Source organism: Pinibacter aurantiacus, assembly GCF_019130065.1.
Taxonomy (GTDB): domain Bacteria; phylum Bacteroidota; class Bacteroidia; order Chitinophagales; family Chitinophagaceae; genus Pinibacter; species Pinibacter aurantiacus.
Genome location: NZ_JAHSPG010000017.1, coordinates 1 through 57,671, shown reverse-complemented (window position 1 = coordinate 57,671; position 57,671 = coordinate 1). Strand labels below are relative to the sequence as shown.

Below are 57,671 nucleotides of genomic sequence, written 5' to 3'. Positions count from 1 at the left end.
AATAATTATTGCTTTCATTCTTTTTTCTTATTTAATAAACCTGAAAAAATGAGATACAGGTTTTCATAGAATTTTTCGGTATAAATGCCGCTGAACAAGCAAATAAACATGAGTGCGCCCGGCTTTACATCCAATTCTCCGGAGAAAAACAAATTGGGTATCAATAACGAAAGGCCCAGTACCACGAGGCCCGTAAGCGCTCCCAGTACCGGCAACGACCAGTAGGGTGTATCTTCTATGCGTGATTTTTTTGATGCTAGTTGCAGGATAATAGCGATCAGTGCACCGATCATTCCAAAGGAACAGGCTGTGATAATATAACTGAGGTAGGAGGGAACGTATTCTGCCCAGGGAAAGAGTTTTTGTGTTTTTTCTCCTTCGATAATTGATTCCATGGAAACCCTGTTCTTAAACAAAATTCCATTGTACTCAACCTTCGCGGTATCCTTTACATCGATCGTTTTTTTAATGAGATTGTTGTTCTCCATCCTTGTAATGCCACCACTCCCAAAGTAGAGGGCTATGGCCAGCCAGCCAACGATCACCGCAACGGGAACTACGCTTTTCATTGCAAGGAGTTAGTACTTAGTAAGATACCCCAAAAAACGCGAATTTGAAAATTTGAAAATATGGGAATTTGAAAATGCTTCAGGTCAATTATTCCCTCAATCTAATTGTCCGCTTTATAATGTCCAGAAGGAAAATAATGGCTGATGCATTAAACGAATTTTCAAATTTGCATATTTTCAAATTTTCAAATTGCCGCTTACGCGATTGGCGCTTCCGGGGTGTCACTCGGCTTTTCGCCTTTGTTGAAAAGGTTGTGGAACATGCCTTCAACATCTCCGAAATGTTCTTTGAAAGCTTCGGAACCTTTTGTTTTTAGTTCTGCGAAATAATCCTTGGCTTTATCGGCTGCATTTTCCGCCTCCGATTTGAATTGATGCGCTTTGTCTTTCAGATTTTGGGCAAGTTTTTCTTTTTCTTCAGGCGTCATCGTCATGTATTTATGCGCTGCAAAAGCTGCTGCCGCACCCAAAAGGAAGGTGGCAATGTGTTTGGACTCTACACTCATAAAAAAAAGTTTACAATTGGTTGATATGACTGTAACATTTGTGCCACCGGAAGGTTGTGCAATTTGAAAATTTGAAAATTTGAAGATTTGAAAATGCCCTAGATCGCTATTTTTGCATTTCTTATTTTCGCCACTGAGACTGAGCGAGATAAGTAGCGATTGATGCTCTGGAAGAATTTTCAAATTTTCAAATCTTCAAATTTTCAAATTCCAAAATTGATGAAACTAGACATACTTGCAATCGGCGTTCACCCAGACGATGTGGAACTCGGCTGTTCGGGCACATTGATCAACGAAATAAAAAATGGTAAAAAGGTAGGCGTGGTTGATTTGACACAAGGCGAACTGGGTACACGAGGCACGATCGACACTCGATATACTGAAGCTGCAATAGCCGCGGAAGTGATGGGCGTACACGTGCGCGAAAACCTTAAAATGCGCGACGGTTTTTTTAAAAACGATGAAGAACATCAGCTAAAACTGATAACCGCATTGCGCAAATACCAACCAGAAATAGTGATTGCAAATATTTTGCACGACCGTCATCCCGACCATGGCCGCGCAGGTCACCTGATTGCGGATGCTTGTTTTCTTTCAGGCCTGGTGAAGGTAAAGACGAATGACGAGGATGGAAATCCGCAGGAAAAATGGCGCCCGAAATATGTATTGCATTACCTGCAGGACTGGTATCACGAACCAGATCTCATCATCGACATCTCAGATGTTTTTGAGCAAAGAATGAAGGCAATCGAAGCCTACGGCACGCAATTCTTCAGCACCGGTGAGGCCAACGACGAGCCGGTTACCTACATTTCCACACCCGACTTCCTCGACAGTGTAACCGCCAGGGCGCGCATGCTCGGCAAACGCATTGGAGTGAAGTACGGCGAAGGCTATATAAGTGAGAAAAAAATTGGAATCAGAAGTTTGGACGCGCTGATTCAGAATGAGACCTAGGAATAACTGAATGACTGAATAACTGAATAATTGAACGTCGTAATACTGGCAACCCTCAGTTATTCAGTTACTCAGTTATTCAGTCATTGTTTTTGAGCCTTTTCGATTCAAAACCAACACAAGTCATCTCCTTGTAATTTTAATTGTTAAATATTTTACATTTCTACAATGTTTAAAATTAAATGTTCCCGGAATACTCATTTGTCCGTTTCTTAAGCCTACTTTTGTGCCTTACTTTAAAATGAATTTGTGATGGCAATTCCTAAATTTCCCAGTGTTCCTAACTCATTCCACGCTGAGTTAAAAAAGAGGATCAGTGACTATTTTGAAGAAGTGGGTAAATCACAGACGGGAAATTACAGCCTGTTTATGAAGGCGGTTATTTTGATGGTGAGTTTATCCTTTGTATATATTCACCTGGTGTTCTTTACTCCAAACGCTTTTTGGTGCATCATTGAAAGCGCTATAATGGGTTGCCTGATCGCAGCTATTGGTTTTAATGTAATGCACGACGGTGCCCACGGCAGTTTCAGCAAATACAAATGGGTAAATCACATTGCAGCATTCTCGCTAAATATACTGGGTGGAAACAGCTTTATGTGGAACATGAAGCACAACGTTATTCACCACGCATTTACCAACGTTGATGGAGTAGATGATGATATCGACGCCCAACCTTGGATGCGTATGAGTTCTACTCAAAAGAAATACAAGATGCACAAATACCAGCACTTGTACTTTTGGTTCTTTTATTCCTTGCTTTATTTTTTCTGGATCTTTGTTCTGGATTATCAAAAATATTTTAAATCAAAGGTGGGCACCATGCAATTGAAAAAGATGAGCATGTCTGATCACCTTGTGTTTTGGGGCTTTAAATTATTTCATGCTTTTCTGTTTATTGGTTTGCCAATTTATATGGTAGGCTTTACAGATTGGCTGATAAGCTTCCTCATCGTTACATTGGTTGCAGGATTTGTATTGAGCATTGTGTTCCAATTGGCGCACACTGTTGAGCATACTTCTTTCCCAATGCCAAACGAAGACACCGGCAAACTGGATGATGAGTGGGCAATCCACCAATTGAAAACAACCGCAAACTTTGCTACTAAAAACAAAGTGGTTAGCTGGTTGGTAGGCGGCCTTAACTTTCAGATAGAGCATCACCTGTTCCCAAAAATTTCACACGTACATTATCCTGCCATCAGCAAGATCATCAAACAAGCTTGCGAAGAATATGGCATCAAATACATCGAATACACAAAAGTTCGCTATGCAGTTGCTTCACATGTGTCGTTCTTAAGACATATTGGAAGAGCGTAAGAGAAATTGAAAGTTGAAAGTTGAAAATTGAAAATTAGCCACTCCGTAGAGACGCATTGAATGCGTCTCCCGTGCAAACGCGAAGTGCAGCATTTTATGAGATATTTGAAAGGTCGCAGTTTTTCTGCGACCTTTTTGTTTTGAGTTTAGCGCTGATTTGTTTTTGCAAACCCTTAGTGAAACTTAGTGTCCTTAGTGTCTTAGTGGTGAAAAAAACACCAGCACATTTGCGAGTCTTATAGTTTATAAAAAGGTTAGAAGTTGACGTTCGAAATATTTACCACTAAGGCACTCAGCACACTTATATACACTAAGAATCTCCGAATATCTACATCCCCTTCTAATTCCTAATTCCTAATTTCTAATTTCTAATTCCTAACTACTCATTAAGCATCAACTGCTGAATAAGACTATTCGAAAATACATTCTCCTTCTTGCCACTTTCCACTTCAATGTGAATGTTATCAAAGTGCAGTTTTAAGCAATCCAGGAAATTGTTCACCACGATATTTTGTTTGCACGAGGCAGCGTACCATGTACGGCTTGCGACTTCCTTCGGCATTGGCTTGGCAACAATATCTTTTGATTCCAGGTATGGTTGCACGATCCAGTCGGCCATAACAGTAATGCCCATGTTGGCATTTACCATTTCAATGATCGCATCGGTATAGTGAATACGGTGAACGTGTTTAGGCCTTACACCTTGTTCCTGCATAAGGTTTTCGACGATCGGAATATTGCCTGTTGCAGGATTCGAGAAGTGAAGGAACAACTCTTCACCCTCTAAATCTTTTATGGTTATGCATTTTTTCTTTGCTAAAGGATGCTCCCTCGAAACAATTGCAAACAGTTTATCCTGGAAGATAGGTTCGTAGTGAATTTGCGGATTGTCTATTTTGTTGCGAACGATCGCCACATCAAGATCGCCTTTCAACAAATATTCAAGAGGAAGATGTGTTGCTGCTGAAACAACGTGAATGTCGATACCCGGGCTCATTTTCTTGTAATACTTAATGATCGGTGGCAACCAGTGGTAGGCAGTGTAACATTGTGTGGTAACCTTCAACGTCCCGATATCGCCGGTTTTGAAGTTGTGCAGATCTGTCTCAAGAGATTTTAATTCAGTGAGGATTTTTTCTGCGCTACACAAAAACCTTTTGCCTTCGAGTGAAAGCTCCAGCTTTTTTCCTTTGCGGTGAAAGATTGTTACCCCCACCTCATTTTCCAATTCTTTGAGCTGATGACTGAGTGCAGACTGGGTTAAAAATAAAGTATCTGCGGCCTTTGTTAAAGTACCTTCTTTTACGATTGTGTCTACAAGCCTGAAGTGGTGCAGTCCTACGTTGATCATGAAAATAACTAATGGTTTTTACAAAATTAATTCATTCTGCTCATATACATGTTTATTTAATTTTGGTGTACCAATATGTATCAAACATCAAATATGCTCAGAAGGAGTTTCTTTTTTCTTACGGTCTTATCGTTTAGTGGTCTTGCGTTACCTGCCAGAGCACAACAGGTTTTAACACTGAAGGAAGCAATACAAACGGCATTACAGAACTATGCCACATTAAAAGCGAAAGCAAATTATGTAAATGCGTCCAAAGCATATGTTAAGCAGTCGCAAAGAGAGTATCTTCCAGACCTAAATGTTTCATTTCAACAAGATTATGGTACCATCAACGGCCAAAGTGGCCCATCATACGGATACAAAGGCTTGAGTGTAGCATCAGCTGGCCCTGCATTGGAATCCCAGAACTGGAATGCAGCGTTTGGAGCTTTGTATCTCACCAACGTAAACTGGGACTTCTTTACGTTTGGCCGGGCGAAGGAAAAAGTGAAAGTAAGCGCTTCTGTTTTAGATCGTGATCAAAATGATCTGGAACAGGAGAAATTTCAACAGCAGGTAAGGGTAGCAGGAGCGTATTTAAACTTGCTCGCTGCGCAAAGGTTTGCCCAATCAGAACAAAACAATCTTGACCGGGCAGTAGCGCTGAGAAACGTAGTGGTAACAAGAGTTAAAAACGGTTTGAATGCCGGTGTAGATTCATCTCTTTCAAATGCAGAAGTTTCCAATGCAAAGATCTCTCTGACCAGGGCGCTTGATTACGAGCAGGAGCAGGAAAATGTACTTGCACAAATGATGGGCGTTGCGCCAACAGAGTTTTATCTTGACAGTTTATTCCTGAAACGCATCCCTTCGGCCATCAACGATTCTTCTTCTTTAAAGCCGGAAGACCATCCGTTGCTAAAGTATTATAAAAGCCGTGTTGCCGTAAGCGACGAGCAGGCAAAATATTTTCACACCTTCAATTATCCAACCTTTTCAATGTTTGGTGTTTTGCAAACAAAGGGATCTGGCTTTGATTACGATTACGGACAAACGAAGTTAAACGCATATTCAAGTGGTTACTGGGATGGTGTGAATCCGACAAGAGGCAACTATCTGCTTGGCGTGGGCATGGTTTGGAACATCACCAATCCGTTGCGTATCCATCAACAGGTAGAAGCACAAAAATTTACTTCCAAAGCATTGAACGACGAATATGAATTGATAGATCAGCGATTGAGGGATCAGAAAATATTATCTGAAACAAAGATCAAAAACGCATTGGCCAATTATGTAGAAGCGCCGATACAGGTAAAGTCTGCATCTGACGGCTATTTGCAAAAAAGCGTGATGTACAAAAACGGGTTAAGCAATATCGTAGATGTAACGCAGGCTTTATACACGTTGAACAGAGCAGAAACAGACAGAGACATTGCCTACAGCAACGTATGGCAGGCGCTTCTTTTGAAAGCCGCTGCCAGCGGGGATTTTGGATTATTCATTAACGAGTTCTAAGAAGTCGTGAAACGTCAATCGTCAATCGTGAATGGGTTGCCGATTGTCGAAAAACGTGAATGGTGAAACGTGAATCGTGAATGATGCACACTAAACCTATTCACGATTCACGATTGACCATTCACGATTGCCACGCCTGAAACTTACGAACGAAAACATGTAAACAAACTCATGGGATTAATAAAAAGTGCACTCAGAAAGCCGATTACAATTCTTGTATTGGTGGCAGGTATTTTCTTCTTCGGTATCAACTCCATAAGAAATATCAAGGTGGATATCTTTCCGGATCTTAACCTGCCGGTGATTTATATTTCACACCCTTATGGTGGTTTCACACCTAACCAAATGGAAGCGTATTTCGGTAAGCAATACGTGAACCTGTTGTTGTATGTGTCCGGTGTTAAAAGCATCGAGACAAGGAACATACAAGGCTTGTCTTTGTTGAAATTAACTTTCTACGAAGGCACCAACATGGCGCAGGCCGCAGCAGAAGTTTCGGCGTTCTCCAACCGGGCACAGGCAATCTTTCCGCCTGGTTCGCAACCGCCGTTTATCCTTCGTTTCGATGCCTCCACACTTCCCGTTGGACAGCTTGTATTGAGCAGCGCCAAGCGTTCCAACAACGAATTGATGGATATGGCGAACGTCTATGTGCGATCATCATTTACATCCATTCCCGGTTTGATTGCACCGGCACCTTTTGGTGGTAACACCAGAACAGTGGTGATCAAAGCCGACCCTGAATTATTGCGTTCACACAATCTTACTCCGGATCAACTTGTAGAAGCATTGCGGATCAACAACCAGGCTACACCTTCCGGTAATGTAAGAATTGGTGACATCAATTATATTACTCCAACAAATACTACCATAAAGAACATAAAGGATTTTGAAAACATTCCGTTGTTTAAAGGAGGCGTTCAAAACCTTTATTTGAAAGACGTTGCAACTGTAGAAGATGGAGCCGACATTACCAGTAGTTATGCGTTGGTAAATGGCAAGCGCTCCATCTATCTTCCCATCACAAAATCTGCAGATGCCTCTACATGGGAAGTCGTACAAAATTTAAAGAAAGCCATCCCTCGTTTCCAGGCGTTGCTTCCAGAAGATGTGAAATTGTCTTACGAGTTTGACCAGTCTGTTTACGTGATCAATGCCGTGAAGAGTTTGATCACTGAAGGCGCGATAGGAGCGGTCCTTACCGGTTTGATGGTGTTGTTGTTCCTCGGCGATTCACGCGGCGCATTGATCGTTATTTTAACTATACCTGTCTCTATAATATCTGGCGTGTTGTTCCTGTCATTGTTCCATCAAACCATCAATATCATGACCTTGAGCGGTTTGTCTCTTGCGATTGGTATTCTCGTCGATGAGTCGACGGTGACGATAGAAAACATACACCAGCACCTCGCCATGGGCAAGCCAAAGGCGCTCGCCATATGGGATGCATGTAAGGAAATTGCATTTCCCAAATTGCTGATCCTGTTTTGTATCCTCGCGGTATTTGCTCCGGCATTTACCATGAAAGGCATACCGGGTGCATTATTCCTGCCGTTGGCATTGGCCATTGCTTTCTCCATGATCACTTCTTATTTGCTGGCGCAAACATTTGTACCCATCATGGCAAACTGGTTAATGAAGAGCCATCATGGAAAAGAAAAAACAGATGCGCAGGAATTTAGAGAAGCGGGTTTAACAGCAGACTCTGAAAAAGATACCTGGAACCAAAAACACGCGATTGCTGGTAAAGAAGATTTTAACGGCAACGGAAAAGTCACACGATTCGAGAAATTCAGAATGCGGTTTATGAAATTTCTCGATAGAATATTGCCATATAAAAAACCTGTTGTAATTGCATATGTTCTGCTTGCCTGCGGGGCAGCATTTCTCCTCATCTCTACTATTGGCCGGGACGTATTACCCAAGGCAAATTCCGGTCAGTTCCAGGTGAGAATGCGTGCGCCGGATGGCACAAGGCTTGAGCGAACAGAAGAAAAAATGGTGAAAGCACTGGATATATTGAATGAAGTGGTAGGCAAGAAGAACATTGCAGTTACATCAGCTTTTGTGGGTGCGCACCCGGGGCAATTCTCCACGAGCCCGATCTACCTATTTATGAGCGGGCCGCAGGAAGGAGTACTGCAGGTGGCACTTGATGAAGATTACAAAGTGGACCTCGATGACCTGAAAGAAAAATTCAGGAACAAAGTGGCAGAAGAAATGCCTGATGTAAAATTATCTTTCGAGCCAATCGAGCTGACCGATAAAATATTGAGCCAGGGATCGCCAACGCCAATTGAAGTAAAGATTGCCGGTAAGAACAAGAAGCAAAATGAAGAGTACGCACTGAAGGTGATCGATAAACTTAAGCAAATCCCTTACCTGCGCGACGTGCAGTTGGGCCAACCGATCAAGTACCCTGCGATCAACATCAATATAGACAGAAACAGGGCGGCGCAATTAGGTGTAGATGTAAATGATATTTCGCGTTCGTTAATTGCGTCAACATCATCTTCACGTTACACAGAAAAAAGTGTTTGGCTCGATGAAAAAGTTGGTTTGAGTTATAACGTGCAGGTGCAAATTCCAGAAAACAAAATGAACAGCGTTGAAGAGATCAACGAAATTCCCGTAACGAAAAATGCACAGCGCCCTGTATTGGGCGACGTGGCGTCGATTCAAACAGATACCACTTATGGCGAGAATGACAACATTGGTTCTATTCCTGTATTGTCTGTAACCGCGAACATTCACAAGAAAGATCTTGGAACGGCAACAAAAGATGTGAGCAAAGCCATTGCATCAATTGGCACATTGCCACGCGGTTTAACCATTAATCTAAAAGGCCTGAGCGAGATATTGACTGAAACGCTGGATAGTTTGCAAGCAGGTTTGCTGACTGCAATCATTGTGATCTTCCTGATGCTCGCAGCGAATTTCCAATCATTCAAAGTATCGTTTGTGGTACTGTCAACCGTTCCTGCGGTGTTGGTTGGATCGCTGTTGCTACTGAAGTTAACAGGCTCAACACTTAACCTGCAATCCTACATGGGAATGATCATGTCGGTCGGCGTGTCGATTGCCAACTCAGTATTATTGATCACCAATGCAGAACATTTGCGGATGCACAATGGCAACGCGCTTGAGTCTGCAAGAGAATCGGCATCACTGCGTTTACGCCCGATCCTGATGACGAGTGTGGCGATGGTAGTAGGTATGATCCCGATGGCATCCGGTTTGGGAGAAGGCGGAGATCAGGCGGCGCCACTGGGACGCGCAGTAATAGGAGGTTTGATTGCTTCTACATTCGCGGCGCTGTTCATTTTACCTTTGGTGTTCTCATGGGTGCAGGGAAAAGCTTCTACAGCATCTGTATCACTGGATCCGGAGGATAAAGAAAGCAAGCATTTTATTCCTGAATTGGAAAATGCGTAGAGACAAGGCATTGCCTTGTCTCCGGAAACACCCGAATAATGCGAGAAAGACAAGGCAATGCCTTGTCTCTACAATTTTTTAAAAACGACAAACATCTATAAATGACGCACTTAGTAAACAACCTGTTTCGTAAAAATCTTTCACCGGTAAATGCAGGAAAATTATTCCTGTCGCTACTGGTAATCGCATCCTTAAACAGTTGCACTTCTTCAGAAGCAAAAACAGGGGATGATAAAAAAGAAAAGAAAGAAGCAGAGGCGGCACCGGCATTGGAAACATTCAGTCTTGAAAAGGGACATTTGTCTTCGACACTCTCTGTGCCCGGTGAATTGATCGCCTACCAACAGGTAGACATATATGCTAAAGTAAACAGCTTTGTAAAAAAATTATATGCTGACGTTGGGTCGCAGGTAACAGCCGGACAACTCCTTGCAACAATGGAAGCGCCGGAATTGACATCGCAATTGGCAGGTGCCCAATCAAGATTAAAATCTTTCGAAGCCATTTACATTGCCAGCAAAGCAACATATAACCGTTTGTTTGAAACCAGCCAAACGCCAGGAACCGTTTCGCAAAACGATCTTGACCAGGCTTTGGCAAAAATGAACTCTGACCATGCGCAACTAGATGCTGCACAATCTGCTTACAAGGAAATTGCAGAAACCAGGAACTATCTTGAAATCCACGCACCATTCAGCGGCGTGATCAGTGCTCGTAACGCAAACCTGGGTGCATATGCAGGCCCTAGCGGAAAGGGTTCTGAGTTTCCATTGTTCGTTTTGCAGGAGCAGAAAAAACTTCGTTTAGTGGTGTCTGTTCCCGAAGCTTACACCGGTTTCTTAAATGATAAAAGCGAAGTGAACTTTACAGTAAAGGCTTTGCCCAATGAATCTTTCAAAGCAAAAGTAAAACGCCTGGCAGGGGCATTGGATTATCGCCTGCGCTCTGAAAGGGTGGAGATGGACGTTGACAACACCAACAAAAAACTACTGCCGGGCATGGTATCTGAAGTTAAGATTCCTTTGCCTGCAAACGACAGCACTTTCATTGTACCGAAAGGCGCATTGGTAAATGGCACCGAAAGAATATTTGTAATTAAAGTAGTGGATAATAAAGCAGAATGGATAGATGTTAAGAAAGGACGTGAATCAGACGGCAAAATAGAAGTTTTCGGAGACTTACATCCGGGTGATCAGGTAATTAATGTAGCGACAGATGAGATCAGAAACGGTTCTACGATCAATACGAAACAGCAGAAAAGCACTAACTAACAACGGCTTACCTCTTCATGCAAAAAGGTTGTTCCTATATCGAACAACCTTTTTTGTTTTTAACCTATTATATAAAAAATATGTCTTCTTTGACCATGCCCTACTAAAGATTCAGCCTTGCTTTGCATGATTGTAAATCCATCTTGTGTAAAGCATGAAAACTGCACGAAAAGAACGTATTGTGTTGCTATTTGTGGTCGCAACGATAGTAACACTTCACATTTTAAAGCATAGAAATTTGTTATAAATTCAGCAACAACATGTTGAAGCTTCGCATCCCTTAACACGTTTTCACCAATGGTAAAATCTCGTACGGGTTTTACATATTGGAGTTTTTCCAGGTCGCCCACTTATTTTTCCAGGAAAGAAATCACTGCATTTGAAAAGGCTTTTGTTTGCATAGTGGTATTATGAACGCCGGGCACCTCAACAAAAGTCGCACCGGGTATCAACTTCGCCAGCTCCCTGCCATCGCCGTTATCTTTGTCTTCATCGCCACAAATTACCATCACCTTGTTCTTGCACCTGGCCAATTCTTCCTCGCTCGTCGAAGGCTGATATTTTTGAATCAACGCCAACACTTTGGTATCAAGTCCTGTTTGTTTCGCAAATTTCATAAACCCTTCAAGCGAAGGAGGCAGCGTATCGCCATTCAACGTTCTGTAAAACAATACCCGTCTCGGCCATTGGGGATTGGTGAACTCGGCGCCCATTCCACCCAGCACCACTTTGTCCACCCGTTTGTCTTTTACCATTAGTCTCGTACTTATGATCGAGCCGCGCGAATAGCCGATGAGATGATAAAGATTGATGTGTAAATAATCGAGCAAAGCCATAATGTCTTTTGCTTCCGCATCATTCATGTATGCGCTGTCGTTTTTTGGCTTGTCAGACTTTCCATTGCCACGCAGATCCATGGTGATGATCTTGTAGCCTTTCTGCATAAGATCAGTAAACAACGAACTGCGTTTCCACGAATTTCCGTTTACCACAAACCCATGCACCATCACTATCGGATAGCCGCTGCCATGTACTTCATAATAAATGCGGGTGCTGTCGAACGATTTAAAATAACCGCTGTCAACTTTCTGTGCGAACGCTGCAGAGAAAAGTAATAGTGTAAAAACTATTGCTGAGAAAATGAATTTCATAAACGCATTTTGAGGTAAGAGAAGGAACGCTGATTTTCATGATTGTCATGATTGGTGAAGATTTTTTGGGATCAGCAGTGGTACAAAAATTGATCATCGTTGCGTCGCACACTTCAGCAGTATCGCATTGGTCAGCGACTTGGATAACCAATTAAAAATCATGAAAATCATGACAATCATGAAAATCTGCCTGCCCGACATATCATTCAGGCGGGCGTTCCATCAAGATACAGCATTCTATTGATTTTTCGTAAATTGTACACCTAAGTGAGGCTTTGTGTCCTCAGTGCCTTAGTGGTGAAAAAAAATGTGAAGATTCAAAACAAACACAAACCATTTTCAATTGAAAACACTACCGTGCCTCTTGCTTGCCTTATTACCACTCTTGCTCAATGCCCAGCGAAGCAAGTTCATTGATTCGCTTTTGGACAATCGTGTTATTCTTGTTCCAAAATATACACAACCTACAGAAAGCAACGAGAGCCTTTTGCTGAAGATGAACTTCGGCCAGCCAGATATTTTAGACACTACCGGAATATGGAAACTAAAAGGCGCACAGATATTGTCCGTCGACCTGGTGTTCACAGATTACCCTTCTTCGCAGGACTTGAAACCTTTGAATAGAAAGCGATATAATAATCTACTGAATCTTATTCCCATCAATATTCACGACAACATTATCAGTTGGCAAATGATACGTCAACTGGATGGAAAAGATAAAGAATCATCGCTCGGTCTTTTGCATGGATGGGTGATCAACTATCGTCCCCAATACAAACCTGAAGACACTGAAACCGAAATTGCATACATAGACAGTGTAGTTAAACAACTTCGCAAACCCCCGCCAATAAAGGACAGCGTGGCACCAGACAAGATTCGTCATTGGGATGTTATTCACGGAAAAAATGCGAACCTCTACAGAGAGTATGCGGGAAGACCAATCAAAATACTTACCAATGATGAAAAGTTGGTAAAAAAACTATTTTGGCCCAAAAAAGACACGCTCATTAAAATATCGACAGAAACTGCAAGAAAGGATGGCCTGTTGGTTTTTCCGCAGGAGCTGGCCATTAAAAGCGATTCCGTATTCCTGGTATTAAGTCCGATGGTAGTTATTGCGAAAGATGATCCGTTAAAAGGCCCTTCCCGCGAACGCTCAACAATAAACGGAACCATTCCTTCTGTTTTAAACAGAATTCCAGTTGCAGATGCGCTTGTAATTGCTGACGTTACCGGTAGTATGTCGCGGTATACGGCCCAGTTAATTTCCTGGCTGGCATTACACAATGAAGATTCGTCTGTCAAATATCTTGTTTGTTTTAACGACGGCGGCATCAAAGCTGATAACCAGAAACAGATCGGTTCGACTGGTGGAATATATGGCGAGGAGTATGTTAACATTGAAACTGCAGCATCTTTTATTAAAAATTCAATGCGCAAAGGAAATGGGGGAGACGAGCCAGAAAATGACTGCGAAGCCATCATCAAAGCCATTGAAATGTTTCCTGATTGTAACGACGTTGTGCTGTTGGCAGACAATTGGGCTCCAATGCGTGATATAGTGCTGGCAAAAGACATTCACAAGCCGGTAAAAGTGGTTGTCTGTGGCGACAACATGATAGGCGTAAATCCTGATTGCATTACGGTTGCTTTGCTCACGGGCGGATCACTTCATTTTTTAAACGAAGATGTTGTGGATCTTACCATGTTAAAAGAAGGAAAGCAAATGATGATTGGTGGCAAAACGTACAAATTCAACGGACGCAAAGTAGTGGAAGTAAAAAAGTAACACGCTGTTTAATTATCAGAGGCTTCGACAAGCTCAGCCTGACAGCAAAAGCAGAGTGTCAGACTGAGCTTGTCGAAGTCAGGTCGAACATATCGCTGTCAGGCTGAGCTTGTCGCTGTCAGGCTGAGCTTGTCGCTGTCAGGCTGAGCTTGTCGAAGCCTCATTCCCTTCCATTTTGACAATGACCTTTCCAAAATGGAAGGGTTTTTCGCATTTGGCCGTTATGCCAAATTCTTATAAAATTTCCCCAAACGGCTATCCCCACTGCATTTCATTCAATCACACTCCATTTTTCTTTTCTGTGGCATTTCGTTTGGCAATATAGCGTCAAACAATACACAATGAAAACGAATGATCCACCGCAAGGGTAAAGCTAAACGGCAGTCAGAAAACCAACAATTCCAAATTTCAATTTACACCCAAAATGATCACATTATTATTATGCCTCGCAGGGCTTATTTGCTTTTATATTTTTTTCAAATCTGTTGATTGGTTTGAAAACATTTAAGCACCCTAAAAACAACTACTATGAACACATTATTCGCTATCTCGATTATCGTATTTGTTTACCTGGTGTATGTGCTTGTAAAACCAGAAAAATTCTAATAACTGAATAACTGAGTAACTGAATAACTGAAATTTCAGGTCGACGACCGTGTTAGTATTCAATCACTCTGTTATTCAACGTAGAGCAGATGAAAGTTGGCATTTAAAAAATCATCTTCAACATTCTACAACTCAGTTATTCAGTTATTCAGTTACTCAGTCACTAAAAATCTCAAAATGAACACAGAACTAACAGGTGTGATAGTCACCTTTATCATAACCGTACTATTGGCAATACCACTCGGCAGATATATCGCAAAAGTATTTGCAGTAGAAAGAACAGTTACCGATTTCATGAACCCGGTTGAAAAATTCATCTACCGATTTTGTGGTATTGACCCTCAGAAAGAAATGAATTGGAAAGAATTTTTAAAAGCATTGCTCACCATAAATATGCTATGGTTCGTGTATGCTTTTTTCATGTTATTATTCCAGGATAAACTGCCGTTGAACCCTGATGGCAACCCGGCCCAGACACCTGATCTCGCATTTAACACAGCCATCAGTTTTTTGGTAAACTGTGACCTGCAACACTATTCAGGGGAATCAGGCGTAACTTATCTAACGCAACTATTTGTAGTAACGTTCCTGCAATTCGTAAGTGCGGCAACGGGTATCGCAGCCCTGGTAGGCGTTTTCAATGCGTTAAAAGCCAAAACAACCAACAACCTTGGTAACTTCTGGCAAATATTTACCAAAACAATTACCCGGATATTATTGCCGGTTTGTATCATCATCGCAATTCTTTTCACCTTCAATGGTATGCCATCCAGCTTTGCAGGAAAAGACACCATTGTAACAATGCAAGGTGATACAGTAGGCGTTTCTCGCGGCCCTGTTGCGGGAATGGTTGCCATCAAACATCTCGGAACAAACGGAGGTGGTTGGTTCGGTGCCAACTCTGCGCACCCGCTGGAAAATCCAAACTACTTCACCAGTATGCTCGAATTGATTGCACAAACAGTCATTCCAATAGCCATGCTGTTTGCAATGGGTTTGTATATCAAACGGAAAAAATTTGCGTATGTAATATTTGGTATCATGACCATCGGTATGCTTTGCTTACTCGTGCCAACAATGGTCTCCGAAATAAGTGGTAGTCCTGCGATTGCAAAACTTGGCGTCAGTCAGCCAACAGGCGCCATGGAAGGAAAAGAAGTTCGCTTTGGGCCGGCTGCGTCCGGTTATTGGAGCATCATCACCACAGTTATTTCTACGGGTTCTGTCAACTCCATGCACGATAGCAGCATGCCGGTTTCAGGATTGATGCAATTGCTGGGGATGATGATCAATGCATTCTATGGCGGTTGCGGCGTGGGTATTCTTAACTACTATATCTACATCATTATAGCCGTCTTTATATCTGGGTTGATGGTTGGTCGTACGCCTGAGTTTATGGGACACAAGGTAGAGGCGCGTGAAGTAAAGATCGCCGCTTTGGTAACATTGTTGTCTGCATTTCTTATCAAAGGAGGCGCCGCGCTGGCAGCGTATTTTGTAGCACATCACGGAGACATGGCCTGGGCAGTAAAACCTTCGGCATGGCTGAATAACCCTTCCTATCACGGATTTTCCGAAATGCTGTACGAGTTCACTTCGGCCAATGCCAATAACGGTAGCGGTTTTGAAGGCTTGGGTGACAACAATATTTTCTGGAACGTAAGTACCGGTTTTGTTTTGATACTCGCCAGGTTCCTTCCGATTATCGGCCCGGTTGCCATTGCAGGTTTGCTGGCAAAAAAGAAATATGTGCCTGAGTCTGCAGGAACACTGAAAACAGATTCGCTGACATTTGGAATGATGACCATGGCGGTAATTATCATCATCAATGCGTTATCATATTTCCCTGCGCTGGCACTGGGCCCGATATCGGAAGCGTTGCGCGGAGCGAATTAATAATTAATAATGAATAATTAATACGCTATACTCAAAGCAATAATCAACGACTCTTTTTATGCCACACTATTAATTTTTAATTATTAATTATTAATTGAAATGAAATCATCAATGTTCGCTACTGAGCTTATCAAACCAGCTCTTGCGCAATCCTTCATAAAACTCAATCCACGCAGCATGTTCCGCAATCCTGTAATGTTTACAGTGGAAATTGGAACGCTGGTAATGCTGGTGGTAACGATCTATTCGTATACAGTAAAAGACAAAACCATTGGCAACTTTGGTTATAACCTTACCATTTTTATTGTCTTGTTTTTAACGCTGCTGTTCGCAAACTTTGCTGAAGCCATTGCTGAAGCAAGAGGTAAGGCACAAGCCGACAGTTTACGTAAAACACGCGAAGAAACACCCGCGAAAAAAGTAAATCTTGTAGGTGAAATTTTCACCAACGAAATTGAAATCGTTTCATCATCCCGTTTGCAAAAAGGCGATTACTTCGTTTGCGATGCAGGCGATATTATTCCAATGGATGGTGAAATAGTTGAGGGTCTTGCTACCATTGACGAAAGCGCAATCACCGGCGAATCTGCGCCCGTAATACGCGAAGCTGGTGGTGATAAATCTTCTGTAACCGGCGGTACAAAAGTATTATCCGATCACATCAAAGTACGCGTCACCACTGAGCCAGGCGAAAGCTTTCTTGATAAAATGATCGCATTGGTAGAAGGTGCATCCAGGCAAAAAACACCGAATGAAATCGCGCTGACCATTTTGCTGGCAAGCTTTACACTCATCTTTATCATTGTCTGCGTAACATTGAAACCATTCGCAGATTATGCCAACACCACTATTAGCATCGCTGCATTTATTTCATTGTTTGTGTGTCTTATTCCTACAACCATCGGTGGTTTGCTAAGTGCCATTGGTATTGCCGGCATGGACCGCGCACTACGTGCAAACGTGATCACTAAAAGTGGTAAGGCGGTTGAAACAGCGGGAGACATTGACACGCTGTTGTTGGATAAAACGGGTACCATCACCATCGGTAACCGTAAAGCCACCAACTTTTGGCCGGTAAAAGGCATAGATGCCAAAACATTTATCGAAACATGTGCATTGGCCTCTGTTGCCGATCAAACGCCGGAAGGAAAATCAATTGTAGAACTTGCAGTAAACAGCAATGGCTCTCCTAAAAACATTGATGACTACAGACAAGTTTTATTATCAAAACACAGTCAGCCAAAATTTATAGAATTCACTGCTGAAACAAGAAGCAGCGGTGTTGACTTTGACAATGAAAAGATCCGAAAAGGCGCATTCGATGCCATTAAAAATCAAGTATCAAAAGCAGGTAATCCGTTCCCTATTGAAACTGAAGAAAGAGTTAAGCTCATTGCATCAAATGGCGGAACCCCGCTTGTGGTGAGCAAAAACAACCAGGTGCAAGGTGTGATTGAATTGCAGGATATCATCAAACCCGGCATCGGCGAACGTTTTGAGCGCTTAAGAAAAATGGGAGTGAAGACCGTAATGGTAACAGGTGACAACCCATTGACCGCAAAATACATTGCTGAAAAAGCAGGTGTGGACGATTTTATAGCAGAGGCAAAGCCCGAGGATAAAATGAACTACATCAAAAAAGAACAGCATACAGGTAAGCTTGTTGCGATGATGGGTGATGGTACCAACGACGCACCAGCACTTGCCCAGGCAGATGTTGGCGTGGCGATGAACAGTGGTACACAAGCGGCGAAAGAAGCGGGCAACATGGTGGACCTTGATAACGATCCTACTAAATTGATCGAGATCGTTGAAATTGGTAAACAACTACTAATTACCAGAGGAACCATCACTACGTTCTCCATCGCCAATGATGTAGCCAAATATTTCGCCATTGTCCCTGCATTGTTTATTACATCAATCCCTGCTTTGCAAGCAATGAACATCATGCATCTTAAAAGTCCGGAGAGTGCGATATTATCAGCAGTAATTTTCAACGCGATCATTATTCCGATGCTGATTCCTCTTTCATTGCGCGGCGTTTCTTATAAACCAATAGGAGCGAGTGCACTGCTTAGAAGAAATCTTTTGATCTATGGCCTTGGAGGTATTGTTGCACCGTTCATAGGAATCAAGTTGATTGATGTGGTGCTGGGAGTGTTTATGTAGAACCAATTTGCCACAGGGGCACAGAGGACACTGAATTTTACTGAAGCTTGATAAGCGGTTTATACTATCCTCTGTTCTTCTGTGCCTCTGTGGCAAAAAAAGGTGCGAAGCACCTACAAGTTTTAAAAAATAAAAATCATGAAAAAGTATCTTCTTACTTCAATAAAATTAACAGCGGTATTACTTGTCCTTCTTGCTGTTTTATATCCTTTGTTTTTATCTGCCGTTGGCAAACTGGCCCGCGGCAAGGGAAATGGTGAAACCGTTAGCGTTAACGGAAAAGTGGTTGGTTACGCAAACATTGGTCAGAAGTTTACGGAGGACAAATACTTCTGGAGCCGCCCATCTGCAGTGGATTACAATGCAGCGGGTTCTGCAGGTTCCAACAAAGGGCCAACCAATCCTGACTATTTGAAAACAGTGCAAGACAGGATCGATACGTTTCTGGTGCACAATCCGGGAGTAAAAAAAGAAGACATTCCCGCAGAGTTAGTAACCGCCTCCGGTAGTGGATTAGATCCAGATCTTTCTCCTGCAGGCGCAAAAATTCAGGTAAAACGCATCGCAGCAGCGAGACATATTTCTGAAGACAAACTTAACGCATTGGTTGACGAACAAACCGTAAAACCATTGCTCGGCATGTTCGGTCCTGCAAAAGTAAATGTGCTTAAACTGAATGCAACATTAGACGAAATGCAATAAATACAATGGCACACAGATGACACTGATTTGACTGATTTACACGGATTTCTTTAATAGTTTACCAACGTAATACTCGAGTCATTAGTTGATCGATTTGTTAGAGTGATTAATACAATTTTGCTGACTGCCCAACAAAAGATCAGTGCAAATCAGTTAAGTCAGCGTCATCCGTATGCCTTCCTAAATACTTACAAATGAAAAGAACAATTTTAACTACAGCTATATTGGCTTTATTATACGCAAAAACAGAAGCTCAAACCGTTATCAATATTGACACTACCAACAAATCAACACTTACTATCGAAGGCAATATTGACGCTTATTACGGTTATGATTTTAATAAACTGCAAACGAAGGACAGACCATACTTTGTTTCACATTCACGCAATAATGAAGTGAATTTGAACTTTGCTTACGTTTCATTTAAATACAGCTCGGAAAGACTAAGAGCCACGCTGGCTCCGGGATTTGGTACCTATATGAATGCTAACTATGCAGCGGAAACCGGATCGCTGAAATATATCGTTGAAGCATATGCCGGCTTCAAACCATTTGCCAAAAAGAACATCTGGCTGGATATCGGCATACTGCCTTCGCCATATACCTATGAATCCGCTTTTTCATTCAACCAGTTGGTATATACCAGAACTTATGGCGCGGAAAATACGCCTTATTACCAGGCGGGAGCAAGGCTTTCTTTGCCATTAAGTAAGAAGCTTTCAGCTAATTTGTATTTACTCAATGGCTGGCAGCAAATTTCGGATGTAAACAATTCTTTGAGTTTTGGATCAAATCTTGAGCTAAACGCAAATGAACACCTTACGCTTGATTGGGATACCTACATAGGAGATGAAAGTTCGGCAGCGCACCCTGATTACAGAACAAGATATTTCACTGATTTATATGCCGTTTGGAACCCTTCCGAAAAAGTCAGCATTGCTGCATGTGTCTATGGTGGTTTGCAGCAAAGACTAACAGATGATAATACTATGGGAAATAGTTATTGGTGGCAGGCTAATACAGCCCTCAAATATTCATTCTCAAAGCATCATTCACTATCTGCGCGGGTAGAATATTTCGATGACAAAGACGGTGTAATCGTGCAGCCTGTTACTAACGTTATTGGTTTCAACAGTTTCAGCGAAAGTCTTTGTTATAATTGGAACATAACAGACAAAGTATTGTTTAGAGTAGAAGCAAGATATTTTCAATCCGGCAATGAAGTGTACATAAAAGAAACGACGCCCGTGAAGAATGATCTGTGGATGATTGCGGGAGTAACGACGAGGTTTTAAGCAAGTCAAAAATCAAAAGTAAAAAGTAAAAAAAGTTGCTCCCAACTTTCAACTTTCAACTTTCAATTTTCAATTTTCAACTACATTGAAAGGCAAACTAAAAATATACATAGGCATGAGCGCCGGCGTGGGTAAGAGCTACCGCATGTTGCAGGAAGCTCATGCCTTGTTGCGCAATGGCGTAAATGTCAAGATCGGCTATATAGAAACGCATGGGCGACAGGAAACACAAGCGCTGGTTGACGGACTACCCATCATTCCCAGACGCGAAGTTTTCTACAAAGGAAAAATGTTGGATGAACTGGATGTGCAGGCCATTTTGCTGCTTCATCCGCAAGTGGCAATTATAGATGAATTGGCGCACACCAACATTCCCGGAAGCAAGAATGAAAAGCGCTGGCAGGATGTGGTGGATATTCTAAATGAAGGCATCGACGTTATTACTGCAATCAATATTCAGCACATTGAAAGCATAAATACAGAGGTGTATCACATTACAGGCATTGAGGTAAAAGAACGAGTGCCTGACACCATTCTTCAAATAGCGGATGAAGTAGTGAACATAGATCTCACAGCCGAAGAATTGATCACAAGATTGAAAGAAGGGAAGATCTACGATAACAGCAAAGTGCAGCATGCGCTGCAAAACTTCTTTAAACCGGAGAAGATCTTGCAATTGCGTGAGCTGGCGCTGAAAGAAGTGGCCGGACAGGTAGAGCGAAAAGTAGACGTAGAGGTAACCCGCGACAAATCATTGCGACATGAACGATTCCTGGCGTGTATTTCCAGCAATCATCTTACATCGCAAAAGATCATTCGCAAAACAGCAAGGCTGGCGTCTTACTATAACTCAAAATGGTATGTCCTCTATGTGCAAACGAAGCGGGAAAGCATGGACAAAATACCGCTGGACAAACAACGGCACCTCATCAACAATTTCAAAAACGCCACTGAGCTTGGCGCAGAAGTGATACAGATAAAAGAGGATCACGTTGCAGAAGCGATTATGCAAATAGCCATTAAAAAAAAAGTTTCAACGGTTACCATAGGAAAACCGCACATGAACTTATTTCAGATAATTTTACAAACAAGTGTTTTCAAACAATTACTCCGTACATTGTCATTGAACGACATTGATCTTATCATTTTATCATGAATCGCTTACGAACCAAAATAATTACAGGCGTTGCTTTTTTGTTTCTACTCTTGTTGATCGTAGGAGGAACAGCCGCCTATTTTTTAACAGCATTAAGTCATGACGCCAACGTAATTCTTAAAGACAACTATGAAAGTTTGTCTTACTGTCACTCTATGCAACAACAATTGGTAATGATGGACAAGGACTCGAATGCCATCCGGAAATTTGACCAACAGCTGCAACTCGAAGAAAAAAACGCAACAGAAGTAGGCGAGGCCCCCGCCACAGCTTATATCCGCAAAGCCTTTGAGGAATTCAGATCTTCGAAAGAAAAATTTCCCGTACTCAAAAATGAAATAGAAAATCACATACAGGAAGTTTTAGCACTCAACATGCAGGCGATTGACCGGAAGAACAAGCAGGCGCAGCAAACAGCAAGCAAAGCCATCACCATTATAACAGTTTTGGGAGCGGTGGTTTTTCTGTTGTCGTTCACATTTCTTGCCAATTTTCCATCGTACGTTTCCGGACCCATCTCAAAGCTCAATGAAGCGATCAAAGCCTTGTCTGACAAGAATTACAACTACCGCCTGCACATTAATCGAAAAGATGAATTTGGTGAACTCGCACAGGCATTTAATACAATGGCCGAAAAACTCGATGAGTACGAGCATAGCAATCTCGCCACGATTTTGTTTGAAAAACAAAGAGCAGAAACCGTTATCCAAACAATGAAAGACGCAAGCCTCGGCATTGATGTGAGTGGAAAGGTCCTGTTTGCCAATCAACAGGCATTGCAATTATTGAATTTGAAAGAGGCCGACGTGATCAACAAATCGCAGGAAGAAGTAAGCAGAAGAAATGATCTGTTCAGATTTTTATTGCAGGAAAATAACGGCACACCTTTCAAGATCGTAGTGGAAAACAAGGAAAATTACTTCACGAAAGAGATCAATGACATAACGCAGGGCGGACAAAAAACAGGCCGCGTGATCGTATTTAAAAACATCACACCATACAAAGAACTTGACCTGGCGAAAACGAATTTCATCGCCACCATTTCACACGAATTAAAAACGCCGCTTGCATCCATTGACCTCTCATTGAAATTGCTGAAAGATCAGCGTACCGGCAATCTCAATGATGAACAGCAGGAACTGGTTGAGCACATTAAAGACGACAAAAACCGTTTGGTGAAAATAGTGGGAGAGCTGCTCGATCTCTCGCAGGTGGAGACAGGAAACATCCGATTGAATATACAATCGGTAAACGTCAACAAAGTGCTTGACTTTGCCTTGCAGTCCGTACAAATGCAGGCCTCACAAAAACAAATCGCCCTTGAAATAATAAAAGAAGGCAACGAAGAATTGTACTGCAAAGCGGATGCAGAAAAAACAACCTGGGTGCTGACCAATTTGCTCACTAATGCGATCAGGTATTCATCCTCTTCCTCAAAAATCATCACCGCTATAAAAAGCATCGATGGCAAAGTGAAGTTTAGCGTGCAGGATTTTGGCAAAGGCATTTCACCGGAAGAGCAGAGCCGCATCTTTGAAAAATTTTACAAAACAAAAGACGACATCAAATCCGGCACCGGCCTGGGACTGGCCATTGCAAGGGATTTCATCACTTCGCAAGGCGGCAGGATCTGGGTAGAGAGCGAAGAAGGAAAGGGAAGCGTGTTTGCGTTTGAGTTACCGAAAGCATAGAGAGCATTAACTGAATAACTGAATGACTGAATAACTGAATGCTGATATTTGGAAAGTCTCTACGACGTTCTACTACTCAGTTATTCAGTCATTCAGTTATTCAGTTATTAAAAAAACGAAGGAATACCAGCCCCTCGGGCTTTCTCCCTTCGTTTTACGGCACGGTCATTAAAGTATTATTAGCGCTATCAAACTACACATCTTGGACAAAAGCTCCGCTAATAATAGTTACCATCAAATTTTCATCTTAATAGAAATGACCTGATCGCCAGTATGTTCAAAGCTGGCCTTGTCGAATGTTGGAGGCCCGAATGTTGCTTTCGCATCGTTCGAAAATCCATATTCTTCGTTGGGCAAACCGTTTGGTTTTCTTGCCATTTGCATGTTATTATCTTCATCATGTAATGCAGCTATGGCAAACACTCCTGAAGGAACATCCTCAAAATCCACCTCTGCGTTTCCGTCCTTAATCTCAGCCTTCGCACCTTTAAAGGCCTTTACAGCGTTAAACGGAAATCCGTCTTCCGTCTTATACAACCCAACCAATACGGTTCCTTTGTCGTTTCGCATCCCAGCCAGGGTCACTTTTAATGAGCCGGATTTTTCGGTTTTTCGTTGAGAAATGAATGTCAATAAAGTCATCAAACACAGTAGATATATCTTCATCTCCGTTTACTAAACCACTAAAAAAATCGTGCCGGGGGGGCGGGCTATTTGAAGATGTGGAAATTTGAAAATTTGAAAATTCTTTAGGTCGGTCAGGTCCTCAGGAAATCGATTACTCGTTTATTTAGTTATTCAATTATTGGCCGGGCATCCGATCCCTGATTGAACCTTTGTTGCGTCGCACTCTTCAACTACTGGAATTCTATTGAGCAGCTTAGCGTTAGGCTTTGAGCGTTCAGCCTCCCTTCATTTTCAAATTTTCAAATCTTCAAATTTTCAAATTAGTTTTGGACTATGTCAACCATACTATTAATCGACGACGAAGAGAAACTACGGCACTTGTTTGCACGCATAATTGGACTGGAGGGATATCACGTAATACAGGCTGAGGATTACAAAACGGGGCTGCAGTTGATGCAGAAGCACGCTGAGATCGACATCATTCTCACCGACGTGAAACTGCCTGATGGCAACGGCATCGACCTTGTGCCGGAAGCAAAAAAATACTTGCCGGCGGCTGAAATTATTGTCATGACTGCATTTGCAACCATTCACGACGGTATTGAAGCCATGAAGCGTGGTGCCTTTGATTATTTTGTAAAAGGCGATGACAACGATAAAATCATTCCTGCACTAAGCCGCGCCGTGGATAAAGTGCAGTTGCAAAAGCAGGTGTACAGCTTGCAGGCAAAGCTGAATGATCATTACAGTTTTGAGCAGATCATAGGCAACTCGCCCGCAATTCAGAATGTCATTAAGTTGGCGAAAAAAGTGGCAGGCACTGACACCACTGTTTTAATAACCGGCGAAACGGGCGTAGGCAAAGAGTTGTTTGCGCAATCCATCCATTATAGCAGCAATAGAAAGAATAAAAATTTCGTCGCAATTAACTGCAGTGCTTTCCCCAAAGAACTGCTGGAAAGCGAATTGTTCGGACATAAAAAAGGGGCATTCACCGGTGCTGACAAGGATAAAAAAGGACTTTTTGAAGAAGCACATTTGGGCACCTTGTTTCTTGACGAAATAGGAGAAATGCCCGTTGAATTGCAGGCAAAATTATTGCGTGTATTGGAAACGCAAACCTTCACAAAACTTGGCGAAACAAAACCATTAACAGTCGATGTACGCATAGTCGCAGCTACCAATCGCGATCTGCAAAAAGAAATAGATGCGCAAGGTTTTCGTGCCGATCTGTTTTACAGGCTCGCCACGTTCGTCATCAATATTCCATCACTCAACGAAAGGGTAGAAGACATCGAAGCGCTGACAAGTTTTTTCATTCAAAGATTTGCTGCTAAAACAAAAAAGATCATCAAAGGCATACAGAAAGATGCATTGTTGTTGTTAAAAAATTATCGTTGGAAAGGAAATATCCGCGAGTTGAGAAATGTAATCGAGCGAGCCTGCATTCTTTGCGACACACATCAAATTACGATAGATGATCTACCTTTTGAAATGACGCATCCACATACACAAAGCGCATCACCGCTATCATTGAATGATGTTGAAAAACTGCACATTCAAAAAGTGCTTGCAATTACGAAAGGCAACAAAACAAAAACAGCGGAGCTGCTAAATATAGGACTAACAACGTTGTACAGAAAGATGGAAGAATACGGCATTTCACACCCGTAGAGACGCATGAAAATGCGTCTCCTGCAACACCCAACGAAATGCTAGAGACGCATGAAAATGCGTCTCCTGCAACACCCAACGAATGCTAGAGACGCATGAAAATGCGTCTCTACAGCAACGAAACATCCCCCAAATAAGAATGCGGCCCGAAAGCCGCATCTTATTTTCCTATTGCGAGTCTAAATATCCTCTTCTTCATCATCTTCCGCAGTTTCATCCTCATCTGTGACTTCTTCTGCTTCCGGAAGATCGAGGTCCTCACCAAAACGATCCTTCACAAGATTTGATTCTTCTAACGGGGTTCCTTCTTCATCGGTACGGTCGAGTGCTGCGGCACGGACGGCAGCCTCATCTTCGTCTCCGGGTGTTTGAACCGCTGCTTTTTGCAAGAGTTTTCGCTCGGTTTCACTCACGTTGCTTTCATCGTCTGCATCTTCTTCCTCTTCATCAAAAAGATCTCCACCTTCTTCATCTTTGGACGAAATCGTTGTATCTCCAAATTCTCTAAAGTGCGGCACATGTACATGTTCCTGACCCGGTATATCTTTCACGTCCGGCAAGTCGATAGTTGTTTCTTCTTCCTCCATTTCCTTCCTGTCTTTTTCACTATCGGGTAAATCTTTACCCGCATATTTATCCGCCAATCTGTTATCGCTTGTATCCGGTGCTTTTGTCGGTTCTTTTTTCATGACACAGCTATTTGGAGTGTAAGCATTAAAAGTTGTGCCACGACTTTGGAGAATTAATAATTAATAATTAGTAATTAATAGTGTTACACTCAAATTGCAAATGATGTGCATGATTGTCCAACAGACAGGACAACTACAATTGAATGGATGACACGCTATTAATTACTAATTATTAATTATTAATTCGATAACGGTCTATTTACTATCAAGCGCTTGATCAATCACCTCCTTAAACTGCAAATACACGTCTCTTTTTTGCTCGCCGAGAAGGCTTTTGGTGAAGATGATGCAGGCGTAATGTCTTTTGAGGTCGATAAAGGGCCATGTACCGAACAGGCCGGGGCAAGCCAACACGGTTGGTTTGCCGCTTTCATCCGCTTCCTGCACCCATGCACCCAGCGCGTAGTTGTAACCTTGCGCCACTTTAGGAGCGTATTTGATCATTTCGGGAGTGGTGTAGGCTTTGCACATGAGCGCAACAGATTCTTCCGATAAAATACGTTTGCCGTTGTACATGCCTTTGTTCAGCAACATTTCCTGAAATATGAGGTAATCTTTCGCAGAAGATTTCGCTCCGCCCGAAGGATCCACTGCATTTCCGTTGTCGTCCGTAAAAGTTGTTTTGCGCATACCAAGCGGTCCGGTTATTCTTTCCTTAACCAATCTTTCAAAAGGCTTTTTAGCTACAATCTCACATACCCTTGCTGCGACATCCAAACCCACGTTTCCGTAAAAAAATTGTTTACCCGGTCTGTCTACAATGTCTTTTTTTGCAGCAATCGCATTCACTTCATCTTCCAACGAAGTATATTTTTTCTTCTCGGCAATACGAGCAAGCACGCTTTTATCGGATTCAATTCCGGTTGTTTGTGAGAGACAATCTTTTATGCGAATGTTTCCCTTACTGTAAGCACTAAAAGAAGAAATGTATTTGCTCATTTCGTCATCCAATGAAATTTTTCCTTCATCCACAAATGTCATCACTACAGCGGCCGTAAGCCATTTGCTGCAACTGGCGATCGGTTCCTGTGCATCTTCCTTCATTTCCCCGGTCACAGTTCTGTAAATAAGGCTGTCCTTATAAATAAGCACCACAGAATTTTCGCCAAGTACCTTTTGATTGCTTTTGATGGCATCATCAAGCGCTGAAAAGTTATAGGGTGATGGAAGCGGCGCATCCTTTTTGGGTTTGGTCTGGGCACTGGCAAGCTGAAAAAATAGCATGAAAATCAATGCTGCACTGCAATAACGTCGCATGTTGTGTGATTTTTGTGACATATTTACTGGGGATTAAAACCTTTCTTTTTGTTGTATGTTTTTTGATAAACAAAGAACGTGTTGATCAATTTAAAAGTATGTAAATCAAATGTGAAAATCAGCTGATTGGCATGTTTTTTTGAATATCGTGAAAGGTGAAACGTGAATCGTGAATATGGTTCATGTTTATCATTCTCTAACATTATCGACCACCCATTCACGATTCACGTTTGACGATTCACGTACGCAATTGACCATTCACGAAAAAACCGCTCATGCTTCCGGCTATCCGGTCGGAAAATCCAAACATTAGCGGCCCCAAAAACAGAAAGGTTATGAATTTGAACAATTTTACTATTAAAGCACAGGAAGCAATTGCCCAGGCGCAACAATTGGCATTTAACGACAACAATCCAAACATTGAAACCGAGCATTTGCTGCAGGCTTTATTGAGGGACCAGGAATCCCCCGTGGAGTTCCTGTTGAAGAAAAACAACGTAAACATAAACCACGTAGAAACAAAGCTGAATGAAAGCATTCAGCGATTGCCTAAAATGCAGGGCGGCGAACCCGCGCAATCCATTAGCAAAGACGCTAACAATGTAGTGTTGCGTGCCGGCGCCAATCTAAAAACTTTTGGCGATGAATTTGTAAGTGTCGAGCATCTGTTGCTCGCCATTTTGCAAGGCAATGACAATACTGCAAAACTGCTGAAAGACGCAGGGCTTACAGAAAAAGGTTTGATCGCGGCAGTCAAAGATCTACGCAAGGGATCAACCGTTAATTCCCAAACGCAGGAATCGCAGTTCAACACTTTGAACAAATACGCAAAGAACCTTAATGAACTTGGTCGCCAGGGAAAACTTGATCCTGTTATCGGTCGCGATGAAGAAATTAGAAGAACGCTGCACATTTTGTCGCGCCGTTCTAAAAACAATCCACTGCTCGTAGGTGAACCAGGTGTTGGTAAAACCGCGATAGCAGAAGGTTTGGCAATGCGCATAGTAAATGGCGACGTGCCCGAAAACTTAAAAAGCAAGATCATTTATGCACTCGATATGGGTCAGTTGATCGCGGGCGCAAAATATAAAGGAGAGTTTGAAGAAAGATTGAAAGGTGTTGTAAAAGAGGTAAGCACAAGCGATGGTGAAATCCTTTTGTTTATCGATGAAATTCACACCCTCGTGGGTGCCGGTGGTGGCGAAGGCGCGATGGACGCGGCCAACATTTTGAAACCAGCTTTGGCCCGTGGTGAACTGAGAGCAATAGGCGCCACAACGCTGAACGAATACCAAAAATATTTTGAAAAGGACAAGGCGCTGGAGCGTCGTTTCCAAAAAGTCATGATCGACGAGCCTACTGTGGAAGATGCAATTTCCATCCTCAGAGGCATTAAAGACAAATACGAAACGCACCACCATGTGCGCATTAAAGACGAAGCGATCATTGCAGCGGTTGAATTATCCAACCGTTATATAACAGATCGTTTTTTACCAGACAAGGCAATCGACTTGATAGATGAAAGTGCCGCAAAACTGAGGCTGGAAATGAATTCCATGCCGGAAGAGCTGGATAAACTGGAAAGACAAATCCGTCAGTTGGAAATTGAAAGGGAAGCGATCAAACGCGAGAACGACGAAGAAAAATTAAAAGAGCTGAATACGGAAATAGCTAATCTTTCCGTAGAACGCGATACTTATAAAGCTAAGTGGAAGGAAGAAAAAGACCTTGTGGAGAAAGTGCAAAATGCGAAAGCAGAAGTGGAAAACCTGAAGCTGGCAGCAGATCGTGCAGAACGTGAAGGTGATTATGGTAAAGTGGCCGAAATACGGTACGGCAAAGTGAAAGAACAGGAAAAACTGATTCAGCAATTCACGGATGAATTGAATACCATCAGCCAGCATTCAAGACTGATGAAAGAGGAAGTGGATGCCGATGACATTGCTGAAAGTGTTGCAAAAGCTACGGGCATTCCTGTATCAAGAATGATGCAGGGAGAGCGTGAAAAATTGCTGAACCTGGAAGATGAATTGCATAAGCGTGTGGTAGGACAGGAAGAAGCAATCACCGCTGTGGCGGATGCTATAAGAAGGAGCCGTGCCGGATTGCACGATCCTAAAAAACCGATAGGATCATTTATTTTCCTTGGTACAACAGGTGTTGGTAAAACAGAGTTGGCAAAAGCATTGGCAGATTACCTGTTTGACGACGAGCACATGATGACGCGTATAGACATGAGCGAGTACCAGGAAAAACATGCTGTGAGCCGCCTTGTTGGTGCGCCTCCGGGTTATGTGGGTTATGATGAAGGCGGACAACTAACGGAAGCCGTGCGACGCAAACCTTACAGTGTGGTATTGCTGGATGAAATTGAAAAGGCTCACCCGGATGTTTGGAACATCATGTTGCAGGTGCTGGATGATGGCCGCCTCACGGACAATAAAGGCCGCGTGGTGGATTTCAAAAACACCATCATCATTATGACAAGCAACATTGGTAGCCACCTGATACAGGCCAACTTCGAAGATGTGAACGAAAGAAACATAGATGATCTGGTTGAGAAAACGAGAGACGAAGTAATGGATCTGTTGAAGCAAACAATAAGACCTGAATTCCTGAACCGTGTGGACGAGATCATCATGTTCCATCCGTTGTTGAAAAACAACATCAAAGGAATTGTGAAGATCCAGCTGAACGGTTTGAAAAAACTGGTCGCTCAAAGCGGCGTAGATCTTGAATTTAGTGACTATGCGTTGGAATACCTTGCTGAACAAGGTTACGATCCTCAGTTTGGTGCAAGGCCTTTGAAAAGGCTCATTCAAAAAGAAATCGTAAACCCGCTGAGTAAGAGATTACTCGCCGGCGATGTAGACAAAACGCATCCGGTTCTGGTCGATGTATTTGATGGAGTAGTGGTCTTTAGAAATGATGTGAAAGAACCAGTGAAGTAAATACATGCAGAGCCGCCGGATAGGCGGTTTTGCTTTTCTATAAAATAACTGAATAACTGAGTAACTGAATAACTGAAGTTTCAAAGTCGATGGGTGTGGATAATATTCAATTACTCTGCTATTCATGGTAGAATAAATGAAAGCTTGCATTTCAAAATGCATCTTCAAAACTCAACCATTCAGTTATTCAGTTACTCAGTTATTCAATTATTAAAAAAGGAGCATAGCTATGAAGCAAAAAGAAACGGTTGAAATTATAGAACCGAAAAATGTGTGGACGGGCGATGCCAAAGCGCCGTTAAGCCTTGTGATGTTTGGCGATTATGAAAGCGATGAATGCTTAAAGGCGCATGATGTGGTTAAACAATTACTCGGTGAATTCGAAGGAAAACTCAGGTTTAATTTTCGCCACTTTCCTTTAACACAAATACACCAGCGGGCCCACAAAGCGGCAGAAGCAGCAGTGGCAGCATCCCAGGAAGGAAAATTCTGGGAAATGCACGATCTGTTGTTCCGTTATCACCGCACGCTTGGCACCATCAGCTTGAAGGAGTATGCACGTGATGCGGGTGTCACAGACAAAAATTTCTTACCCAAACTCGTGGACTCTGTGTATGGCTGGACGGTAAGAAATGACCTGTTGGAAGGATTAGACAAAGGTGTTAAAGACGTACCTACATTTTTCATTAACGGCGAGCTTTTCACAGAAAAGCCCACGTTTCAAAATCTAAGTAAAGCGTTGGAAGCAGCGCTGAAACCGAAGAGAAAAAAAGCCGCATAAGCGGCTTTTTTTAATTTGAAAATTTGAAGATTTGAAAATGCTTTTCGGTCGACCATTTGTTATTTATAGCTGTCGGCCTCCGGCGCTGGCCATAATCAATCGATCTGATGCACTTCTTAATTTTCAAATCTTCAAATCTTCAAATTTTCAAATTAACCATCATTTCAGCAACACCACCGTCCCCTTCAAATTGCGCAATTCTCCGTTTGCGTTTTTGTAGTTTAGCAGCCATACGTAAGTTCCTTCGGGCTGCACCATTCCCCGGATACTGCCGTTCCATCCATCTTCCGGCCTTGTGCTTTGGAACACCATCTGGCCCTGGCGGTTGTATATCTGCAACTTATAGTCTGATACAATTCCCCAGCTCGTTGGTCTGAATATATCGTTCTTGTTATCGTTGTTCGGCGTAAACGCATTGGGTAATTGCAAATCACAATCATTCATTTTTACTGTCATGGTAACACTTTGTGATGCCGAACAACCGCATGCATCAGTGACCTGCACCGTGTAATTGCCCGGGGCAATATTTGTAAAAGTCGCGCTAATCTGGGATTGTGTGGTGTTAAGCAATGAAAACGTGTAGCCGGTATTTTTACATCCTCCGTCAACCAACACTTCAAAAATACCTTTCGGATAACCATTACAGTTAGCCTCCCGCTTGTTTATAGCGGTTATTTCGGGGACCGGTTTGATCCACGCAGTGATCATTGTTTTGGGGCTTTCGCAACCCAATGCATCTTTGCTGTTAACGTAATAACTGTAAGCATTTGGAGTGCCTTTGCTGATTTGCGGCGCTGATGGCAATGACGAACCATCGCTATTGTACCATTGCAAATTAACGCCCTCTGCACTTAGTGTTAAAGATCCTGTTCCTTCACAAACCTCAATATTATCCGCCACAGGAGTAGGAGGAAGAGCCGCCCCATCACTTACTACAATGGAAGAAGTATTCACATAACAACCATTCGCATCGGTCACCTTTGCGTTGTAGCTGGCGGCCGGAAGATTCGCAAGCATTTGTTGATTGCTTCCATTGTTCCATTTATATGAATATGGAGCCAGTCCGTTGCTAGCAGTCAACACAATCGTTCCATCCGATCCTCCCTGGCAGGTCACGTCTTTTTTGTTTACGTCCACAGATATCTTGTTATTGATCACCACATTCAGGTCAGTTGGTTTGGAAGTACAGCCGTTAGATGTTGCGGTAACAAGGTAATGGCCCGCGGCGGAAAGACTTGCATTTGAAATCATTGGGGTAGCCAAATTTGAAGCGAAACCATTCGGCCCCGTCCAACTGTAGCTAGCGCCGGGAGTAGCGGACGCTGCCCAAAGCGACAAGTCACTGCCCTGGCAAATACTTCCATTGCCGCCATTGTATGAAGCCGCTGGCCCGTAGGGCGCAGGCCTGATCACAACATCTGCCGTTCCGGACTGGGAAGTACATCCGTCCAAAGTCGCGGTAACACTATAGGTTCCATTATCTGCGGTTGTTGCAGCTTTGATCGTGGCCTGGTTATTATTTACTATCAGCGGTTTTACACCCGTCCAATTGTAGGTTACGCCAGATGTTACAGTACTTGCGGTTAGAACCTCGTCAGCGCCCTCGCAGGTTGGTGTCCATGAAATCGTTGGCGTCGCCGGTACAGGCTTTAATTGCAGCGTAGTACTTGCAACCGGAGAAGTACATCCATTCAAAGTCGCGGAAACACTATAAATGGTGTTATTGGGTGTGGCAGCCTGCAGAATAGCCTGGTCATTTATTATTATAAGTTTTGGCCCTGTCCAGTTGTAGGTAACACCAGGAGTTGAACTACTGGCTTTAAAAATTTGATCACCGCCTTCACAAACCGGTGTCAATGTAATTATTGGCGTAGCAGGCATCGGTTTTACCGTTACAGTCGATGCCACCGCAGTTCCCGTAGCAGTTAAAGTAGAGCCATCTGCGAGTGTATGTATATAAGAGGGTGTAATGGTGTACGTAACCAATGCTGGTGTTGTACCTGTATTGATTACAGTTTGGTTCAACGTAAAATTGCCCGAAGCATCCGCAGTTCCTGAACCTGCAACAGCGCCCGTCACACTTCCGGTAGAACTAACTGTCCAGTTTAACTGAGCTCCTGCCATCGTAGCAAGTGCCAAACTAGTATTGCTTCCACCACAGATATTGATGTCTTTCTTATTGATAACCGGCACACGATAACTGCTGAATCGTGAAGTATCATTTATCAAGTCAGGATCAACCACACCGGTCGGGGATTTTGCAATGGCAGTGTTCCTCATTTGCTTTGTTGCGCTGTCAGTCAGGGCCATCATGCCATTGAGGGTAATTATGCCGTAGCTACCACCGTTCAGCCCAAGTGAGCTGTTGGTATATACGTTGTTTACAACCGACCCTGCATTGGCGTCAAAAGTATTTCCCGGGTTGCCGGCGTTATCAAACGCGATAGAACCAAACTGGAAGCCGGCGGGCAGGCTGTCTGTAAATGCGATGCCTGATTGCGGTGTGAATCCATCATTGTACACTTTAACCTTATAACTTACGTTGTCTCCGTTTTTAAATAACTGTGGCCCCGTTTTTTCTGCACGCACACCACCGGGGGTTGTAACAGTAAGGTTGCGTATTTCGTGATACGCCCAATAGGAGCCGGTGGATGCAGCAAAACCAATCTTCAGATTAGCAGGAGGAGGTGTAGCGGTGGTGGTGGTTAAAATGTTGGTCATTGTACCGCTCGGGCTGGTTTGCAAAGCCACAATTATTTGGTACAAACCACCTATGGGCGCTACTGTTATGCGAGCTTTGCGATAGTACACATCATCGGTTGGCCGACCTGTGCCCGAATAGCCATAACTCAATGCAGTTCCTGCCAGTGGAGTGTTTCCCAGGTTGGCGCCGGTGCCGGTAAGATAAATGTTGTTTTGCGAAGTCGGCGCCCGAACGGTTATCGCCTGTGATATAAACCCCGGAGCACTCACATCGCCTACCACAGAGGGATTAGAGTTATTACCAAATTCATCGAGGCCTATGCCAATATATGCTCCCGGCAAACCAATATATCCCAGAGCTCCACCCAGTGCGCCTATACTAAATGTGCCCGGCCCATAGTTCGCATCGAATAAGAACATTGAAAACCCATCCGCATTTGGATCATACGAAGTGCTCCATGCCTTGAATTCAAATTCTGCTAATACACCCAGGCCAGATGGTATATTTTTATTGATATAGCAATAGCCGCTCTGGCCAATGTTATTCGTCAGTCGCAGCCAACCCTGGCCCGCGGGATCTATACCCGAAGCGGCTGTTAGCGCTGCATTATTGCCAATAATAAGATTGGGAGAAATATTGTTGTTTGCAAAGGTTTCGGTCATTGAAAACTGCGCCTGGGATAAGACGCTGACCGATAAAAAAATCATCACGAAAAGTGTTTTAAAACCACTTCCGGGTAGTTTTGGTGTTTGGGGCATAGTAAGTCACTAATTGATTTCGTAAGGTAGGACATCGGCTTGCACCAGTAGAATAATAACAGTCTGGTTATCACGCGAAGATAGGGTTTAGTTGAAAATGGAAAGTTGAAAATGGAAAATGGAACGCAGATCATTATGATTTTGATAATTTGAAATGATTGGAATATAAAATCATATCAAATCTTGACAATCATGAAAATCAGCGTTCTTCCTCATTTTCAATTTTCAACTTTCAATTTTCAATTCTTCATAGCACATTCCTGTCCATGCTATGATCTTCATTAAAATTATCGGGCGTTTTTAGACCCTCATCAGGCAGGCCCTTTTTGCGGCGCTCCAGGCTGATCTTCATATCGAGATCGGTCTCCTGACGAAATATTTCTTCTTCTTTTTTATCGGTCACACTTTTATCATTGCTGACCTTTTTTTCATTTGGCAAAGGCTTTTTTGACATACAAATTCAATTTTAAATTTTCGCAATCGTCTTGTAGTACAACTTAAAAAACCGTTCCCATCATAGCAGCTAAAACGCAGCTACAGTGGAGTTTTTTATACACTATATCTACAAAAAAACCGCTTGTTTTGTTTTAATAAACAAGCCCTTCAACTGTCTAATTTTCATGCCGTTATCAGCTCAACTTTTCAAGAAACTTTATATGGAACGCATTTTTCATGAAAATCATCAAGCAATGAAATTGATTAGCAAAACAAAATTTAAATTTTATGAAAAAAACAATCGGAATTTCTACCATCATTATAGGAATGTTTTTCGCCTACTGCGGCAATGACAATAGCAGAGGTAGTAACAATTCAGGGTCAGACAGTATCATGAATTCAAACACCGATTCTTCTTATCAAAATAGTAATGCAAGTCCAACCAATCCGTCAAATATGAGCACAGACACATTGCGAGCAGACAGTATACACAGAGCAGATACGCCCATGCATAAATAGGAATCAGGAGTTAGGAGTTAGAAAAGCGGTGTTCAATATCGTTCGTTAGAACTTTGGACGACATTGTTTCTCTGCAACGAGGCTTCGACAAGCTCGGCCTGACAGCTCGTTCGCGCTGTCAGGCCGAGCTTGTCGAAGCCCGTCCGAACCGGATTCATCCGGGCGGGCCTTCTCGATAACTAAACGACGCTGATTGAAAACCAGGAATTAGAAGCAGTTGCAAAATTGGTTGCGACAATATGATTAGGATGCCATGATATTTATTCTAATTGCAAATCCCATTTGGTCTTAAATTCAAACAAAGCTTTAGCCCATCTAATTCCTAATTTCTATTTTCTAATTCCTATTTATTCCCTCATATACAATATTTTGCAGCAAATTCCTTTTAAATAAGCAGTAATTTTAAATATCCACGTTTTATAGGCAATGCCTCTGGCAATATTGCGCAATTTTCAAAGGCCTATATGAAGCAACTGCTTTTTTTAATATTGATTTCTTTTGTGGCGTTTTCCGGCTTCGGCCAGATTCCCGCGGGAAAGAACATTTCGAATCTGCGCAAAAAAACAATTACCGTAAGCGGCTCGGTCGTGCCTTTCGACTCCTTAAGCGTTGTTCCCAATAGTGTGCATATTTTAGGCGTTCCGGACAGCAGTTTCACCGTTGACTTCGTCAATGCCACTTTAACCTGGAAACAAAAGCCGCCGATAGATACGCTTGTTATGGTGTACCGTGTGTTTCCCGCCAAGCTGAACGCAGTGGCCAGCCACATGCACTACGACAGCCTTATCAATTTCTTTTTAGCAAAACCTTACATAACCGGCGAGGCGGATAAAAATGCAAACAATTTTTTCAACTTTGGCAATCTTACATACAATGGTAGTTTTGGCCGCGGCATTTCCTTTGGCAATAGCCAGGATGTGGTGGTTACCTCGAACCTGAACCTTCAGTTAAGCGGCTACCTGGCAGACAGCATTCAGATTCTCGCTGCCATTACCGATAACAATATTCCCATTCAGCCTGACGGAACAACGCAACAGCTGAACGAGTTTGACCGCGTTTTTCTACAGTTTAAAAAGAATGGCTGGCAGCTTAGTTTGGGTGATATTGACTTGCGGCAAAACAAAAACTATTTCCTCAATTTCTACAAACGCCTGCAGGGAGCAACGTTTGAAAATACCGGTAAAATAGCGCCGGGCATAACGAACACCATATTGGTAAGCGGTTCCATCGCGAAAGGAAAATTCACGAGAAACGTTTTCCAGGGCCAGGAGGGAAACCAGGGACCGTACAGGTTACAGGGAGCCAACAATGAACTCTACTTTGTGATTTTGGGTGGAACAGAAAAAGTGTTTCTGGACGGGCAACTCTTACAACGCGGCGAAGACCAGGATTACATTATTAACTACAATACGGCAGAGCTGACCTTTACGCCAAGACGAATGATCACAAAGGACAGCCGGATCCAGGTTGAATTTGAATACGCTGATAGAAATTATCTGAACACGAATTTGTATCTCTCCAACGAAACAAATTTCAGCAACAAACTTAAATTGCGCGTTGCCGCGTATAGCAATGGGGACGCAAAAAATTCTCCCATCAATCAATCGCTCGACAGCACACAAAAACACTTTTTAAATGCCATAGGTGATAGCACCAATCTCGCGTTTTATCCCGTTGCCACGCTCGACACCTTTAGTGCCAACAAAATATTATACGCCAGGGTCGACACATTGCACGATGGCAGGCACGACAGCATTTATGTGTATTCCACAAATCCGGACAGCGCCAAATACAATTTGTCGTTCACTGAAGTGGGCACCAATCGTGGCAACTATGTTCCGGATTTAAATGGCGCCAACGGAAAGGTGTACAAGTGGGTGGCTCCATTGAACGGCACGCCACAGGGAAATTTCGAAGCGGCGAGTTTTTTGGTTACGCCGAAAAAGCAATCGGTGGTTACGTTTGGAGCCGACTACAATATATCAAAACATACAACCGTTACCGGAGAAATGGCATACAGCCATTACGACGTCAACTTATTTTCGCAAAAAGATAAAGGCAACGACAATGGCTATGCGGGAAAATTTGTGATCAAGGATGTGCATCCCCTGCGAAGCAAAGCAGACAAAAAACTACAGCTTGTTTCCAATGCGGGAATAGAGTGGGTGCAGGCGCAGTTTCAACCTATTGAAAGACTCCGGAATGTAGAGTACACAAGGGATTGGGGATTGCCGCTGCTTACAACACCGGCCACAGAAACCATTATTACTGCCGGCACGGAACTGCAGGACAAAATGAACAACAGGCTGCGTTATGATTTCAACTCCTACACGCGAAGCGACGGCTTTAATGGCGTGCGAAATATTCTTACGCAACAACAAGACATAAAAGGTTTTCGCTTTAACAACCAGATCAACCTGACCAATTCTGTTTCGGCTACGGATAAAGGCTATTTCTTCCGTCCGACTTTCGACGTTTCAAAACTGTTGAAGCAAATGAGGAATTATGTTATTGGCGCGAGCTACGCGCTTGAACACAATGAGATCAGAAATAAAATATCCGACACTATCAACTCCAACAGTTTTTCTTTTCAAACCATTCAGGCGTATTTGAAATCCGATGAAAGCAAGTATAACAAATGGGGGATTACTTATTTTAACCGAACCGATTCCTATCCTTACGGAAAAGATCTTAAACGCGCCGACAGAAGCAACAACATCAACGTATTTGCGGATCTGCTGAAAAATCCAAAGAACCAATTGCGGGTGAACGCCACTTATCGCAAACTGGATGTATTGCAAAAAGACATTACGTCCCAAACCGCTGATGAAAGCTTGCTGGCCAGGGCCGAATACCAGGCAAACGTTTGGAAAGGTTTTGCATCCGGCAATATTTTGTATGAAGTGGGCGCCGGACAGGAACAAAAAAGAGACTATGCATACCTTGAAGTGCCCGCAGGACAAGGGCAGTATACATGGATCGATTATAACAATGATGGCGTGCAGCAGCTGAATGAATTTGAACTGGCGCAGTTCCAGGACCAGGCTAAATATATTCGGATATTCACGCCCACCAATGAATTTGTAAAAGCCAACTACAACACTTTTAACTATAGCGTTTCGCTCAATCCGCGGTCAATAATTGACCCGAAGAACAGGCATGGCTTTAAGAAACTGTTGTCAAACATTAACTTCCAGTCATCGCTTCAAATTTCGAAGAAAGAAATTGCGCAGGGATTTATTCAACTGAATCCATTTGCCAAAGCGATCAACGATACATCCCTGCTTACGTTGGCAAATGTTTGGTCAAATACATTTGCCTATAACAGGTTCAGCTCCAAATGGGGCTTTGATGTATCCAATCTTCGTAACAATGGAAAGGCGCTGCTTACCTATGGTTTGGAAAGTCGCCAGGTAGGGGAGTGGGGCTTCAAACCGAGGTGGAACATTACCCGCAAAATCACGCTGGACGCGAATTTCAAAAAGGGCTACAATCGTCTCACAACAGAGAGCAACAAGTTCGACAACAGGAATTTCAACATTGATCAGTATTCCGCCGAACCACGCATAACGTTTACACACAGTTCCACTTTTAGAATTCTTGCCAGCTACAAATACATGAATCGGGAAAACCAGATAGGCGATAATGAAAAATACACTTCAAATTCATTGAACTCCGAAGTGAAATACAATCTACTGCAAAGCACATCCATCCAGGGAAAATTTACTTTCAACAGCATTAAGTATCCTTTCCCCACAAACACGACTGTAAGCTACACCATGCTTGATGGTTTGTTGCCCGGCAAAAACTATTTATGGTCGTTAGATGTCACAAAAAGACTCGCAAACAATCTGGAAATCAACTTACAATATGAAGGCCGCAAACCCGGAGACGGCAAGACGGTGAATGTGGGGCGGGCGAGCCTTAGAGCGTTGCTCTAGGCAATTTGAAAATTTGGAGATTTGAAGATTTGAAAAATGCATTGGGTGCGGCAGGCGTTTTTGCTAGAAACAGGTCGCCATGGGAGTCCCAGATCCCTCGTTCCTCGGGATGACAAAGCGGTCCGGTTTAATGTATCGAACATTCTGTGTTGCACAAGATGAAAACCTTCCTTAATAAAGCTGTTTTTCTCCTGTACATGCAGAATGTTCGATGCGTAACACGCACTCGCTTGTCATCCCGAGGAACGGGGGATCTGGGTTTAACGTCGGTCTAAATAACGGAAACTTTAGGAAAGCCACACAGAGAGCATTTTCAAATTCCCACATTTTCAAATTAAAAAGACTTGATCAACATCAACTGGGGTTATGGAGCGTTGTCATATCTTGCGTAAGAGTCTTTAACCCTAGTACATGAAATCTTTACCCTTTTTACTACTGTTAGCTGCAATAAGTTCAGGTTTGTTCGCACAAAAAAAGCTGCCTGTAAATATAGATCAGTACATCGCTAAATTGCCCGTTCTTAATTTGCCACCGCCAGTGTACTCGTCCGAACTACCACAAAGTGAAAATCATTTTTCAAAATTTACCATCATTGATTACAGGCCGGATGCGAACCATCTGGGCACTTGTTTTGATCCGCAGGAGCAGCAAATAACATTTAACAGAGTGCCTGTAAAAAATGTAGTAGATAGTTTTTTAAACAAAAATTGTAGCGCACCCGGGTCTTCTAATGAAGTGCTGATAGTGCTTAAGAAGCTGTGGTATTCGAGTACAGAATTAGACAATCCTTATGTGAATTATGGATTTGGCTCTCCGATTTACACCGAACACCGCGGGGCAAGATTGCAATTTAGTGCAGAAAGCTATTTGAAAACAGATGCTGGTTTTGTTCCCTTTGCCGCTTTTGATACTATCATTGTTACAAAAAAACGGATGAAAACATGTGGCAGCTCAATGCTGGCGGAAGCACTAAACGCGCTTGCGCAAAAACTGAATAGCAAAAACATTGAAAGAATCATCGCATCCAGAAAGCCATTTATTGAAAACGCGATTGACTCAATGAGCAAACGAAATTTTCAAGGGAAAATATACAAGGAAGAAACTGTTAGAAAAGGAGTTTACATGACGGCAAAGGAGTTCTTCAACAACGAGCCTTCAATTGACTGGTATGAAATACAGAAAAGCAAAGACGGGATGCAGTCCCTGTATCTCAAAAATGAAAAAGGGCAGCTCTATCTTGCACGAAGCATCTGGGGATTTTGTGATGGTGAAAAAAGCTATGTAATGATGAATGATAACCTGTTTCCGATCTACAAAAATGGTAATGCATTCTTCGTCATTGGCTCAAAATTATACCAGGTTAGAAAATTGTCTTCCTCACCAACCGGATCACCCACGGGTGCGCTGACAGCCGCCATAGTAGATGATCTAACGCCAAATACAATCAAGGAAAGACGCTTATTTACTCTCGACGCAATGACGGGCGAAGTGTGGTAGCAAATTTTCAAATTCCCACATTTTCAAATTTTCAAATTGAACATAAAAAAAGCTGCCACATCTGTGACAGCTTTTTTAAATTCTTTTGTTTTCACATTAGCTAAACAAACCACCTTTTTTCAAAGTACGAACGCCTTCACCAATTTTGAAACCGTTGTTGTAGATTTCAATTTTGTAGTCGCCGCGTTGGAAATCGCTGTTTTGTTTCCATGCAAACTGAACATTTTTCTTTTTGCCAGCTTCGTATTCTACAGGCACTTTTGCAGTGTAAGGTTTTGAACCCTCATCACGTGTATCAAATGTACCAGAACCTAAAGCTTCAACAGAAACCGGTTTGCCATCAGGACCAGTGATTGAAACGTAGATATCAGTATTGCCAGATTGTGCGATTCTGTTATCAACATCAAAAGCAATAACCAGTTTATCTACTCTTTTTGCTGTAGTGGTTACTTTTTCTTTACCACCATTTTTTTCGTTGATTGGCGTGATAGTGATGTTTGTAGCATTCAAAGTAGAAGCCACATCCACTTTCTTAGCCAAATCTTCTTTAGCTGCGTTAGTAGAAGCCAGGTCAGTTGTCAACTTAGTAGTTTTCTCTTTTTCTGTGTTAAGATCAGTACCAAGTTGTTTGTTTTCCTGAGTAAGGCGGGCAACCTCTTGTTCAAGGTTATCGATCTTACCATTCAGGTCGTTGATCAAGGATTTTGCTCTGTTAAGTTCAGCCGCAGTTGCATTTTTCTTGTTCAAAATGCTGCGGATCTCACCTTTCATTTTAGAGATCTCGGTGTTGGCGGAAGAAAGTTGACCTTGTAATTGGTTGTTACTACCAGTTACTGAATCGAGACGTGCAAGAGACGCGTCAAAGTTTCTTTGAAGGTCGCTTTTTTCGTCTGTTACCTTAGTTATAGTAGCCTGATCTGCGGTGTGTACTTGTTCGTTCTTATTGTTGTTCCACAATAAATAACCCCAAGTGCCGATCAAACCAAGGGCTAACAAACCGATAATAAGGCCACGGTAATCTTTCTTAGGTGACTGACTTGGAGGAGTTGCTGATGGATAATTAGTGTTACTCATTTTGTTATTATTTTTCAGGATTTAGTGAATAATCGAAAAACTTTTGGTTAAAAACTTTGTTCAGCTTTCCCTTTTCCAAAACCATGCCAAAAAATGCGATTCTCTGAAACTCAATGCCATTAAGGGTTTGAGGAAAAATATTTTTCATAAGAGTTTTCACTTATGAAAGTTCACCAATAAAAGCTGAAATTGCAAACGCTTTTATAAAACAAAAATTATGTCTGCAGATAAAATAGTTCAGGATTGGAAACAGAAGAAATTTGGCCCCGTATATTGGCTGGAAGGGGAGGAAGACTACTATATAGACCAGGTGGTAAACTACGCTGAACATCACATCCTGTCTGAATCTGAAGCCGGTTTCAACCTTACTGTTTTTTACGGTCGGGATGCGAATTGGGCAGACGTTGTAAATGCCTGTATGCGCTATCCTATGTTTGCAGACAAGCAGGTGGTGCTGCTAAAAGAAGCACAACAAATGAAGGATATAGACAAGCTGGAAAACTATATCGAGAGTCCGCTTAAGTCAACCATTTTTGTAGTAGCCTATAAAGAAAAAAAAGTTGATGGCAGAAGCAAGCTGGCAAAGTTATTAAAGGACAAAGCCGTTTTGGTTACTACGAAAAAGATGTATGAGAACCAACTTCCACAGTGGACAAATGAGCTTGTAGAATCCAAAGGCTACTCCATATCACAAAAAGCTTTAATGTTATTGGTCGATCATATTGGTAACGACCTTAACCGCATCAATAATGAAGTTGAAAAAATACTTGTAAATCTTTCTCAACGGAAGAATATAACGGAAGATGACATTGAAAAATACATTGGGGTAAGTAAGGAGTATAACGTTTTCGAACTACAGAATGCCATAGCCAAAAAAGACCTCGGCAAGGCAATGAAAATTTTGCAATACTTCGAAGGTAATCCAAAAGCGGCGCCTATACAGTTGGTGTTGCCTTCCATCTACAACTTTTTTAGCAAGCTATATATATTGCATGGCACGGCTTCGAAAGATGAAAAATCTGCCGCCGCAGCCCTTGGTGTAAGTCCATTCTTTATTAAAGACTACCTCGCCGCCGCCCAAAAATACAATTACGAAGCAACGGAAAGGGTGTTGCTGTTGCTACATGACTACAATTTAAAAAGCCTGGGAATTAATGATGCGGGGACGAGTGACGCGTCATTGCTGAAAGAGATGATCGTTAAAGCGATGCTTTGAACAATTTGAAAATTTGAAGATTTGAGAATTTGAAAATTCGTTCGGTGCAACTTTCGTCATTAATATGAAACATTTTGCCATGCAAAAATGGAATACAATTATCGGGTAGAAGCACGGAAAGCATTTTCAAATTCTCAAATCTTCAAATCTTCAATTTTTTTGTATTCGCAGAAAACAAAAATCCCGCCGAAGCGGGATCTCTATGAACAGGCAATCGTTCTCCTTCGCAGGAATGTTTTTATAAGCAAAAGCTGAAATAGTTAGACCGTTTAGATCAACTAGGGGTTAAATGTAGAGATAATTGACAAAAAAACAACAGAAAAATAACTTTTTTTTATTCTTTTTTTTCGGTTATAATGCTCTTAAAACCCTTATACAAATACTTGATGATGTCTGAAGGTAACAGTGTTTCGAAACTATTGAATTGCAAGGCCATATCTGCAGAAAGACCATGCAGATAAACGCCCAAAATCGCGGAATGCAGTGCACTGTATTTTTGCGCCAGCAAACCGGTAACGATCCCGGTTAACACATCCCCGCTGCCGCCCGTCGCCATTCCGGGATTTCCCGTATTATTAAAGAAGCCCTTTGTTCCCGGAGCAGCAATGAATGTGTTGTGTCCTTTCAAAACGATTACGCAGTTGTGTTTTTCAGCCGCATGCTGCGCCTTTTCCATTCGCACAAAATCATTGGGGCTTTCGCCAAACAAACGGTCAAACTCCTTGGGATGTGGCGTCAGGATTGTTTCTGCGGGTAGTTGTTGCAGGAGGGCTTTATTTTCCGCAATGATGTTCAACGCATCGGCATCAATCACCAATGGCTTTTTCAATTGCAGGATAGCTGGTAAAAGCGATCTCGTTTTATCCTCTGTGCCAATGCCAGGCCCAACGCCAATTACATTGTATTTCAAAAGATCGTCAGGAAGGGTAGTAATGCAGTGTTCATCCTTATCAATACTTACCATCGCTTCGTGCGTGGACGTTTGCATAATATCGACGCCGGTCTTTGGAAGATGAACAGTGAGTAAACCAACACCACTTCGCAAACAGGCTTTCGCAGCCATGACCGCAGCTCCCATTTTACCATAACTTCCAGCCATTAACAAGGCATGTCCGAAGTTACCCTTATGGCTAAACGAAGTTCTTTTTTTATAAATGGAACGAATGAATTTTTCATCCGTCATTTGAAAGAAGGCGTCTTTGCTCTGCTCCAAATAGTCTTTGTGTAAGCCAATGTCGAGTATTTCAATTTGCCCTGTATACCCACCATTTTCTGCCATAACAAACGCTGTCTTATACACCTGGAAACTCAATGTGTACGCAGCTTTCACCACAGTGTTCCCCTTTGAACTTTTATCGGTAAACAATCCGCTGGGAACGTCGATACTGATAATGGTGTTACCGCTTTTATTCACAAAATCAACCAGGTCCGCCACAATGCCTTCCAGCGGTCGGTTGAGTCCCGAACCAAACAATGCATCTATAATAATATTGCCTTTGGGTATCGGATGAAAAACATTGTCCTGAATAAAAACGATCGGCACATTGCACTCGTGCAGGCGTTCAAGATTTGCCTGGAAATCATCTGTGCCTTTGTGGCCAAATTCAAGTATGTGTACAGTTACTTTGCAGCCGCGTTGTGAAAGCATTCTCGCAATAGCCAGGCCATCTCCGCCATTGTTACCTTTGCCGCAATAAACAGTATAGTCAAAGTGCAGCCAGCTTTTTTTCTCAACCCATTCCACACAAGCCTCGGCGGCTCTTTCCATCAAATCAACAGAAGCCACGGGTTCATGCGCAATGGTAAAAGCATCCCACTCCCTAATTTGTTCTGCAGACAAGATTTGCATGACGAAACATTTCAGGCAAAGATGCAAACAATTTATGTGCCTCCCGGAAGTTGTTTTTTAACGGATAAGTACAGCCGTTCCTTTTTTATATTGTGGCACACCTCCCTCCAGCTGATAAGTGCAGGCCCAAATAAAAGTGCCTCCATTTTGCAGAAGTCCGTTTATACTGCCATCCCATCCCTGACCGGGAGCGGAGGTTTGAAATACCAGCTGACCCCATCGATTATATACGCAGAATCTATAAGCACTAATAGCTCCCAACAATACAGGTTTCAGCAGATCATTTTTTCCATCACCATTGGGGGTAAATGCATTAGGCATAAAAAATCCTTCCAGGCAATCTTTTAAACCAACAACTATAGTTGAATTTCCCGTACATCCATTGTTATCAGTTACTTTTAATGAATAACTGCCGGGGTGTGCTATTATGATTGTTGAAGATGTAGAACCATCACTCCACAAATAACTATTGAATTTTGAAGTAGCAGATAATGACAGTTTCTCATAACCGCAGATGTCCGTGTCTTTGGGCAAAAAATTGGATGGAGAAGGATTGATCGTTGTAATGTTTGTAGCATCAGAATTCTTGCATCCATATTCATCTGTTACGGTTACCGAATAAGTACCAATATTATTTACATTAATAGTTCGGCTGGTAGAGCCATTGTTCCATTGAACCGAAGGGTAATCTCCGGCATCGAGGGTACGAACTTCCCCTTTGCAAAGTGTGCTGGTATGATCAAGCGCTATAATGGGGTCAGGTCGAATCGACACAATTGCAGGACCACTGTTTACCATACTTTGGGTAATACAACTTTCGTTTGACGTCAAAGTACATTTTATAACATCCTGAGCTGTTAAATTGTGTGCCGTATAAGATATGGTATTGGTGCCAACGGGTTGATCATTTCGGGTCCAGGAAAAAGCAGGAGAGTTCCCGCCATTTTCAGTAACAGCGGTAAAGGTTACGAGAGCACCTTTACAGATTTCATTTGACGACGAAACAATAGTAACAGAAGGAGTTCGGGGAGAAGTAACGCCAAGTGAAAGCTGGTTGCTTATCACCAGATCTGATGTTACACAAGCCATGCTGGATTGAAAAGCACACCTGATCACATCTCCATCTTTTAAAGTATTATCAGTATATACCGGTGCGTTTAAAAATAGGTTTTGAGTATTCTTAAACCATGTAAAAGCCGGATTATTGCCACCATTTGAAAATGCTGCAGTAAAGGTAACCGGCGTGCCTGCACAAATATTGCTTGCAGAGCTTGTAATTGATACTGTTGGAGCAACCATGTCGTTCACCGTCATTGTTATAGCTTTGCTGCTAACTGTTGGAGCAATCACACAACTTTCGTTACTTGTCAGTTCACAGGTAATAATATCTTTATCGGCAAGTGTATTATCGCTATAAGTGCTTGCATTCGTGCCCACCAATGCTCCATTCTTTTTCCATTGATATGCAGGCTGCAATCCGCCGTTCACGGTAGCTGTATTAAATGTTGCCAAGGCACCTTTGCATATATTGCTAAAAGAAGTGTTGATGGCTATTTGAGCCGTTACCGGATTTTTTAACGTTAGCAATGCAGCAGTTGAATAAATTGTAGCACAGTTGTTAGATAAACTGCAACGATATTGAAAGTTGCTCATTGACTGTTGCGCATTGGAAATAGAAAGCTTGTTTGTTTTGGCACCTGAATAAATATTATCGTCGTTAATATCTGACCAGCCCGTTCCTGTATTGACTTGCCATTGGTAAATATTTGCGTTGCCAGATAATGCAATAAAATTGGCATTGCCCGAAACCGCACAAATGTCAATATCTGTTGGATTCTGGCTAAAGCTAATGAGATCGCAGGTTCCTATTTTTCTAACAACTCTGTTGTAAGGGTCGCACACGTAAATATTTCCTGCAGCATCTCCACAAATAGGCCCGGGCGTTTGGAATGTAGCCTGTAAGGCTGGCCCGCCATCACCGCTATTGCCGGGGGCACCTGTGCCGGCGAAAGTTGTTATTGTTCCGCTCTTATCTATTTTTCTGATCACTTTATTTCGTGTATCACTGATGTAAATGTTGCCATCTCCATCAATGTAGAGATCATAGGGATAATATACTTTTGCATTTTCAGAAGGCCCTCCATCTCCGGAATATCCAAATCCTTTAACTATGGTAGTTATAATGCCGTTATTGTCCACCTTTCTTATAACAGAGTTGCCCATGTCTGCTATGTAAATATTGCCATCATTATCCACAGCAACATCTGTAGGGGAATTGAGAGATGCGGCTGTTGCAAGTCCACCATCACCCCAATAACCTAACACTCCGTTACCGGCCACAGTTGAAATAATGCCGGAAGTGCTTATTTTTCTTACGTTTTGATTCGCAAAATCAGCAAAATAAATATTGCCCGCTTTGTCGATACACATTCCATCAGGACTATAAAATTGAGCATTAAGGGCAGGCCCTCCGTCGCCGGAATTACCTGAAACGCCCGTTCCGGCAATTGTAGTTATTATCCCGGCACTGTTTACTTTTCGTATGCGCGAGCCATCTGTAATATAAATATTGCCATTATTATCGGCGCATAACCCGGATGGATAATCAAGACCTGCATTTGCAGCAGGGCCGCCATCACCAGAAAAACCCCTGGTGCCGGTACCAGCAAAAGTGGTGATGACACCTGAGGTATTAATCTTTCTGACAGAATAGTTATCTAAATCCGTTATGTAAACATTTCCATCTTTATCAATGCAAATATTATTAAGCCCTCTTAATGCTGCTTGTGTGGCTGGACCATTTTCGCCTGAATAACCCACACCACCATTTCCTGCAAAAGTGGTGATGATTTGAGACTGTGAAGAATATGACATGAATAAAATCAAAAGAAGCTGGCAGGCTCTTATTCTATGCATACAATTTTAGTTCTTAGATAGGGGTTAATGGAAAATCTGAATGTGGAAGTTATAATATTATCTTTTAATAACACAAAACAAATATGAATATTGAATCAACAAAGGGTGGGTATGAATTAATAAAAAAAGGGCGAATGCGATTCGCCCTTACGTTATTTCAATTTTCATGTTCGTTACGGATTTCCTTCTTCTTCAAAATCCCCGTGTTGCTGGTAATCCCCGAACATGTCAGCCAGTTTTTTTGACTGGTAAATTCTTTTGTTGAATTTATTTCCCAGCACAATGATGGTAGCGTGTTCGTCGATCAGGCGGATGAACGCAGTATTATTGCCGTGCCACCAACCGTTATGGTACAATAACTTTTTACCATTGTCCATAAAAGTCATGCGCCAGCCCAGGCCGTAATTTCTTTTGCCGTTTTTCTCAAAACTGTATGGCGAAAATGCGCTGTCAAGTGTTGCCTGCTGGAAAAATTTGCCCGCATACAAAGCCTGGTCCCATTTCAACATGTCGCGAACAGTGCTGTAGATATTTTTGTCGCCATATACAAGATCAAGGAATTCGATCGGAAATCTCCTGTTGTTATATTCAAAAGAAGGCATTGCCGTTATCGAGTCGCTGATGTTGTACACGTAAGTGTCATTCATCTGTAAAGGCTTGAAGAAAGTCGTGCTCAGGAAATCCGCGTACTTCATATTCGACACTTTCTCTATGATCAGTGCCAGCAAAGCGTAGTTGGTATTGCAATACGCAAAATGTTTGCCTGTGGCAAACTGCAAGGGCGGGTGCATTGTGTAAAGTGTGCTTAACACATCCAGGTTGGTAACCAGTTTGCGTTTATCCCAGTGATAGCTTTCCAGATAGTGTACATAGTTTGGCAAACCACTGCGATGTGTCAGCAACATTTTTACGGTCACTCCAGGGTAAGGAAAGTTGGGGAAATATTTTGTCAAATCATCTTCCAGGCGAAGACGGCCATCCTGCCAAAGCTTCAAAGTAGCCATTGCCGTAAAGGTTTTGGACACAGAAGCAAGATGAAATGCCGAAGTGCTGGTAATGGAGTCTTTCTTTCTCTGAGGGTCCATAAAACCAACGTACCTTTCTAACACCACCTGGCCATCTTTGGCAACGAGGTAGCTTCCATTGATATCTTTTAAAAGGGAATCGAAAAAGTGCTTGGCTGTATTGTGATAGCGGTCATACTCCTCTTTGGGTAACGTATTGACTGCAACCGCTGCTGAAGAATCTACGACAACTTTGGTTACCGGAGGTTTTTGAGACTGGCTGTTACAGGAAAAAAATGCCGATGCGCCGGCTATGGTTAGTATAAAAAATAAGTTCTTGTTTTTCAAAAGGAACATTGAATCGGTTAACTAATGATTTTCTTTCAAAGTGGGCAAATATAAAGTACACTTGCTACTGACAATCTATAGACGCATAATTTTTAAATTTATTTTACAGAAATTTACAATTGCAAAACTAAACCCGGCAAACGGCAAACAGTTTCGATATTTTGCAATTTTTTTATTAAAAAAGGCATTTTTGATGAATTTACAGGGAGATTACCGTTTTTAACCTAAAATAATTCATCTTTGCAACAGTTTTTTTAAATATCATGTAACATAATGGACAAAACGACTAGCTATCCCAAAGAGAAGATCAATGTATTGTTCCTGGAAAACATCAGCGATAAAGCTGTAAGACATTTTAAGGAAGAAGGTTACAGTAACACACGAAAACTCTCCGGCGCCCTTTCGGAAGAGGACCTGATCAGAGAAATTAAAGATGTACACCTGCTCGGCATCCGTTCGAAAACCCAAATCACCAAGAAAGTACTGGAAGCAGCGACCAAATTGCAGGCAATTGGCTGTTTTTGTATTGGCGTGAACCAGGTTGACCTGAAAAGTGCCAGAGATAATGGTGTTGTAGTGTTTAACGCCCCTTACTCCAATACACGCTCGGTTGCGGAATTGGTTATCGGTTTATCCATCATGCTTATCCGTCGCATTATCGACAAAAACAAAGCGGCACACGAAGGCATTTGGATGAAAGACGCCAAAGGAAGCTTCGAGCTGCGTGGTAAAACGTTGGGTATCATTGGTTATGGTAACATTGGTACGCAGGTTAGTATTCTTGCGGAAGCCCTGGGCATGAACGTAATTTTTTATGATGCAGTAACCAAATTGCCTTTGGGAAATGCCATCGCTAAAAAAAGCCTTAAAGATGTAGTAAGCGAAGCAGACGTGGTAACCCTGCACGTTCCGGAAAACAATTCTACCAAAAACCTGATCAACAAGAACATATTAAAGCAATTTAAGGAAGGATCCATACTTATAAACTATGCAAGGGGAGAAGTGGTTGACCTGGACGCTTTGGCAACCTGCCTTAAAGAAGGTCAATTATCAGGCGCAGCGATCGACGTTTACCCTTGGGAGCCTGAGAAAAACGGGGACAAATTTACCTCTCCGCTGCAAGGCCTGCCTAATGTGATCCTTACTCCACACATCGGTGGTTCTACAGAAGAGGCGCAGGAAAACATTGGTGAGGACGTGAGCAACAAGCTCTACCAATACCTGGAAATGGGCATTACCAACGGCTCACACACGGTGCCACCATTGGCTTTGCCACCACAGGAAGGCACTCACAGAATCCTGCACATCCATAAAAACGTACCGGGAGTGTTGTCATCTATCAATACTACGCTCAGTCAGCACAATATCAACATATTGGCACAATATTTAAAGACAAATGATGAGATTGGCTATGTAGTGCTGGATGTTGACAAAAAGATTTCCGGCGAGGCCTTCAACCTCCTGAAATCTGTAAAAGACACCATCAAAGTGAGATTGTTATATTAAGAATAAATACGATCTTTGTCTCTATATAAAGCTCTGCCATGAAGGTGGAGCTTTTTTTGTGTGCTGAAGCGTGACAATTTGAAAATTTGAAAATGTGCTGATTTGAAAATTCTTTGAGTGAAACAGTCTTTGCGAATTTAAAGCAGCATGCGCAGCAACAATGAATGAAAATTGGCAGGAATGACGCACAAAACGCATTTTCAAATTCTCAAATCTTCAAATTTTCAAATTGGCTTATTCAGAGTTTTCAATTATTTCTGAAAATTTCATATATTTGTGAATCAAAATTATTTTATGAAACTGGTAATATTAGGTGGCGGTTTTGCGGGTTTGAGACTGGCAAGAAAATTAAGCAACCAAAAAGGAATAGATGTTACATTGGTGGATAAGTTCAACTACCACCAGTTTCAACCTCTGTTTTACCAGGTTGCTACGGCCGGCCTCGACGCCAGCAATATATCGTTTCCGCTTAGAAAGGTTTTCCAAAAAGCCGACAACGTGCATGTGCGCCTTGCGGAAGTGCAACAAATTGTTCCTGATAAAAATATTGTGATCACCAACAACGGTGAAATTGATTATGACGTGCTGGTGCTGGCGACCGGCGCGAGTACCAATTTTTTTGGTAATGAAAACATCGCAAAGAACGCTTTTCCGATGAAGTCAACCGTGGATGCCCTACAGATCAGGCACCGCTTGCTTCAAAACCTGGAGGATGCCTTGTATGTGAAAACACCTGAGGAACTGGAAAGACTGATGACGATAGTGGTAGTAGGCGGCGGCCCAACAGGTGTGGAGGTTTCCGGAGCAATTGCGGATATGCGCAACTTCGTTTTGCCGAAGGATTATCCTGAACTGGACTTCAAAAAAATGAAGATCTATTTGATCGAAAGCTCTCCTAAAACTTTGGGTGTAATGAGCGAAAAATCGAGCAAGCAGTCCCAGGAATATCTGACAGAGCTCGGTGTTATCGTTAAAACCGGAACCCAGGTAAGTGATTATGACGGCAAAAAAGTTACGCTTAAAACCGGGGCGACCATTCCAACAGCAACGGTTATATGGGGTGCGGGTGTAAAAGCCAATGTTCCCGAGGGCGCCGATAAAGCAACTGCTGTTCGTGGTGGCAGACTTAAAGTGGACAGATACAATAAGGTAGTTGGCTACGAAAATATTTATGCGGTTGGTGACATTTCTTCTATGGAAACGCCTTTGTATCCTAACGGCCACCCACAATTAGCATCTGTGGCGATACAGCAGGCAAAAAATCTGGCGAAGAACTTTATCTCTTTTGCGAAGAAAGGCTCTTTCGAGAAAGAGTTTGAATATGTGGACAAGGGCTCTATGGCGACTATTGGTCGTAACCTGGCAGTGGTTGACCTGGCAACGCCGAAGGTTCACTTCAAAGGCTTGTTGGCGTGGATGGTGTGGATGTTCCTCCACCTGATGCTGATCCTGGGGGTGAAGAACAGGTTCTTTGTCTTTATTAACTGGTTGTATAATTATGTGACTTATGACCAGTCGCTTCGACTCATCTTTAATGAATTTGAACGCCCCAAAGATCCGGTGGAGCAGCCGGTGGCTGTGCATGAGGCGGCTTCACGATAGTGCATCTTTACATTTTACCACTAAGACACTAAGAGCACTAAGTTTCACTAAGAGAGGTCTAAATTTAAAACAACCCTTAGTGAGGCTTAGTGCCCTTAGTGTCTTAGTGGTAAGTATCGGCGACTATACACTAACCGTCTGTTTGAATAAAATCTTCCTCGCCATCTGGAAGAGGTTAACGTAAGTGAGTTTGGTGTACACCACAATATTCTTCAACTCTATATTCAACACTTTTCTTAATATAAGATAGAACCAAAGGAACGTAATTGCATTTACGGCAAACGTCGCATAGGCAGCACCCATGAAGCCGAAGTTGATCAAACAGTAATAAGTGATTCCGGTATTCAAGATCATCAAAGCCACATTCACTAAAAAGTTCGTTCTTGGTTTGCCTATCGCATCCACTGTATGGCCAAAGTTGAAAATGAACGGACGGATAAAGGACGAGATGGCCATCAACTGTAAAATAGGAATCGCTGCATAATATTTAGGCCCGGCAATAATCATTACCACAAATTTTGGAAAAATGAAAATGAACAAACCGATGGGGATGATCAACGCCGTGAGCGTAGCTACCATTCTTTCGAAGTAGTATTTCACTTTAGCATTGCCTTCCAGCTCACTCGCCTGGGCATTTTTGGGAAACAGTATATCTGCAGCGGCGGTGGTGGGAGAGTCCATCATGTTGCTCACGCGCGACACCACATTGTAATAACTTACCGCATTCACGTTGATGTTGTTCATGATGTTCGCCGTTACCAACTGATCTACCGAACGGGAAACGTTTGCAAAAAGAGCCGTTCCGAAAACAAATTTTCCAAAGCCCAGAAGCTTTTTTATTACGGCCGCATTATAAATCAACTTTCCGCTCAAATAAGGGCGGCACTTTATGTACATATATATGTCGGCACCCACCACTCCTAAAATTTGCACCAGCAAAAGATTCTCAAATGTTATGTATTCCGGAAAGAAAATAGCACCCAACAGCATATACAGGAAGAAAGATCCCTGCCTGATTAGGTATGCATAAAAGTTAAGCTGGAACTGAAAATTGGCCTGCAGGATAATTTCGTAATGATTAAACGGAACCAGGGCAATCAACAGAAAACAACTCCAGTAAAGCAGGTGCTCCAAAGGCGGCGCCTTGAGGAAGTGAGAAAACCATGCCCCCCCAAAAAGTATAGCCAGCACCACGAGTAAAGTGCAACCGGCATTGATGAACAGTGAAGAGGATTGTACAACCGTTTTGTTATCTATAAATTCAACCGAATGCAGGTACTTGATAAACGCGTTCCTTAATAATCCTGCTTTGGTTAATTCAATGGTGGCTGTCGTAACCGTAAAAAGCGACCAATAATTCATTTGCGCCAGCGAGTCGCCTTTGGCAAAAATCCGTGCAAGAAGGATATAGGAAATCGCACCAAAAAACACAAGAGAAAAACGCATCATGATCGAGAAAAACATGGAGTTCAACCAGAACGATGACTTTACAGCTTTAATGATTCGCAAAATGGTAAGTTTTATTTAGTTAGGCAAATGGCCACAACAGTACGGTGCTCATAGTAGATTAGAAATCGGTGGCAGTTGCCTTTGGGTTGCCACAGAGGCACAGAGAAGCAGAAATATTTTCTGTATGAATATCTTTACGGTATGCTGCTTTGAAAAATTTCGAATACCATATTTCGCAGACAAAACTCTTAGCAAAGTTTTTTCCTCTGTTCTTCTGTGCCTCAGTAGCAATTTCTCCCCGAAAATACCACTCAATTCATATTAACAAAACAAATAAATATAAATTAATTGATAAGTCATTCTTGCACAGGAATTCGACATGAACTACATTTGAAACACGACAACCAAACCTTTTAGCTTACATGAAACTAAGGAATCCGAAAAATAGATCTGACCTTAACATTAAGAAATCTGACAAAGTATTAGAAGTGGGTGGTGGGCACAACCCACATCCAAGGGCAAACCTGGTGGTAGATAAATTTCTTGATACCAATTACCACCGCAGCGGCGACATCAAAGTGCTCAAACACCAGGAATTCATGCAGGCAGACGGCGAAAATCTTCCATTTAAAGACAAAGAATTTGACTACGCGATTTGCTGCCAGGTACTGGAACACGTGGAGCATCCGGAGAAATTTCTGGCAGAACAGTTCCGTGTAGCAAAGCAGGGTTTTCTTGAAGTACCTTCTTTATTGGGCGAATACCTTTTCCCCCGCGAATCCCACAAATGGATCATGCACGAGATTGATAACACGTTGTATCTCGTAGACAAAAGCTCTATCGATTTTAAAGTTGGATATGACCTTACCGAGCTCACTCAAATGTATTTACCGAAACATTCTATCGGTTTTAAAATTTTAGAAAGAACGCATCCAAACCTGATTACTATACGTTTAGAGTGGAAGGACGATTTTAAGTTTGTCATAAATCCTACCGATCCTGAGATACTGAAATACTTCTCCGGCAAATGGCAGGAAGAATGGGCACATGTATTTTTTCCGCCAAAAACGATGTGGCAGGAATTTAAAGATGCGGCCGGCGCAATGTGGCATATTACGAAGACCTCTTTCCAATCGAAGGTGCTGAAGCGGAACGTGTACTAACACTTTTAACCGCAAAGGGTGCCAAGGTTGCGCGAAGAGAGCAAAGGTTTTACGATGCGTCCTTCGTTTCCTTTGCGCAATCTTTGCTGTCTTTGCGGTTAATCACATGCCTCACTTTAAAAAGTTTCGTCAAATTTTTATTAAGCAAAAACATATAACCATTGTATTATTAGCTGTAATCCTTATTGCGGCTATTTTTTTGCGGTATAAGGAACGCATCTATTTATATTTTAGCAAGAAATCACCAAACGTTGTAACACAAACAATTGCAGGCTCTGACCGAATCAAAATCTACAAAGAATACCTCTTCGATCTTTCCGGTTCGGAAGCTACGGGAGGAGACCCTTTCAAATTATTCGACGAAAACTGCGATCCTAAAAATGGCCTGCCCGGAAAACCGGTTACCAATCCGTTGCCAGATCGCGGTCCTGACTTGTTTTTCCCAAAAGATAAAGGCTTGCGTATTGTCATAGACTTGCAGGTGTTATACGGGTTAACTGAAATTTATTTGTATGAGCGCGGCTTCGAAAGCGACAGTGTTTGGGTATATACAGGCGACATCCAGCAATGGAATCTGAAGGCCGGCTTAAAAACGTCAGGTAACTCTTCGCAATGGGGCTGGAAAAAATTTATCCTCAGCGACAGTGCGAAGAGTCGCTATGTGATGATCAGATTCAAAAGTCATAAATCTACTATTACAGAAATGGCGCTGTATGGAAAAACGCTGGAAAAGCCGCCGGAGCCGCCAAACTACGCGTATACAGGAGCACGTTTGCCCAAACCAACATTGAGAACATTCATGGGAGTAAACTCGTACGATCATGCGCCAATGAAATATATGCAGCCATTTTACGCAACGCGTTTGTATCAAAGCATAGCCTCGTATGACAATGATACAGTGAACAATTCCTCGAACATCTCCTTCAATTTTAATTTATATAAACTACCCAAAGAGCAAGAGCTTAAATATTACGTGGACAGTTTGCACCAGCAATTTGGCAATCAATTATGGCTAAGTATAAGAGGTGTACCAAAATATCTAACAAAGTATGGTTATACGCAAAATGGCAAACCCGTTACATCGCCGGGGCTGAACACCGAAGACCCACTTTCTTACGAGCGTCACTCACGGTTTTACTGGAATTTAATGGCAGCATATGGTTCTAATAAGTTTGATACAAACGAATTACAGTTTCATGATACACCACGATTTAGCGGGGCGGGCAGTTTTGAGGTAGTGGAAAACGGCAACGAGGAAGATGCGACTTGGACGAAGGATTATTGGCTGCCTACAGAATACTTTGCCGTTTCGTCTGCAGACTATGACGGACACGAAAAACGACTTGGGCCCAAACATGGACTTGCTCAAGCTGACCCAAACGCGAAACTCATGATGAGTGGCATGATTCAGTTGGACACCCAACGTGTCAAGGTGCTCAACTTTCTTTGCCAAACTTTACGTAAAGACAAACAGTTCATTTGGCAGGGCGGCGTACAGTATCATTATTATTGTAACGGTGCTACTTTAACCACTCCGCCGAAAGCGGGATTAACGCCGGAAGAAAATAGGTTGCGGGAAAAACTCACCGCCGTTCGGGAAGCGCAGTACAGACTTGTGCCAACTGTCCGTGCAATTTTGGGAGAAAATGGCTACGACAGAAACCAGGCTTCATGGCAGAGCGTGCCTTTGCTGCCCGGTTATAATGAGGCACAGTCGCAAGGCATCATGACAATCCGTTCGGTGATGGCTGCATTCATGAGTGGCTTTGATATGTACAATTATTTTATGTTGAGAAATTCCACAAACGACGAAAATCCTGCAGGTGTATTCGGCAGTTCCGGAATGATTAGCGGACCAGCAGGGCATACTGTTTATCCCGTTTGGTACTATTGGAGAAATGTGGTGAACAAGCTGGCGGATTACCAGCCGGATTCAATTATTAGTGAGCAGGGAGATGTTTGGATATACAAACTGCGGAGCAAAGTCCATCCGGATTCTGTTGCGTATTTCTTTGTGAGCCCGACGAAGAATGGAAAGGTGGTTCAACATTTCAATTTCAAATTGCCTGCGTTTAAAGGCGGGAATTATACAAAGCTTAATTGGTTTTCTGTGGGCGAAGCAATTCCCGTTGATGAAAAGAGAACAGCGAAAGAAAGTATTCTTCAGCTCGATGTTTCGGAAGTGCCACTCTTTGTGATTGTGCAAGAGTAAGATTTACCACTAAGACACTGAGGACACTAAGTTTCACTAAGAGAAGTCTACATTAAAACAACCCTTAGTGAGGCTTAGTGCCCTTAGTGTCTCCTATGTTTGTAAAACGGGAAAAGATCTTTGAGAAATAGTTAAATCACC

Annotated in this window: 39 protein-coding genes (1 of these 39 running past the window's edge); 24 read left to right on the top strand and 15 right to left on the bottom strand. The window is 42.4% G+C overall.

All coding sequences use genetic code 11. From position 1 onward, the window contains the following. The 3 genes from KTO63_RS23395 to KTO63_RS23385 all read right to left on the bottom strand — a co-directional run. Positions 1–18: the beginning of a hypothetical protein gene (locus tag KTO63_RS23395; protein ID WP_217794399.1), read on the bottom strand. The gene continues 519 nt to the left of window position 1, outside the view; the window shows 18 of its 537 coding nt (coding positions 1–18); its start codon is at positions 16–18; its stop codon lies off the left edge, out of view. After that, positions 15–569 (bottom strand): hypothetical protein, encoded by a 555-nt coding sequence (locus tag KTO63_RS23390; protein WP_217794398.1) that lies wholly within the window; start codon positions 567–569, stop codon positions 15–17. The genes KTO63_RS23395 and KTO63_RS23390 overlap by 4 nt, the downstream gene beginning before the upstream one ends. A 197-nt stretch (positions 570–766) precedes the next feature. Further along, the gene (locus KTO63_RS23385) at positions 767–1,075 is read right to left on the bottom strand and encodes a YtxH domain-containing protein (RefSeq protein ID WP_217794397.1); all 309 of its coding nucleotides are present in this window, start codon (positions 1,073–1,075) and stop codon (positions 767–769) included. Positions 1,076–1,294: 219 nt separating this feature from the next. Between KTO63_RS23385 and bshB1 the strand changes: the two genes are divergently transcribed. Together bshB1 and KTO63_RS23375 are read left to right on the top strand one after the other, a co-directional pair. After that, the gene (gene bshB1, locus KTO63_RS23380; RefSeq protein WP_217794396.1) at positions 1,295–2,032 is read left to right on the top strand and encodes a bacillithiol biosynthesis deacetylase BshB1; all 738 of its coding nucleotides are present in this window, start codon (positions 1,295–1,297) and stop codon (positions 2,030–2,032) included. 252 nt (positions 2,033–2,284) lie between these two features. Further along, positions 2,285–3,352, top strand: coding sequence for a fatty acid desaturase family protein (locus KTO63_RS23375; protein ID WP_217794395.1), 1,068 nt, complete (start codon positions 2,285–2,287; stop codon positions 3,350–3,352). Between the two features lie 379 nt (positions 3,353–3,731). Here the strand turns inward: KTO63_RS23375 and KTO63_RS23370 are convergent, their stop codons facing one another. Continuing rightward, the gene (locus KTO63_RS23370; RefSeq protein ID WP_217794394.1) at positions 3,732–4,703 is read right to left on the bottom strand and encodes a LysR family transcriptional regulator; all 972 of its coding nucleotides are present in this window, start codon (positions 4,701–4,703) and stop codon (positions 3,732–3,734) included. A 93-nt stretch (positions 4,704–4,796) separates the two neighbouring features. On the opposite strand from KTO63_RS23370, the gene KTO63_RS23365 reads away from it, so the two are divergent. The 3 genes from KTO63_RS23365 to KTO63_RS23355 all read left to right on the top strand — a co-directional run bounded on the left by KTO63_RS23365 (position 4,797) and on the right by KTO63_RS23355 (position 10,903). After that, positions 4,797–6,197: a TolC family protein gene (locus KTO63_RS23365; RefSeq protein WP_217794393.1), complete on the top strand. Its 1,401-nt coding sequence runs from the start codon at positions 4,797–4,799 to the stop codon at positions 6,195–6,197. A 171-nt stretch (positions 6,198–6,368) separates the two neighbouring features. Beyond that, positions 6,369–9,632, top strand: coding sequence for an efflux RND transporter permease subunit (locus KTO63_RS23360; RefSeq protein WP_217794392.1), 3,264 nt, complete (start codon positions 6,369–6,371; stop codon positions 9,630–9,632). Positions 9,633–9,733: 101 nt separating this feature from the next. Then, positions 9,734–10,903 carry an efflux RND transporter periplasmic adaptor subunit gene (locus tag KTO63_RS23355; protein WP_217794391.1) on the top strand — a complete coding sequence of 390 codons (1,170 nt, stop codon included), beginning with the start codon at positions 9,734–9,736 and terminating at the stop codon, positions 10,901–10,903. A gap of 350 nt (positions 10,904–11,253) precedes the next feature. Here KTO63_RS23355 and KTO63_RS23350 read toward each other — a convergent pair whose 3' ends face one another. Then, positions 11,254–12,054: an alpha/beta fold hydrolase gene (locus KTO63_RS23350; RefSeq protein ID WP_217794390.1), complete on the bottom strand. Its 801-nt coding sequence runs from the start codon at positions 12,052–12,054 to the stop codon at positions 11,254–11,256. Between the two features lie 343 nt (positions 12,055–12,397). Between KTO63_RS23350 and KTO63_RS23345 the strand changes: the two genes are divergently transcribed. The 8 genes from KTO63_RS23345 (at position 12,398) to KTO63_RS23310 (ending at position 23,358) form a co-directional block, all read left to right on the top strand. Next, positions 12,398–13,843, top strand: coding sequence for a hypothetical protein (locus KTO63_RS23345; RefSeq protein WP_217794389.1), 1,446 nt, complete (start codon positions 12,398–12,400; stop codon positions 13,841–13,843). Between the two features lie 528 nt (positions 13,844–14,371). After that, positions 14,372–14,449, top strand: a complete 78-nt coding sequence (kdpF, locus tag KTO63_RS26565; protein ID WP_217794469.1) for a K(+)-transporting ATPase subunit F — start codon at positions 14,372–14,374, stop codon at positions 14,447–14,449. A gap of 177 nt (positions 14,450–14,626) precedes the next feature. Continuing rightward, positions 14,627–16,345, top strand: a complete 1,719-nt coding sequence (gene kdpA, locus KTO63_RS23335) for a potassium-transporting ATPase subunit KdpA (protein ID WP_217794388.1) — start codon at positions 14,627–14,629, stop codon at positions 16,343–16,345. Positions 16,346–16,444: 99 nt separating this feature from the next. Continuing rightward, the gene (kdpB, locus tag KTO63_RS23330) at positions 16,445–18,514 is read left to right on the top strand and encodes a potassium-transporting ATPase subunit KdpB (protein ID WP_217794387.1); all 2,070 of its coding nucleotides are present in this window, start codon (positions 16,445–16,447) and stop codon (positions 18,512–18,514) included. Positions 18,515–18,652: 138 nt separating this feature from the next. Continuing rightward, the gene (locus tag KTO63_RS23325) at positions 18,653–19,216 is read left to right on the top strand and encodes a K(+)-transporting ATPase subunit C (protein WP_217794386.1); all 564 of its coding nucleotides are present in this window, start codon (positions 18,653–18,655) and stop codon (positions 19,214–19,216) included. A gap of 194 nt (positions 19,217–19,410) precedes the next feature. Next, positions 19,411–20,511 (top strand): outer membrane beta-barrel protein, encoded by a 1,101-nt coding sequence (locus KTO63_RS23320; protein ID WP_217794385.1) that lies wholly within the window; start codon positions 19,411–19,413, stop codon positions 20,509–20,511. A gap of 85 nt (positions 20,512–20,596) precedes the next feature. After that, entirely contained in the window at positions 20,597–21,667 is a 1,071-nt protein-coding gene (locus KTO63_RS23315) for a sensor protein KdpD (protein WP_262902023.1), read from the top strand. Further along, positions 21,664–23,358, top strand: a complete 1,695-nt coding sequence (locus KTO63_RS23310; RefSeq protein WP_232373309.1) for a HAMP domain-containing sensor histidine kinase — start codon at positions 21,664–21,666, stop codon at positions 23,356–23,358. Before KTO63_RS23315 ends, KTO63_RS23310 begins: the two co-directional genes overlap by 4 nt. Before the next feature lie 234 nt (positions 23,359–23,592). Here KTO63_RS23310 and KTO63_RS23305 read toward each other — a convergent pair whose 3' ends face one another. Continuing rightward, positions 23,593–24,000: a DUF2141 domain-containing protein gene (locus KTO63_RS23305; RefSeq protein ID WP_262902024.1), complete on the bottom strand. Its 408-nt coding sequence runs from the start codon at positions 23,998–24,000 to the stop codon at positions 23,593–23,595. 318 nt (positions 24,001–24,318) lie between these two features. Between KTO63_RS23305 and KTO63_RS23300 the strand changes: the two genes are divergently transcribed. Next, positions 24,319–25,659: a sigma-54-dependent transcriptional regulator gene (locus KTO63_RS23300; RefSeq protein WP_217794383.1), complete on the top strand. Its 1,341-nt coding sequence runs from the start codon at positions 24,319–24,321 to the stop codon at positions 25,657–25,659. Positions 25,660–25,838: 179 nt separating this feature from the next. On the opposite strand, the gene KTO63_RS23295 is transcribed toward KTO63_RS23300, so the two are convergent. Further along, a complete protein-coding gene (locus tag KTO63_RS23295) occupies positions 25,839–26,348 on the bottom strand; it encodes a hypothetical protein (RefSeq protein WP_217794382.1) in 510 nt (169 codons plus the stop codon). A 195-nt stretch (positions 26,349–26,543) separates the two neighbouring features. Beyond that, the gene (locus tag KTO63_RS23290; protein WP_217794381.1) at positions 26,544–27,605 is read right to left on the bottom strand and encodes a serine hydrolase domain-containing protein; all 1,062 of its coding nucleotides are present in this window, start codon (positions 27,603–27,605) and stop codon (positions 26,544–26,546) included. Between the two features lie 335 nt (positions 27,606–27,940). Between KTO63_RS23290 and clpB the strand changes: the two genes are divergently transcribed. Together clpB and KTO63_RS23280 are read left to right on the top strand one after the other, a co-directional pair. Further along, entirely contained in the window at positions 27,941–30,556 is a 2,616-nt protein-coding gene (clpB, locus tag KTO63_RS23285) for an ATP-dependent chaperone ClpB (RefSeq protein ID WP_217794380.1), read from the top strand. Between the two features lie 229 nt (positions 30,557–30,785). Then, positions 30,786–31,337 carry a DsbA family protein gene (locus KTO63_RS23280; RefSeq protein ID WP_217794379.1) on the top strand — a complete coding sequence of 184 codons (552 nt, stop codon included), beginning with the start codon at positions 30,786–30,788 and terminating at the stop codon, positions 31,335–31,337. Positions 31,338–31,496: 159 nt separating this feature from the next. Here KTO63_RS23280 and KTO63_RS23275 read toward each other — a convergent pair whose 3' ends face one another. Beyond that, a complete protein-coding gene (locus KTO63_RS23275) occupies positions 31,497–34,799 on the bottom strand; it encodes an Ig-like domain-containing protein (protein ID WP_217794378.1) in 3,303 nt (1,100 codons plus the stop codon). 247 nt (positions 34,800–35,046) lie between these two features. Then, a complete protein-coding gene (locus KTO63_RS23270; RefSeq protein ID WP_217794377.1) occupies positions 35,047–35,253 on the bottom strand; it encodes a hypothetical protein in 207 nt (68 codons plus the stop codon). 269 nt (positions 35,254–35,522) lie between these two features. Between KTO63_RS23270 and KTO63_RS23265 the strand changes: the two genes are divergently transcribed. From KTO63_RS23265 to KTO63_RS23255, 3 genes are all read left to right on the top strand, one after another. Further along, positions 35,523–35,753, top strand: coding sequence for a hypothetical protein (locus KTO63_RS23265; RefSeq protein WP_217794376.1), 231 nt, complete (start codon positions 35,523–35,525; stop codon positions 35,751–35,753). A 464-nt stretch (positions 35,754–36,217) separates the two neighbouring features. Then, positions 36,218–39,694 carry a hypothetical protein gene (locus KTO63_RS23260; protein ID WP_232373308.1) on the top strand — a complete coding sequence of 1,159 codons (3,477 nt, stop codon included), beginning with the start codon at positions 36,218–36,220 and terminating at the stop codon, positions 39,692–39,694. A gap of 411 nt (positions 39,695–40,105) precedes the next feature. Further along, positions 40,106–41,191, top strand: coding sequence for a hypothetical protein (locus KTO63_RS23255; RefSeq protein ID WP_217794375.1), 1,086 nt, complete (start codon positions 40,106–40,108; stop codon positions 41,189–41,191). Between the two features lie 96 nt (positions 41,192–41,287). On the opposite strand, the gene KTO63_RS23250 is transcribed toward KTO63_RS23255, so the two are convergent. Beyond that, positions 41,288–42,265: a hypothetical protein gene (locus KTO63_RS23250; protein WP_217794374.1), complete on the bottom strand. Its 978-nt coding sequence runs from the start codon at positions 42,263–42,265 to the stop codon at positions 41,288–41,290. Between the two features lie 217 nt (positions 42,266–42,482). Here KTO63_RS23250 and holA point away from each other — a divergent pair, with 217 nt between their 5' ends. Further along, positions 42,483–43,481, top strand: coding sequence for a DNA polymerase III subunit delta (gene holA / locus KTO63_RS23245; protein WP_217794373.1), 999 nt, complete (start codon positions 42,483–42,485; stop codon positions 43,479–43,481). Positions 43,482–43,815: 334 nt separating this feature from the next. Here holA and KTO63_RS23240 read toward each other — a convergent pair whose 3' ends face one another. The 3 genes from KTO63_RS23240 to KTO63_RS23230 form a co-directional block, all read right to left on the bottom strand. Continuing rightward, positions 43,816–45,330 carry an NAD(P)H-hydrate dehydratase gene (locus tag KTO63_RS23240; RefSeq protein WP_217794372.1) on the bottom strand — a complete coding sequence of 505 codons (1,515 nt, stop codon included), beginning with the start codon at positions 45,328–45,330 and terminating at the stop codon, positions 43,816–43,818. Between the two features lie 57 nt (positions 45,331–45,387). Then, positions 45,388–48,246, bottom strand: a complete 2,859-nt coding sequence (locus KTO63_RS23235; protein ID WP_217794371.1) for an NHL domain-containing protein — start codon at positions 48,244–48,246, stop codon at positions 45,388–45,390. A gap of 173 nt (positions 48,247–48,419) precedes the next feature. Further along, the gene (locus KTO63_RS23230; RefSeq protein WP_217794370.1) at positions 48,420–49,607 is read right to left on the bottom strand and encodes a serine hydrolase domain-containing protein; all 1,188 of its coding nucleotides are present in this window, start codon (positions 49,605–49,607) and stop codon (positions 48,420–48,422) included. A gap of 264 nt (positions 49,608–49,871) precedes the next feature. Between KTO63_RS23230 and serA the strand changes: the two genes are divergently transcribed. Both serA and KTO63_RS23220 read left to right on the top strand, forming a co-directional pair. Next, positions 49,872–51,104 carry a phosphoglycerate dehydrogenase gene (gene serA / locus KTO63_RS23225; protein ID WP_217794369.1) on the top strand — a complete coding sequence of 411 codons (1,233 nt, stop codon included), beginning with the start codon at positions 49,872–49,874 and terminating at the stop codon, positions 51,102–51,104. Positions 51,105–51,398: 294 nt separating this feature from the next. Then, positions 51,399–52,706 (top strand): NAD(P)/FAD-dependent oxidoreductase, encoded by a 1,308-nt coding sequence (locus KTO63_RS23220; RefSeq protein ID WP_232373307.1) that lies wholly within the window; start codon positions 51,399–51,401, stop codon positions 52,704–52,706. A gap of 123 nt (positions 52,707–52,829) precedes the next feature. On the opposite strand, the gene KTO63_RS23215 is transcribed toward KTO63_RS23220, so the two are convergent. Continuing rightward, on the bottom strand, positions 52,830–54,215 hold the full coding sequence (locus KTO63_RS23215; protein ID WP_217794367.1) for an oligosaccharide flippase family protein: 1,386 nt from the start codon (positions 54,213–54,215) through the stop codon (positions 52,830–52,832). 362 nt (positions 54,216–54,577) lie between these two features. On the opposite strand from KTO63_RS23215, the gene KTO63_RS23210 reads away from it, so the two are divergent. Both KTO63_RS23210 and KTO63_RS23205 read left to right on the top strand, forming a co-directional pair. Then, entirely contained in the window at positions 54,578–55,318 is a 741-nt protein-coding gene (locus tag KTO63_RS23210; protein ID WP_217794366.1) for a class I SAM-dependent methyltransferase, read from the top strand. 106 nt (positions 55,319–55,424) lie between these two features. Beyond that, the gene (locus KTO63_RS23205) at positions 55,425–57,530 is read left to right on the top strand and encodes a hypothetical protein (protein ID WP_217794365.1); all 2,106 of its coding nucleotides are present in this window, start codon (positions 55,425–55,427) and stop codon (positions 57,528–57,530) included. Positions 57,531–57,671 lie beyond the last annotated feature (141 nt).

Bases quoted from the DNA above. Each gene is read 5' to 3' on its own strand.
- KTO63_RS23390 (WP_217794398.1), bottom strand. From the start codon at position 569: ATGAAAAGCGTAGTTCCCGTTGCGGTGATCGTTGGCTGGCTGGCCATA.
- KTO63_RS23385 (WP_217794397.1), bottom strand. From the start codon at position 1,075: ATGAGTGTAGAGTCCAAACACATTGCCACCTTCCTTTTGGGTGCGGCA.
- bshB1 (WP_217794396.1), top strand. From the start codon at position 1,295: ATGAAACTAGACATACTTGCAATCGGCGTTCACCCAGACGATGTGGAA.
- KTO63_RS23375 (WP_217794395.1), top strand. From the start codon at position 2,285: ATGGCAATTCCTAAATTTCCCAGTGTTCCTAACTCATTCCACGCTGAG.
- KTO63_RS23370 (WP_217794394.1), bottom strand. From the start codon at position 4,703: ATGATCAACGTAGGACTGCACCACTTCAGGCTTGTAGACACAATCGTA.
- KTO63_RS23365 (WP_217794393.1), top strand. From the start codon at position 4,797: ATGCTCAGAAGGAGTTTCTTTTTTCTTACGGTCTTATCGTTTAGTGGT.
- KTO63_RS23360 (WP_217794392.1), top strand. From the start codon at position 6,369: ATGGGATTAATAAAAAGTGCACTCAGAAAGCCGATTACAATTCTTGTA.
- KTO63_RS23355 (WP_217794391.1), top strand. From the start codon at position 9,734: ATGACGCACTTAGTAAACAACCTGTTTCGTAAAAATCTTTCACCGGTA.
- KTO63_RS23350 (WP_217794390.1), bottom strand. From the start codon at position 12,054: ATGAAATTCATTTTCTCAGCAATAGTTTTTACACTATTACTTTTCTCT.
- kdpF (WP_217794469.1), top strand. From the start codon at position 14,372: ATGAACACATTATTCGCTATCTCGATTATCGTATTTGTTTACCTGGTG.
- kdpA (WP_217794388.1), top strand. From the start codon at position 14,627: ATGAACACAGAACTAACAGGTGTGATAGTCACCTTTATCATAACCGTA.
- kdpB (WP_217794387.1), top strand. From the start codon at position 16,445: ATGAAATCATCAATGTTCGCTACTGAGCTTATCAAACCAGCTCTTGCG.
- KTO63_RS23325 (WP_217794386.1), top strand. From the start codon at position 18,653: ATGAAAAAGTATCTTCTTACTTCAATAAAATTAACAGCGGTATTACTT.
- KTO63_RS23320 (WP_217794385.1), top strand. From the start codon at position 19,411: ATGAAAAGAACAATTTTAACTACAGCTATATTGGCTTTATTATACGCA.
- KTO63_RS23310 (WP_232373309.1), top strand. From the start codon at position 21,664: ATGAATCGCTTACGAACCAAAATAATTACAGGCGTTGCTTTTTTGTTT.
- KTO63_RS23305 (WP_262902024.1), bottom strand. From the start codon at position 24,000: ATGACTTTATTGACATTCATTTCTCAACGAAAAACCGAAAAATCCGGC.
- KTO63_RS23300 (WP_217794383.1), top strand. From the start codon at position 24,319: ATGTCAACCATACTATTAATCGACGACGAAGAGAAACTACGGCACTTG.
- KTO63_RS23295 (WP_217794382.1), bottom strand. From the start codon at position 26,348: ATGAAAAAAGAACCGACAAAAGCACCGGATACAAGCGATAACAGATTG.
- KTO63_RS23290 (WP_217794381.1), bottom strand. From the start codon at position 27,605: ATGCGACGTTATTGCAGTGCAGCATTGATTTTCATGCTATTTTTTCAG.
- clpB (WP_217794380.1), top strand. From the start codon at position 27,941: ATGAATTTGAACAATTTTACTATTAAAGCACAGGAAGCAATTGCCCAG.
- KTO63_RS23280 (WP_217794379.1), top strand. From the start codon at position 30,786: ATGAAGCAAAAAGAAACGGTTGAAATTATAGAACCGAAAAATGTGTGG.
- KTO63_RS23275 (WP_217794378.1), bottom strand. From the start codon at position 34,799: ATGCCCCAAACACCAAAACTACCCGGAAGTGGTTTTAAAACACTTTTC.
- KTO63_RS23270 (WP_217794377.1), bottom strand. From the start codon at position 35,253: ATGTCAAAAAAGCCTTTGCCAAATGAAAAAAAGGTCAGCAATGATAAA.
- KTO63_RS23265 (WP_217794376.1), top strand. From the start codon at position 35,523: ATGAAAAAAACAATCGGAATTTCTACCATCATTATAGGAATGTTTTTC.
- KTO63_RS23260 (WP_232373308.1), top strand. From the start codon at position 36,218: ATGAAGCAACTGCTTTTTTTAATATTGATTTCTTTTGTGGCGTTTTCC.
- KTO63_RS23255 (WP_217794375.1), top strand. From the start codon at position 40,106: ATGAAATCTTTACCCTTTTTACTACTGTTAGCTGCAATAAGTTCAGGT.
- KTO63_RS23250 (WP_217794374.1), bottom strand. From the start codon at position 42,265: ATGAGTAACACTAATTATCCATCAGCAACTCCTCCAAGTCAGTCACCT.
- holA (WP_217794373.1), top strand. From the start codon at position 42,483: ATGTCTGCAGATAAAATAGTTCAGGATTGGAAACAGAAGAAATTTGGC.
- KTO63_RS23240 (WP_217794372.1), bottom strand. From the start codon at position 45,330: ATGCAAATCTTGTCTGCAGAACAAATTAGGGAGTGGGATGCTTTTACC.
- KTO63_RS23235 (WP_217794371.1), bottom strand. From the start codon at position 48,246: ATGCATAGAATAAGAGCCTGCCAGCTTCTTTTGATTTTATTCATGTCA.
- KTO63_RS23230 (WP_217794370.1), bottom strand. From the start codon at position 49,607: ATGTTCCTTTTGAAAAACAAGAACTTATTTTTTATACTAACCATAGCC.
- serA (WP_217794369.1), top strand. From the start codon at position 49,872: ATGGACAAAACGACTAGCTATCCCAAAGAGAAGATCAATGTATTGTTC.
- KTO63_RS23220 (WP_232373307.1), top strand. From the start codon at position 51,399: ATGAAACTGGTAATATTAGGTGGCGGTTTTGCGGGTTTGAGACTGGCA.
- KTO63_RS23210 (WP_217794366.1), top strand. From the start codon at position 54,578: ATGAAACTAAGGAATCCGAAAAATAGATCTGACCTTAACATTAAGAAA.
- KTO63_RS23205 (WP_217794365.1), top strand. From the start codon at position 55,425: ATGCCTCACTTTAAAAAGTTTCGTCAAATTTTTATTAAGCAAAAACAT.